The 57,671-nt window shown below is 36.1% G+C and carries 46 protein-coding genes and 3 pseudogenes (1 of these 49 running past the window's edge); 41 read left to right on the top strand and 8 right to left on the bottom strand.

Going from position 1 to position 57,671, the window contains the following annotated elements; genetic code table 11:
• Positions 1-201: 201 nt before the first annotated feature.
• The 11 genes from rpmH (at position 202) to CYJ72_RS05710 (ending at position 12,786) form a co-directional block, all read left to right on the top strand.
• Positions 202-336, top strand: a complete 135-nt coding sequence (gene rpmH, locus CYJ72_RS05760) for a 50S ribosomal protein L34 (RefSeq protein WP_066126812.1) — start codon at positions 202-204, stop codon at positions 334-336.
• A 121-nt stretch (positions 337-457) separates the two neighbouring features.
• Complete coding sequence (gene rnpA, locus CYJ72_RS05755) at positions 458-820, top strand: ribonuclease P protein component (RefSeq protein ID WP_066126814.1); 363 nt, start codon at positions 458-460, stop codon at positions 818-820.
• A gap of 6 nt (positions 821-826) precedes the next feature.
• Positions 827-1,657 carry a membrane protein insertase YidC gene (gene yidC / locus CYJ72_RS05750; RefSeq protein ID WP_066126815.1) on the top strand — a complete coding sequence of 277 codons (831 nt, stop codon included), beginning with the start codon at positions 827-829 and terminating at the stop codon, positions 1,655-1,657.
• A 16-nt stretch (positions 1,658-1,673) separates the two neighbouring features.
• Positions 1,674-2,549 (top strand): RNA-binding cell elongation regulator Jag/EloR, encoded by an 876-nt coding sequence (jag, locus tag CYJ72_RS05745; RefSeq protein WP_066126816.1) that lies wholly within the window; start codon positions 1,674-1,676, stop codon positions 2,547-2,549.
• Positions 2,550-2,673: 124 nt separating this feature from the next.
• Positions 2,674-4,164: a PTS system trehalose-specific EIIBC component gene (gene treP / locus CYJ72_RS05740; RefSeq protein WP_284628566.1), complete on the top strand. Its 1,491-nt coding sequence runs from the start codon at positions 2,674-2,676 to the stop codon at positions 4,162-4,164.
• Positions 4,165-4,188: 24 nt separating this feature from the next.
• Complete coding sequence (gene treC, locus CYJ72_RS05735; RefSeq protein WP_066126819.1) at positions 4,189-5,850, top strand: alpha,alpha-phosphotrehalase; 1,662 nt, start codon at positions 4,189-4,191, stop codon at positions 5,848-5,850.
• A 228-nt stretch (positions 5,851-6,078) separates the two neighbouring features.
• A complete protein-coding gene (locus tag CYJ72_RS05730) occupies positions 6,079-7,206 on the top strand; it encodes a GerMN domain-containing protein (protein ID WP_284628562.1) in 1,128 nt (375 codons plus the stop codon).
• A gap of 365 nt (positions 7,207-7,571) precedes the next feature.
• Positions 7,572-8,951, top strand: a complete 1,380-nt coding sequence (mnmE, locus tag CYJ72_RS05725) for a tRNA uridine-5-carboxymethylaminomethyl(34) synthesis GTPase MnmE (RefSeq protein WP_066126857.1) — start codon at positions 7,572-7,574, stop codon at positions 8,949-8,951.
• An 8-nt stretch (positions 8,952-8,959) separates the two neighbouring features.
• A complete protein-coding gene (locus CYJ72_RS05720; protein ID WP_284628558.1) occupies positions 8,960-9,427 on the top strand; it encodes an NUDIX hydrolase in 468 nt (155 codons plus the stop codon).
• Between the two features lie 13 nt (positions 9,428-9,440).
• Complete coding sequence (mnmG, locus tag CYJ72_RS05715) at positions 9,441-11,348, top strand: tRNA uridine-5-carboxymethylaminomethyl(34) synthesis enzyme MnmG (protein ID WP_066126855.1); 1,908 nt, start codon at positions 9,441-9,443, stop codon at positions 11,346-11,348.
• A gap of 271 nt (positions 11,349-11,619) precedes the next feature.
• Complete coding sequence (locus CYJ72_RS05710; RefSeq protein ID WP_284628554.1) at positions 11,620-12,786, top strand: IS256 family transposase; 1,167 nt, start codon at positions 11,620-11,622, stop codon at positions 12,784-12,786.
• Between the two features lie 247 nt (positions 12,787-13,033).
• On the opposite strand, the gene CYJ72_RS05705 is transcribed toward CYJ72_RS05710, so the two are convergent.
• Positions 13,034-14,011: an IS30 family transposase gene (locus CYJ72_RS05705; protein ID WP_284628552.1), complete on the bottom strand. Its 978-nt coding sequence runs from the start codon at positions 14,009-14,011 to the stop codon at positions 13,034-13,036.
• A 392-nt stretch (positions 14,012-14,403) separates the two neighbouring features.
• On the opposite strand from CYJ72_RS05705, the gene CYJ72_RS05700 reads away from it, so the two are divergent.
• The 8 genes and pseudogenes from CYJ72_RS05700 to CYJ72_RS05665 all read left to right on the top strand — a co-directional run bounded on the left by CYJ72_RS05700 (position 14,404) and on the right by CYJ72_RS05665 (position 24,714).
• Positions 14,404-15,846 (top strand): ISL3 family transposase, encoded by a 1,443-nt coding sequence (locus CYJ72_RS05700; protein WP_284630863.1) that lies wholly within the window; start codon positions 14,404-14,406, stop codon positions 15,844-15,846.
• A 166-nt stretch (positions 15,847-16,012) separates the two neighbouring features.
• Positions 16,013-17,554 (top strand): IS21 family transposase, encoded by a 1,542-nt coding sequence (istA, locus tag CYJ72_RS05695; RefSeq protein ID WP_284630862.1) that lies wholly within the window; start codon positions 16,013-16,015, stop codon positions 17,552-17,554.
• Complete coding sequence (gene istB / locus CYJ72_RS05690; RefSeq protein WP_284630861.1) at positions 17,547-18,317, top strand: IS21-like element helper ATPase IstB; 771 nt, start codon at positions 17,547-17,549, stop codon at positions 18,315-18,317. The genes istA and istB overlap by 8 nt, the downstream gene beginning before the upstream one ends.
• 626 nt (positions 18,318-18,943) lie before the next feature.
• The gene (locus CYJ72_RS05685) at positions 18,944-19,603 is read left to right on the top strand and encodes a hypothetical protein (RefSeq protein WP_066126590.1); all 660 of its coding nucleotides are present in this window, start codon (positions 18,944-18,946) and stop codon (positions 19,601-19,603) included.
• Between the two features lie 85 nt (positions 19,604-19,688).
• Positions 19,689-21,821, top strand: coding sequence for an anaerobic ribonucleoside-triphosphate reductase (nrdD, locus tag CYJ72_RS05680; RefSeq protein ID WP_066126592.1), 2,133 nt, complete (start codon positions 19,689-19,691; stop codon positions 21,819-21,821).
• Positions 21,821-22,405, top strand: a complete 585-nt coding sequence (gene nrdG / locus CYJ72_RS05675; protein ID WP_066126594.1) for an anaerobic ribonucleoside-triphosphate reductase activating protein — start codon at positions 21,821-21,823, stop codon at positions 22,403-22,405. Before nrdD ends, nrdG begins: the two co-directional genes overlap by 1 nt.
• A gap of 502 nt (positions 22,406-22,907) precedes the next feature.
• A pseudogene (locus CYJ72_RS05670) lies at positions 22,908-23,168 on the top strand (CopY/TcrY family copper transport repressor); the annotation flags it as partial.
• A 166-nt stretch (positions 23,169-23,334) separates the two neighbouring features.
• Positions 23,335-24,714, top strand: coding sequence for a L,D-transpeptidase family protein (locus CYJ72_RS05665; RefSeq protein ID WP_101814002.1), 1,380 nt, complete (start codon positions 23,335-23,337; stop codon positions 24,712-24,714).
• A 39-nt stretch (positions 24,715-24,753) separates the two neighbouring features.
• On the opposite strand, the pseudogene CYJ72_RS05660 reads toward CYJ72_RS05665, so the two are convergent.
• Positions 24,754-25,170: pseudogene (locus CYJ72_RS05660) on the bottom strand (transposase); the annotation flags it as partial.
• Between the two features lie 154 nt (positions 25,171-25,324).
• On the opposite strand from CYJ72_RS05660, the gene CYJ72_RS05655 reads away from it, so the two are divergent.
• The 16 genes and pseudogenes from CYJ72_RS05655 to lplA all read left to right on the top strand — a co-directional run bounded on the left by CYJ72_RS05655 (position 25,325) and on the right by lplA (position 42,899).
• Positions 25,325-25,915 (top strand): YdhK family protein, encoded by a 591-nt coding sequence (locus tag CYJ72_RS05655; protein ID WP_066126601.1) that lies wholly within the window; start codon positions 25,325-25,327, stop codon positions 25,913-25,915.
• A 445-nt stretch (positions 25,916-26,360) separates the two neighbouring features.
• A complete protein-coding gene (ltrA, locus tag CYJ72_RS05650; RefSeq protein WP_284630860.1) occupies positions 26,361-27,875 on the top strand; it encodes a group II intron reverse transcriptase/maturase in 1,515 nt (504 codons plus the stop codon).
• 229 nt (positions 27,876-28,104) lie between these two features.
• The gene (locus CYJ72_RS05645) at positions 28,105-28,980 is read left to right on the top strand and encodes a DDE-type integrase/transposase/recombinase (protein ID WP_284630859.1); all 876 of its coding nucleotides are present in this window, start codon (positions 28,105-28,107) and stop codon (positions 28,978-28,980) included.
• A gap of 267 nt (positions 28,981-29,247) precedes the next feature.
• On the top strand, positions 29,248-29,703 hold the full coding sequence (locus CYJ72_RS05640; RefSeq protein ID WP_066126721.1) for a CopY/TcrY family copper transport repressor: 456 nt from the start codon (positions 29,248-29,250) through the stop codon (positions 29,701-29,703).
• A 12-nt stretch (positions 29,704-29,715) separates the two neighbouring features.
• Positions 29,716-31,968, top strand: a complete 2,253-nt coding sequence (locus CYJ72_RS05635) for a heavy metal translocating P-type ATPase (RefSeq protein ID WP_373276908.1) — start codon at positions 29,716-29,718, stop codon at positions 31,966-31,968.
• A gap of 173 nt (positions 31,969-32,141) precedes the next feature.
• Positions 32,142-33,104: an IS30 family transposase gene (locus CYJ72_RS05630; protein ID WP_101975427.1), complete on the top strand. Its 963-nt coding sequence runs from the start codon at positions 32,142-32,144 to the stop codon at positions 33,102-33,104.
• A gap of 361 nt (positions 33,105-33,465) precedes the next feature.
• Positions 33,466-33,672: a copper chaperone TcrZ gene (tcrZ, locus tag CYJ72_RS05625; protein ID WP_066126723.1), complete on the top strand. Its 207-nt coding sequence runs from the start codon at positions 33,466-33,468 to the stop codon at positions 33,670-33,672.
• Between the two features lie 138 nt (positions 33,673-33,810).
• Entirely contained in the window at positions 33,811-35,913 is a 2,103-nt protein-coding gene (gene tcrB / locus CYJ72_RS05620) for a copper-translocating P-type ATPase TcrB (protein WP_284630858.1), read from the top strand.
• A gap of 131 nt (positions 35,914-36,044) precedes the next feature.
• Positions 36,045-36,206, top strand: coding sequence for a hypothetical protein (locus tag CYJ72_RS05615; protein WP_284630857.1), 162 nt, complete (start codon positions 36,045-36,047; stop codon positions 36,204-36,206).
• A complete protein-coding gene (locus CYJ72_RS05610) occupies positions 36,199-36,663 on the top strand; it encodes an adenylate kinase family protein (protein WP_257876998.1) in 465 nt (154 codons plus the stop codon). Before CYJ72_RS05615 ends, CYJ72_RS05610 begins: the two co-directional genes overlap by 8 nt.
• Positions 36,664-36,735: 72 nt before the next feature.
• The gene (gene lgt, locus CYJ72_RS05605; RefSeq protein ID WP_101814020.1) at positions 36,736-37,569 is read left to right on the top strand and encodes a prolipoprotein diacylglyceryl transferase; all 834 of its coding nucleotides are present in this window, start codon (positions 36,736-36,738) and stop codon (positions 37,567-37,569) included.
• 269 nt (positions 37,570-37,838) lie between these two features.
• Positions 37,839-38,189 carry an IS66 family insertion sequence element accessory protein TnpB gene (gene tnpB / locus CYJ72_RS05600; protein WP_101814021.1) on the top strand — a complete coding sequence of 117 codons (351 nt, stop codon included), beginning with the start codon at positions 37,839-37,841 and terminating at the stop codon, positions 38,187-38,189.
• Between the two features lie 67 nt (positions 38,190-38,256).
• Positions 38,257-39,798: pseudogene (tnpC, locus tag CYJ72_RS05595) on the top strand (IS66 family transposase).
• Between the two features lie 237 nt (positions 39,799-40,035).
• The gene (locus tag CYJ72_RS05590) at positions 40,036-41,118 is read left to right on the top strand and encodes a M42 family metallopeptidase (protein WP_284630856.1); all 1,083 of its coding nucleotides are present in this window, start codon (positions 40,036-40,038) and stop codon (positions 41,116-41,118) included.
• Positions 41,119-41,132: 14 nt separating this feature from the next.
• Complete coding sequence (locus CYJ72_RS05585; RefSeq protein ID WP_066126523.1) at positions 41,133-41,876, top strand: MBL fold metallo-hydrolase; 744 nt, start codon at positions 41,133-41,135, stop codon at positions 41,874-41,876.
• Between the two features lie 15 nt (positions 41,877-41,891).
• Positions 41,892-42,899 (top strand): lipoate--protein ligase, encoded by a 1,008-nt coding sequence (gene lplA, locus CYJ72_RS05580; protein ID WP_066126526.1) that lies wholly within the window; start codon positions 41,892-41,894, stop codon positions 42,897-42,899.
• Between the two features lie 235 nt (positions 42,900-43,134).
• Here lplA and CYJ72_RS05575 read toward each other — a convergent pair whose 3' ends face one another.
• The 5 genes from CYJ72_RS05575 to CYJ72_RS05555 all read right to left on the bottom strand — a co-directional run bounded on the left by CYJ72_RS05575 (position 43,135) and on the right by CYJ72_RS05555 (position 48,198).
• Complete coding sequence (locus CYJ72_RS05575) at positions 43,135-44,106, bottom strand: helix-turn-helix domain-containing protein (protein ID WP_066126529.1); 972 nt, start codon at positions 44,104-44,106, stop codon at positions 43,135-43,137.
• Positions 44,107-44,522: 416 nt separating this feature from the next.
• Positions 44,523-45,179 carry a type 1 glutamine amidotransferase gene (locus tag CYJ72_RS05570; protein ID WP_284630855.1) on the bottom strand — a complete coding sequence of 219 codons (657 nt, stop codon included), beginning with the start codon at positions 45,177-45,179 and terminating at the stop codon, positions 44,523-44,525.
• Positions 45,180-45,183: 4 nt separating this feature from the next.
• The gene (locus CYJ72_RS05565; RefSeq protein WP_066126532.1) at positions 45,184-46,536 is read right to left on the bottom strand and encodes a Mur ligase family protein; all 1,353 of its coding nucleotides are present in this window, start codon (positions 46,534-46,536) and stop codon (positions 45,184-45,186) included.
• Positions 46,537-46,662: 126 nt separating this feature from the next.
• Entirely contained in the window at positions 46,663-47,430 is a 768-nt protein-coding gene (locus CYJ72_RS05560) for an excalibur calcium-binding domain-containing protein (RefSeq protein WP_066126533.1), read from the bottom strand.
• A 102-nt stretch (positions 47,431-47,532) separates the two neighbouring features.
• The gene (locus CYJ72_RS05555) at positions 47,533-48,198 is read right to left on the bottom strand and encodes an HD domain-containing protein (protein WP_101813932.1); all 666 of its coding nucleotides are present in this window, start codon (positions 48,196-48,198) and stop codon (positions 47,533-47,535) included.
• 308 nt (positions 48,199-48,506) lie between these two features.
• Here CYJ72_RS05555 and CYJ72_RS05550 point away from each other — a divergent pair, with 308 nt between their 5' ends.
• The 5 genes from CYJ72_RS05550 (at position 48,507) to CYJ72_RS05530 (ending at position 54,180) form a co-directional block, all read left to right on the top strand.
• On the top strand, positions 48,507-49,181 hold the full coding sequence (locus tag CYJ72_RS05550) for a response regulator transcription factor (RefSeq protein ID WP_066125848.1): 675 nt from the start codon (positions 48,507-48,509) through the stop codon (positions 49,179-49,181).
• A gap of 196 nt (positions 49,182-49,377) precedes the next feature.
• Positions 49,378-50,709 (top strand): sensor histidine kinase, encoded by a 1,332-nt coding sequence (locus tag CYJ72_RS05545; RefSeq protein WP_284630854.1) that lies wholly within the window; start codon positions 49,378-49,380, stop codon positions 50,707-50,709.
• A gap of 182 nt (positions 50,710-50,891) precedes the next feature.
• Positions 50,892-52,262 (top strand): 23S rRNA (uracil(1939)-C(5))-methyltransferase RlmD, encoded by a 1,371-nt coding sequence (gene rlmD / locus CYJ72_RS05540; RefSeq protein ID WP_284630853.1) that lies wholly within the window; start codon positions 50,892-50,894, stop codon positions 52,260-52,262.
• A 497-nt stretch (positions 52,263-52,759) separates the two neighbouring features.
• The gene (locus CYJ72_RS05535; protein WP_284630852.1) at positions 52,760-53,347 is read left to right on the top strand and encodes a type IV toxin-antitoxin system AbiEi family antitoxin domain-containing protein; all 588 of its coding nucleotides are present in this window, start codon (positions 52,760-52,762) and stop codon (positions 53,345-53,347) included.
• Entirely contained in the window at positions 53,344-54,180 is an 837-nt protein-coding gene (locus CYJ72_RS05530; RefSeq protein ID WP_284630851.1) for a nucleotidyl transferase AbiEii/AbiGii toxin family protein, read from the top strand. The genes CYJ72_RS05535 and CYJ72_RS05530 overlap by 4 nt, the downstream gene beginning before the upstream one ends.
• Before the next feature lie 475 nt (positions 54,181-54,655).
• Here CYJ72_RS05530 and CYJ72_RS05525 read toward each other — a convergent pair whose 3' ends face one another.
• A complete protein-coding gene (locus CYJ72_RS05525) occupies positions 54,656-55,618 on the bottom strand; it encodes an IS30 family transposase (protein ID WP_101975427.1) in 963 nt (320 codons plus the stop codon).
• 32 nt (positions 55,619-55,650) lie between these two features.
• Here CYJ72_RS05525 and CYJ72_RS05520 point away from each other — a divergent pair, with 32 nt between their 5' ends.
• Positions 55,651-57,671 carry the 5' portion of an AAA family ATPase gene (locus tag CYJ72_RS05520; RefSeq protein WP_284630850.1) on the top strand. Its footprint extends 94 nt past the window's final position, so 2,021 of the gene's 2,115 nt are visible here — the first part of the coding sequence; its start codon is at positions 55,651-55,653; its stop codon lies off the right edge, out of view.

The following is a 57,671-nucleotide window of genomic DNA, read 5'->3' as shown; positions in this document are numbered from 1 at the left end:
GTATAAAAAGATGTGCAAAGCTCGCAATAAAAAATGAGTTGTGCACAAAGTAATGATCATCTGTTGATAACTTTATTGAAATATTAAAAAAATGTTACTTTTATTCCTAAAAATCAACGATAGCATCTTGACTTTTAGCCAATACTTCATTAAAATGTTTTAGGTATTGACATAAAGGTTTAGATTTTAGGAGGTGTCATAATGAAAAGAACTTACCAACCAAAAAAGAGAACGCGTAAAAAAGTCCACGGATTCCGTAAACGTATGAGTACAAAAAACGGTCGTCGTGTATTAAGAAAACGTCGTCAAAAAGGACGCGCAAAATTATCAGCATAATGCAAAAAGTTACTACGTTTCGTGGTAACTTTTTTTATTTGTCTATTTGTATTTTTTTTTACGTTAAAATTCGTTATAATGAAAAGTGAATAATTGAGTCAAGTATAAGATGAGGTAGAAAATGAAGAAAGAATATCGTGTAAAAAGTGAAAAGGATTTTCAAGATGCTTTTCAAAATGGAACTTCCTATGCTAACCGCCAGTTAGTACTTTATGTGTACCCTAAAATTGGACAAGTACATTTTCGTGTAGGGTTATCGGTTGGTAAAAAAATGGGAAATGCGGTACAGAGAAATAAAATAAAACGATTACTACGACATGCGATTCATGAATTATCCCCTGCCATCAATAATGAATATGATTATTTAATAATAGCTCGCAAAGATATAGTCAATCGTAATTTTTATGAAATAAAAAAATCATTGGTTCATGTTATGAAAATTGCCTCAATTATTGATATCAAAAAGTTAGAGGAGTTGCAGTAGACCTATATGAAGAAAAATTATAAAAAATGGTTACAAATTATCCTATTGTTATCGATAGTTTTAGTGTTAACCGCTTGTGGTAATGTTAACGAACCAATTAGTGCTGAAAGTACTAATTTATGGGATCGTTATATTATTTATAACTTGTCACAATTTATCATTTGGTTATCAAATTTATTTGGCGGTAGTTATGCCCTTGGGATTATTATTTTTACGATATTAATTCGTGCTTTATTAATTCCATTGACCAAAATGCAATTAAAATCACAACGTGAAATGCAAGCATTACAACCAGAATTAGATAGAATCAAAGAAAAATATCCAAATCGTGACCGTGAATCAATGCAATTAGCGCAAGAAGAACAACAACAATTATTAGAATCACATGGTGTTAATCAATTTGCTGGTTGCTTACCTTTATTGATTCAATTACCAGTGATGATGTCCCTTTATCAATCAATTAGTCGTACCCCAGAATTAAAGCAAGGGCATTTTTTATGGACTAACTTAGGTCAAATGGACCCATTATTTATTTTACCGATATTGGCAGCGGTATTAACATTTGCGAATTCATACTTCACAATGAAAAGTAATGAAAATCCAAATAGTCAAGTTAAAACGATGATGTATATCATGCCAGCCTTTATTTTATTAATTTCACTTGGATTACCAAGTGCTGTTACTTTATATTGGGTTGTTTCAAATGCGATTACATTAATTCAAACATTTGTTTACAATAATCCTTATAAAATTATTGCAGAACGTGAAGCAAAACTACAAGCTGAAAAAGAAAAACAACGTGCTTTGCGCAAGGCATTGAAACGCGTTAAAAAATAGTAAGGAGCGAATCAGGATGGAACATAGTACTACAATTAGAGCTGAATCAGTTGAAAAAGCGATTAAAATCGGTTTGACTAAATTAAATATTTCAGAAGCTGAAGCTAATATCAACATTATTAGTGAGGGGAAAAAAGGATTATTTGGTTTCGGAAAACAAGATGCCATCGTTGAAATTTCTAAAAATGCCTCCATTTCAGAATTAACTGCTGAAATTGAAAAGCAAGTAGAAGAAAAAAAAGATGAGCTAATCGACCATACAAAAACACCCGAACCCTCTATTAAAAAAGAAGTAAAAAAATCAAAAGCAAAACCACAACTGCAAGAACAAAAAGTTGAGCCGGCAAAGGTTGAAAAACCAAAATCTGTTCAAACTCCAGTGAAAGATTCAGAACTAATTACTGACAATGTGGAAACTGAAAACAATCATCACGATGATTTAATGGCTGAACATCAAAAAGTAGCCGAATATTTAGAAAACATTATTAATGATTACGGAGCAAAAGCGGATGTAACGGTTGAACGTCAAAAAAATCAACTTATCTTTAATATCGAAACAGATAAATCTGGTTTAATTATCGGGAAACACGGTAAGATTATCAATTCATTACAAGTATTGGCTCAAATTATGGTCCATCAATATGATAAAAGACGCCAATCGGTGATTCTCAACATTGGGGATTATCGTAATCGTCGTGCCAATGTTTTAGAACAAATTGCTGAACGTACAGCAAAACAAGTGCTCAAAACTAAACATTCAGTTGTATTGGATCCATTACCAAGCTATGAACGCAAACAAATCCATGCGTATTTAAGTAAGGTTGAACATATCGCAACACATTCTGAAGGTCGTGACCCAAATCGTTATTTAGTAGTCGAATATAAACCATAAAACTTATTCTTATAATAACTATTAATAGCACAGAGCATTGTTTCACCCATTAGATTGTAATATACTTAACTTAAGACCGCTTACATTTCGTAAGTGGTCAGATTTAAAAAAAGGGGGACATATTATGTCTAAGTTTGAACAAGATGCAAAAGCATTACTTGACTTAGTTGGTGGTAAAGATAATATTGCAGCTGTGACACACTGTGCAACACGGATGCGATTTGCTTTAGTTGATCCAGCAAAAGCTAAGGTAGCAGATATCGAAAAATTAGCTTCTGTTAAGGGGACGTTTACTCAAGCAGGACAATTCCAAGTTATTATTGGAAATGCTGTTTCAGAGTTTTATAAAGATTTTGCCCGTTTGTCAGGTGTTTCAGAGGCTTCTAAAGAAGATGTTAAACGTGCTTCTGAGAAGAATCAAAACAAATTGCAAAAAGCGATGGCTTTCTTAGCTGAAATCTTCGCACCTATTATTCCAGCCATTATTGTTGGGGGGCTTATTTTAGGCTTCCGTAATGTTTTAGAAGGTGTCGGTTTTGAAGCCTTAGGACAAAAAGTTGTAGATGGTGTCGCTCTGACCAATGCTGCGGGTGAACCTGTATGGAATACCATTACGGATGTTAGTCAATTTTGGAGTGGTGTCAATCATTTCTTATGGTTACCTGGGGAGGCTATTTTCCACTTCCTTCCAGTTGGGATTGTTTGGGCTGTTACTCGTAAAATGGGAACGACTCAAATTTTAGGGATTGTATTAGGTTTAACCTTAGTATCACCCCAATTATTAAATGCTTATGGTGCCGCAGATGCATTAGCTGAAGGAACAGTGCCACAATGGGATTTTGGTTTCTTTAAATTAAATATGATTGGTTATCAAGCGCAAGTGATTCCAGCAATGTTAGCTGGTTTAGCATTAGGTTACTTAGAAAAATTCTGGCGTAAACATGTTCCAGAAATGTTATCAATGATTTTAGTTCCATTTTTATCATTATTACCAGCTGTTATTTTAGCTCATACTGTATTGGGGCCAATTGGTTGGTGGTTAGGAAATATTATTTCTACAGTGGTATTAGCAGGATTAACTGGGCCGTTAAAATGGTTATTTGGTGCTATCTTTGGTGCTTTGTATTCGCCATTAGTAATTACTGGTCTACACCATATGACCAATGCGATCGATTCACAATTAATCGCTGATACTGCTTCAAAAACAACTGGTCTATGGCCAATGATTGCTTTATCTAATATCGCCCAAGGTTCTGCTGTAGTGGGATATTGGTGGTTAACACGTCATGACGAAGAGGAATCTCAAGTAACGATACCTTCCTTTGTATCAGCCTATTTAGGCGTTACTGAGCCTGCAATGTTTGGGGTTACCTTAAAATATGTTTATCCATTTGTGGCTGCTATGATTGGTTCTGGTATTGCTGGTTTATTATGTACAACCTTTGACGTTCAAGCGACTTCAATTGGGGTAGGTGGTTTACCTGGATTCTTAGTGATTACACCGGAAACGATGATTTCATTTATTATTTGTATGTTAGTGGCATTCAGTGTACCATTAGTATTGACAATTACCTTTAAAAAAGCCAATTTATTTACTGGTTCAAAAAAAGCATAGTCAACTAATATAGGAGGAAATTCTGTGTCAATTAAAGAAAAAGTAATTTACCAATTATATCCAAAATCATTTAAAGATACTGATGGCAATGGAATTGGAGATTTGAAAGGGATTATTGAGAAAATTGATTACTTAGCTGATCTAGGAATCGATATGATTTGGATAAATCCTTTTTATCCCTCTCCACAAAATGATAATGGTTATGATGTCAGTAATTACATTGAAATTGATCCATTATTTGGTACCATGGAAGACTTTGAGAAATTAGTAGCAGTGGCTAAAAATCACAATATTGATTTAATGTTAGATATGGTTTTTAATCATACCTCAACGGAACATGAATGGTTTCAAAAAGCATTAGCAGGGGATCCTTATTATCAAGATTTTTACTACTTACGTCCATTAAAAGCGGATGGTTCATTGCCTACCAATTGGGAATCTAAATTTGGTGGACCCGCTTGGGAAAAATTTGGTGACACAGATTTGTACTATTTACATTTGTATGATGTAACACAAGCTGATTTAAACTGGCATAATCCAAATGTGAGACAAGAATTATACAAAGTAGTTCGTTTCTGGTTAGATAAAGGGGTGAAAGGATTCCGTTTTGATGTTTTAAATGTAATTGGAAAAGACCCCAATCTGATTGATAGTGAAAAACCTGGTTCTTCACAAGAAAAATCACTTTATACGGATACACCAATCGTACATAAATGGATTAATGAAATGAATCAAGCGACTTTTGGTCAAAGAGAGGATATTGTGACAGTTGGAGAAATGTCTTCAACCACCGTTGAAAATGGAATTCGTTATACTAATCCACAAGAAAATGAATTATCAATGATTTTCAGTTTTCATCATTTAAAAGTAGACTATGAAGACGGTGAAAAGTGGAGTAATCCATCTTTTGATTTCATCGAATTAAAAGCTATTTTAGATGCATGGCAACAAGGGATGTCTGATGGTGAGGGTTGGAATGCACTATTCTTAAATAACCATGATCAACCACGTTCAAATAGTCGCTTTGGCGATGTAGAAAAATATCCCTATGAAACGCAAACGATGTTAGGAACGACGATTCAATTTTTAAGAGGAACGCCTTATATTTATCAAGGTGAAGAAATTGGAATGACTAATCCTAATTATCAAACAATTGCACAGTATAATGATATTGAAACCCATAATAACTATAAGATTATGTTAGAAAAAGGGTATGATGATGCCAAAGTGATGACTATTATTCAAGCGAAATCACGTGATAATAGTCGGACACCCATGCAATGGGATCAGTCGAAAAATGCTGGTTTCACTAACGGGCAACCTTGGTTAGATGTAGCAAGTAATTATCCAACAGTAAACGTTGAAGCAGAACTCAATAATCCGAATGGAATATTTGCATATTATAAACAATTAATCCATTTAAGAAAAACCGAAGATGCTTTAATTAATGGAACTTACCAAGGGATTTTACTTGATGATCCAAAAGTGATGGCGTATTTGAGAACCACTGAGACGGAAGAAATTTTAGTTTTAAGTCATTTCTACGCTGGTGAAGTTGAAGTTGAATTACCAGACGGTTTTAATCAAACAGCAGAAAAAATTATTGGCAACGGCTCTGCTGAAGTGGTTAATCAATCCGTTAAATTATCGCCTTATGAGATCATTGTTTTAAAACGATTAAAATAATTAGCTGTCAATATAAGCACTGAATGGTACTAAGCAAAGTACTTTCAGTGCTTTTTGTAGGTATCCCGTTTTTTGATGATTTTTTAATAAAAGAACAAAGTTTGATTCGTTAAGGTTCCTCTGATGGATTAAAGCTTGAAATTATAGCTTAATTTACGTAAAATTGATTTGTTATAAAGAATATTAAAATTTACATACGTCGTATTTTATCTAGAAAGGATTTATTGAATGAAACATCCAAATGTTATTATTCTTTTATCCATTATATTTTTAAGTGCTTGTAGTAAAGAGCCGATGATTCGATTAAGTGAAGAAAGACAAGCCTATATAACGGAAAAGCAAAATATTGAACAAGCGTCCCACAAAAATAAGGAAGCAGAAAAAACGATAAATATTGAGATTACGAATGAAGTGGCTTATGATGAGACGATGAGTTTTGAAAATATCGTTGATTTTATCCCGATACAACCTAATCAAATGAATCAATTTATTGAGAATGATCAAGAATTTTTTCGATATATGGAGTTTGTTGACGGTAATTTAAAAAGGATGCAAGTCAGGGAACAAACACCGACCGCCATCTCAAATCACTATTATGCCTGGGATGCAACACAAATCACTGATTTAGGTATTGGAGAAGGCACCATCATTCCAAGTAATCAATTATCTAACATATCTACAGAAGGGTCCAAAATAATTTTAAGGGCACCAATCCAAAAAGGTAATTCTTGGGAAATGACGTCTGAGGAAGTAGCCAGTATCACTAATTTATTTGAAACAATAGATATAAACGGAACGACTTATCAAGATGTAGTAGAAGTTACTTATCAAGATGGCCAACAAATAAAATATTTTGCTAAAGGTTTGGGTATTGTAGCTGAAATTAATCAAGATGATAGCTTAGTCCTATCAAGCATTAATCAGAATAGTTATTTTCAAGTCCAAATCCCGATTAAAGCACCACAACAAGTAGATAATAAATTGGCATTAGTCGATGATGTGGCGCCAATAAAGTTTCAAACGAATGAAGAAACAGCTAATATTTACACAAAATTGTTTCAAACATTAGGTTGGATAACACCAGATATTTCAGTTAATAAAATTAATAAAGAAACTTCTTATATTAATGTCGATTTTACACCGGGTATTATTGCAGCTATGAATCAAAATGAAGCGACAGAACGAGGGATTATTCCAGCGATTGTCATGACTATGATAGAACATTACGGTGTGGAAGCTGTTCAATTAACCGTTGATGGTTTAGGCATGACCCCTAATACCATAAGTTATCCTGATGGTGGATTATGGTATCCTAATGATATGTGGAAAACTGATATTAACCAATCGTTTTCATAATTAAGTAAAAGTTGGTTAGGCAAACACATGATAAATTCAGTCGTTTTTGCTTGATAATAACAATGACAATTTTTGAGTGGCATTAAGCTATGTTTTAAAGACCCGTTTGATACCGACTCAACTTAAGGACTGAACAGATGAAGTAAAATGATTTGATTTTTCTACATCTTAGACACTCCCATTGTATTTTATGACACAATAATGAATACTTCACAAATATTATCGATGTCGATAGTTGCATTCTGAAACTATTTTTTGTATAATTCAATCGAAATGAATACTAAGCAGTCAAAGTGCTAACTACTCCTATGATGAATAGGGGGAGTTTAGGCACTTTTTTATATTTTAAGAAGGAGCGTGATGATATGTACCAATTAGACACAATTGCTGCTATTTCCACAGCTTTAGGGGAAGGTGCTATCGGGATTGTACGTTTAAGTGGGTCTGAAGCAATTCAATATGCTAATCAAATTTTTAAAGGTAAAGATCTTCAAAAAGTCGCATCACATACCATTAATTACGGTCATATAATTGATCCTCATAATAACGAGATAATGGATGAAGTTATGGTGAGTGTCATGCGTGCACCACGATCATTTACGACAGAAGATATTATTGAAATAAATTGTCATGGTGGCATAATGGCCGTTCAAAGAATATTAGAGCTGGTCTTAAAACAAGGGGCACGATTAGCCGAACCAGGAGAATTCACCAAACGCGCATTTTTAAATGGAAGAATTGATTTATCGCAAGCAGAAGCGGTGATGGATTTAATTCAAGCTAAAACTAGTAAGGCCATGAGCGCATCTGTGAATCAATTAAGTGGAAGTTTATCGAAAAAAATCCGTAGTTTGAGACAAAATATGTTAGACACACTAGCACAAGTAGAAGTAACCATTGATTATCCTGAATATGATGATGTAGAAGAATTATCATTAAAGCAACTTGAAGAAACAGGATTGGCTGTTAAGAAACAAATCTTAAATATTTTATCTCAAGCTCAACAAGGAAAATTATTTAGAGATGGTATTAAAACCGCTATTGTAGGTCGTCCTAATGTTGGGAAATCGAGTCTTTTAAACCGATTAATAGGCGAAGATAAAGCGATTGTTACTGATATAGAAGGAACAACACGTGATATCATAGAGGAATATGTCAACGTAAGAGGTGTTCCATTACAATTAATTGATACTGCAGGCATTCGTGAAACGGATGAAGTAGTAGAGAAAATAGGTGTAGAAAAATCGCGTAAAATGATAGAACAGGCCGATCTGATCATCTTAATTTTAAATCAATCTGAGACATTACAACCGGTAGACAAAGAATTACTTGAAGCAACGAATGGCATGAATCGCTTAATCTTATTAAACAAACAAGATTTAAAACCTGCCTTGACGATGGAATCTTTGAGTCCTTATATTAAACAAGATGAATTAATTGCAACCTCTATGATAGAAGAACAAGGCATCGAAGTTTTAGAAGCCGCAATAGAGAAAAAGTTTTTCGCTGGTGAAATCCAATCAACAGATGTTAACTACTTACTCAATACACGTCATGTCGCATTGCTTAATCAAGCGGTTGATTCATTAAATGAAGTATTAAGTTCTGTTGAGATGGGAATGCCAGTTGATTTAATTCAAATCGATTTTACAAAAGCATGGGATCTTTTAGGCGAAATAACGGGTGAGAGCGTTCAAGATGAATTATTGAATAAACTGTTTAGTCAGTTCTGTCTAGGAAAGTAGAGGCTAAAATGAAATTATCAACAATATGTTATATCGATAATGGTTCACAATTATTATTGTTACATCGTAATAAAAAAGAAAATGATATTCATCAAGGTAAATGGGTCAGTGTCGGTGGTAAGTTTGAAATAGGTGAAACGCCAGAAGAATGTGCTAAACGAGAAATTTATGAAGAAACAGGATTAATTGCTGAAAAATTGGAATTATGTGGATTTATAACATTTCCAAATTTCACACCAGATGGACAAGACTGGTATAGTTTTGTCTACCGTGTCACCGAATTTTCAGGAAATTTAATTAAAAATTGTCCAGAGGGTACTTTGGAATGGGTCAACTATGAAGATGTTATGAACAAACCGACTTGGGAAGGCGATTATATTTTTCTACAATGGATTTTAGATCGAAGACCCTATTTTTCTGCAAAATTTACTTATGTCGCTAATCAACTTATAGAACAAAGTGTCGTATTTTATTAAAAGGGGAAATTAGATGAAACAATTTGAAGCAGGTTCCTATGACGTTATTGTCGTAGGTGCGGGACACGCTGGGTCGGAAGCAGCTCTAGCCAGTGCCCGGATGGGAAGTAAAACATTATTGTTAACATTAAGTTTAGAGATGGTCGCTTTTATGCCATGTAATCCATCTATCGGTGGACCAGCTAAAGGCGTCGTAGTGAGAGAAATCGATGCTTTAGGTGGGGAAATGGGGCGCAATATCGATAAAACGTATATTCAAATGCGTTTACTAAATACTGGAAAAGGTCCAGCAGTTCAAGCTTTAAGAGCACAAGCGGATAAACAGCTATATGCTCAATCGATGAAACAAGTGTTAGAAAACTCCGAGAATCTAGATTTAAAACAAGGATTAGTAACTGAGTTAATTGTTGAAGATAATCAAGTAAAAGGTGTTGTGACTTCAACAGGTGCGCGTTATTTATCGAATGCAGTTGTTTTAACTGCAGGAACATCCTCTAGAGGACGTATCATAATTGGTGAATTAGGATATTCATCAGGTCCCAACAATACTTTACCATCTATTAAGTTATCAGAGAATTTATTAGAATTAGGTTTTGAACTTGCTCGTTTTAAAACAGGTACTCCACCTAGAATTAATAAAAACTCAATCGATTTTGATCAAACCGAAATACAACCAGGTGATGAAAAACCTAATCATTTTTCATTTTTAACACCTGATGAAAGTTATAAAGAAGAGAGTGTTCCTTGTTGGTTAACCCACACGAATGAAATGACTCATGAAATTATTAGAGGGAACCTTCACCGAGCACCGATGTTTAGTGGAATAGTCGAAGGAGTAGGTGCACGCTATTGTCCTTCGATTGAAGATAAAATTGTTCGTTTTAGTGATAAACCACGTCATCAAATCTTTATCGAACCAGAAGGATTAGGTACAGATGAGATGTATGTTCAAGGATTATCTACTTCCATGCCAGAAGATGTTCAAATGGAAATATTGCATTCTATAAAAGGATTAGAGAATGCACAATTGATGAGACCGGGATATGCAATTGAGTATGACGTTGTAATTCCCCATCAATTAACACTATCGTTAGAAACAAAACTTATTAATGGTTTATTTACAGCAGGCCAAATGAATGGAACGAGTGGTTATGAAGAAGCTGCAGGACAAGGTTTAATTGCAGGGATCAATGCTTCACTAAAAGTTCAAGGAAAAGAACCTTTCATAATGAAACGTAGTGAAGGATATATCGGAGTAATGATTGATGATTTAGTTACCAAAGGCACAACCGAACCCTATCGACTGTTAACCTCCCGTGCTGAATATCGTTTATTATTACGCCATGATAATGCAGACTTAAGATTAACAGAAATGGGATATCAACTAGGATTAGTGACTCAAGAACGTTATGATTATTTTATCACTAAGCAAAATCTAATCGAACTAGAATTAGAAAGATTAAGCAATATTCGTTTAACTCCAAAGACACCAGGATTGGTTGATTATTTAGATAGTATTCAATCAACACAATTAAAAGATGGTATTTTAGCAGTAGATCTACTAAAAAGACCAGAGGTTCGATATCGAGATTTAATCAGCATCATACCTCGTGAGGAAGGTCCATTAGAACGTCAAATAGCAGAGCAAATTGAAATTCAAATAAAATACGCAGGTTATATTGTTAAGGCAAACCAAAGAGTCGATAAAATGAAATCAATGGAAGAAAAGTTCATTCCAGAAGATATTGATTATGATGCGGTGGACAGTTTAGCAACAGAAGCCAGAGACCGCTTGAAAAAAATCCAACCTAGTACACTAGGACAAGCAAGTCGAGTGAGTGGTGTCAATCCAGCGGATATTGCGATTTTAACCGTATATATTCAACAAGGAAAAATTGCTCGCTTAGGCGATAAAAAATAATCGTATGAAATTAAATCTTTAAAGAATGTCATTCAAATTCATATTGTTAACTTTATTAAAAAATAAGAGTCGAAATGAGTAAAAAACTTGTTTCGGCTCTATTTAATATTCATAGAGATGGATAAGTAATACTATACATAACATGATCATCATATCGCGATATAAACTATTAGATAGAGTCCATATAATTGTGTAAAAAGAAAGGGTCACTTATCCCTCCATAACTGGTACAATGTTTTTAGGAAAAATAAACAAACCAGGAGGAATTAAAATGACCCAAGTACATTTTACACTGAATTTAGAAGAAATTCAAAACTTAATTGACGTAGAAGTCAAAGACAACATAGCTAAGAGTATTCTAACCAAGGTTTTTAATCAACTGATGGAGAAAGAACGGGATGAATACTTAGATAACGAAGCCTATCAACGCGATCCCAATAGAATGACTTATCGTAATGGCTATTACAATCGTGACTACACAACAAAACTCGGAACGTTAAACCTCAGAGTGCCAAGAACAAGAGATGGCAAGTTTTCAACAGAAATCTTTGAACGCTACCAAAGAAATGAAAAGGCACTTCTGTTAACCATGCTTGAAATGTATATCCAAGGTGTCTCTACAAGAAAAGTTTCGAAAGTCATTGAAAATTTATGTGGGAAAACCTATTCTAAATCATTTGTCTCTTCCCTTACGAAACAACTGGATGAAGAGGTTCGACAATGGCGTCATCACGATTTAAGTTCTGTCCAATACGCTTACCTAGTGGTGGATGTTATTTATATAAAAGTAAGAGAAAATCATAAGGTTGTATCCAAAGCTTGTCATATCGCAATCGGAATTAGTGAAGAAGGAAAACGAAGACTCCTCGGTTTTGACATCAGTGATGGCGAAAGTGATTACTCTTGGTCTCGCTTCTTTAACTACTTAAAAGAAAGAGGCCTAAATGGCCTTAAAATGGTTATATCTGATGCACACACGGGTCTAGTAAAAGCAATTAAGGAAAACTTTCTGAATGTTTCTTGGCAAAGATGTCAGGTTCACTTCTTAAGAAATATCTTAGCTAAAATACCGAAAAAAGAGACCAGAGAATTTAAAGAAGACATCAAGGCACTGTTTCGTATTCAGGATATTAAGATTGCCCGCATCGTTAAAAACGAACTTTTTAAAAAATATGAAGGAGAAAAGAAATATCAAGCCAGCTTAGCGATTCTTGATGAGGGATTTGAAGACGCCTTTACTTATCTTAGCGAATCGGTTGTTCATCCTAGACTTAAAAGTACCAATTGTCTGGAACGGTTAAATGAAGAGATTAGAAGACGGGAAAGAGTCATTCGGATTTTCCCTAATGTTGAATCTGCTTATCGCTTAATCGGAGCAATGTTAATCGATCAAGACGAAGAGTGGCTAACAGCAGATAGAATATATATTCAAATGTAATTCATTTTTTGCCCTTCAACATTTTAATTGCTTCTAAGAACCTGTCAAGGGTCGCCTTGCTTTCCCCCTTGACAGAACCCTGCCAGCAATTAGTTGATCGTTAAGGCAAAAAATGGAATAAAAAAATGTGCTAGTTATTTTTACACAATATTATGGACTTGACTAACTATTACAATATTGTAATCATAATAATTTTTCAATAGTAGTATTATCAAATATCAAAATATAGGCAAATTTCAAGTTTAAATTAGCCAGCGTTCATCATCTCAAATGGTGATTTGTAGTTGAACATTCTTTTCGGATAATGATTAATCCAGTTTTCGATTTTCTTTACTTCTAATTCCGTTACATCTGTTGTTCCTTTAGGTAAAAACCGTCTTATTAGTCGATTGTGGTTTTCGTTTGTTCCCCGTTCATATGAACAATAAGGATGGGCATAATAAATATGCTCATAAGGAAAGACTTCATGCAGTCTAAAAAATTCAACACCATTATCCGCTGTAATTGATTTAATCGCATATTCATTGAGTATATCTAATAAAGCATTATTGACGGATGCCGCCTGTTTATTTGGAATCAGTCGAATAATTTGATGGCGTGTCCGACGATCGGTTAATACGAGTAAACATTTATTGGTCTTGCGCGTTAGAATCACGGTATCAATTTCATAATGACCGTACTCACCACGCTGATTAATGACTTCCGGACGCATTTCTATAGATTGACCTTTCACTCTAAATTGCGAGCTAGTATTCTTACGTTTTTTCTTTGATTTACGCGGATAAAGTAAGTCATTCGATGTTAAGCCTAAATGTCCGTTATGAATCCAATAGTAAATCGTTGAAACAGGAACGTTGACAAGATTAGAATGAACGATCATTTCTGGTGAATATTTCATTTCGGTCAGAAAATGAACGAGTGTTTCTTTGGTTTCCTTATCAAGTGACACTTTGCGTCCGCACTTGTCGCGCTGTTTTAAATACTGAGAATGAGCATACTCAGCAGAATAAATCTTTTTGAAGCGACCTTTTCTAACTTGTTGAAGAACGAGCCCTCTTTTTATTTCATTATGAATCGTTTGAGGGGCTTTATCTAGAAGACGCGCAATTTCGCGATTAGACTTGCCACTACGGTGCCAACGCTCAATATTGTGACGATCGTCTAGTGTTAAATGTTTATTTCGGGTCTTGCTTTCTGCTGAAAATGAATTATAATGATGATACATCTTAAAACGTCCTTTATTCTGGTTTTGTCACTACAATAATAACGTTTTGAGATGTTTTTTTCTATATTTTTTTCTATACCGTAGCACTTGACTGAATCGTCGAATCGGGTGCGGGGTCACTCCCCGACCTTCCGCACTTCGCTTAAATTTTCGGTCGAGTCATTTAGCTTACCCGATTCTCCCATTAAGTAAAGTGCTACTGTTATATTGATAGCCATAAAATAGTTCCCCTCCCAACCGCAACTAGCAGCTTTATTTTCAATCATAAAAAATGGGAAGAATTCACAATTTAAGTGGCGTGGCGAAATCACCAGCACTATTTTTATATACAAAAAGCCTGTGATTTCCTCTATAATTAAGTTGTCCAAAAATAATAGAAAGTAGGAAATCACATGGCTACAAACAATAATACTAAAATTTTACTTGGAATGGAAGACCTTAATATCAATATCGAACAGAATGATTTTGATGAAGAATGCTATTTCTCAGTTCATCAATTTAAAAGTTCTACTAAAAAAATGCTTCCTGTCTCAAAAGCCTTTAAAAAAGTATTAACCGTTACAGGAACGCTAAAGAATACGCCTAAAGTGTGCCCTCATTGTGGTAGTAGTAATAATGGAGCGGAAGATATGATTGATTATGGATCTTATAGGACCGTCATCCTAATTGGGCAATATAACCTTCAACCTGCTTATCTTAAACTGACTAAGCAACGATACCTTTGTAAACATTGTCAAAAAACAACGGTTTCTCAAACCAACTTAACCAAACAGCACTGTACGATTTCATCACCCTTAAAGGTAATGATTCTTCAAGAATTAGGTAAAACGAAGCCCATCAAAGATATTGCTGAAACCTGGAATGTGTCGTCTCATACGGTACTGCGCCAATTGAAAGCCTATAGTTATCAATATAATACCAAGCCCACATCACTACCCAAACATATCGCGATTGATGAATTTAAATCCGTGAAGAATGTGAAGGCAGCTATGTCGTGTATTTTAATGGATAATAACAAACATATTGTAGTGGATGTCTTAGAAAACCGAACACAAGCTTTTTTATATGACTATTTTATGCGTTTTTCTAGAGCAGAACGATTGAAAGTTAAAACCATCACGATAGATATGAACGGGGCGTTTAAAGACTTTCTTCCCTCGATTTTTCCAAATGCTGTCGTGGTCATCGACCGTTTTCATATCGTACAACTGGTGACAAGGGCTTTAAATCAACATCGGATAGAAGTGATGAATCGTTTAAAATCAAAAAACAAACCTGATGCGAATAAGTTTAAGCGATATTGGAAACTATTATTAAAAGATTGGAATGAGTTGGAGTTCGAAGAGTATAAGAAATATTCATTATTTAAGCAATTGATTCATGAAAGGGGCATTGTCGATTATTTATTATCAAAAGATGCTACTCTTAGTCTTAGTTACCGTTTGATTCATGAAGTAATGGATGCCATTAAAGAACATTCCTATGATCAATTCATCCATGTATTGGAGGAAAGCAAGAAATATCGCCCCCCTAGAAAAATAAGAACGGCATTTAACACTTTATATCATTATCGCCATCATATACAGAATAGCTTGAAATATACGCTATCAAACGGTTGTGTGGAAGGTACAAACAATAAAATTAAAGTCATTAAACGAATCAGTTATGGATATCGAAACTTCTACCATTTAAGAAGTAGAATTATATTATCGACTGCTCATAATAATGTGAAGAATGAAGCTTATCGTCCACTATTATTTGCTGAAGAAGATGCTATTAAAAAATATGAGGAAGAATACCAAAAACAATTAGAAATGCAAAATAAGACAGCTTAATTTAAGTAAAAAAAGAGCACTTGAACATGCGTTCAAGTGCAACTATTACTATTTATGTATATGTTAACTTAAAAGTGAGCCACTATATTGATTGAAAACTGAGCCACTTTTGATAGAAAATAACCCTATTGAATAATAAATAGGGGGAATATCAGGAGTGATTGCATTGAAAGAAAAACAAACGATTATAAAACTCTACCTTGATGGGCTAAGCAAAAGAAAAATTGCTTTACTCACGAAGAAATCTAGGAATACCGTTGATAAATATATCAAGGAATATGAAAGAAGCAAGTATGAAGATGTGCGTGATCTTCCTATTGCAGAGGATATCGTGAAACCACCAACTTATAAAAAAAGAGTCGGTAGACGCAGAGTATTATCAGAATCAATTGAAGTAATGTTACGTGATTTTATTAAAGAAAATGAGTGGAAAAAGAATCATGGCATGGCTAAACAACAAATGAAGATTGTAGACATGCATGAGAAGCTGCTCGATCGTGGCTATTCTATTCGTTATACAACCGTTAGAAACTTCATTAACGAGGAGGTGACAAAAACAAAAGAAGTATTTATCCGACACCATGCGGAACCAGGATATGAGGTTGAATTTGATTGGGGAGAGATAAAATTATTTATCGATGACAAGCTAAAAACATATTCTTTGGCTGTATTTACTTTGGCACACAGTAATTACCGTTTCGCTAGAATCTATCAATCAGAATCCCAAATTTGTGTATTAGACGTTCACACAAAATTTATCAGTCACATCGGCTTTGTCCCTTCTGTCTTTACCTACGATAATATGAGAACTGTTGTTAAAAGTTTTATTGGAACAGAGAAAACCATTACCGACAGCATGATTCATTTATCCAATTACTATCAATTTAAAATTCGTTTATGTGAACCACGAAAAGGAAATGAAAAGGGACATGTGGAACGTAGTGTGGAGTTTATACGTCGTAAGGCGTTTGCCTCAACTTATCGCTTTACCAGTTTAGAAGAGGCTGAAACTCATCTTAACAATGAATTAGAGAAACTCAATCAACGTTTGCATCACGAACACAAGGCTTCTCATCTGAAATTGATGCAGACAGAAAAAGATAGGATTGGTCCTACCATGATCGCTCCTTTTGATGTTTCTGAAATATTGGAATGTCGAGTAGATAAATATAGTACGGTTGTCATTAAGCAAAATCATTACTCTGTACCAGAAGGTCATATTGGAAAATATATCATCGCAAAACTAAGTGCTGATCAGGTTAAGTTGTTTATTGAGGGTGAAATCATCGCAACACATAAACGTCATTGGGGTGTCCATCAGTGGGAAATGAATCTTTACCATTACTTAGAAACATTCAAAAGAAAAAAAGGTGCCTTGGCTCAAAGTGAATGTTTGAGACAAGCACCACAACAAATAAAAAATCTTTACCACCATCATTATATAGGAAAAGAGAAAGAATTCATCATATTACTCCACTACATGAAGGACAATAACAACTTTGAACGTGTTATGGCAGCGGTCGAAGAATTGAATGGCATTCGTTGGGGATACGTTAGCACAGAAAGAATTTTATTTCTATGCGAGCAATCAGAGCCGACAGAGGTATCTCTGGCAAGAGATGAGACAACCCATCAATCGGAAAGCAATTTGAAAGCTTATGCGAATCTGTTTCATCAAGCAGATAAGGAGGTCATTCACTATGGATAAGAAAGAACGATTAATTGAGTTATGTAGAGAATTACGATTACCCAGTATTCGGAAAATGGTGCAAGAAGAAGGAACATTTCATAATCCAACCGAAGCCTTTACGGTTCTTCTTCAAGTCTTAGAACAGGAAAAGAATGACCGCTTTATTCGTTCAAAACAAAATCGAATACGTATCGCTAACTTTCCACAAAAGAAATTGTTAGAAGAGTTAGTCATAGATGCCTTACCGGAACAAGCACAGCAAAAGTTACCCCATCTTAAATCGTTAGATTTTATTAAAGAGGGACAAAATGTGATTTTAACTGGATCGCCAGGTACTGGAAAATCACATATAGCGATAGGATTAGGGATGGAAGCTTGTTTAGCGGGCTATCGCGTCTTTTTTGCGACAGTCCCTTCCCTCATCAATCAGTTGAAAGAACATCGATCAGAAAGAACCTTACGGTCATTCGAATTAAAATTTGAAAACTACGATCTCGTCATTATTGATGAACTTGGGTATATCTCTTTCGACAAAGAAGGGGCGGAATTATTATTTTCACATCTATCTTTACGAGCGGGAAGAAAATCTACCATTATCACGAGTAATTTATCATTTTTAAAATGGCAGGAAATATTTCATGATCCCGTCCTAACAGCTGCCTTAACCGACCGTTTGACTCATAAATCACATGTTGTAAATATGGTCGGCCCTTCTTACAGAATGAAAGAAACAGAACAATGGATAAAAGATAATTCAAAGATGACAGTGGCTCAATTTTAAATTGCGAAATGGCTCACTTTTAACTTGCGAAATACATATTTACCAACACTACTTGACATAGAGCCTTTTTTTGTATACCTATATATTATTGAATCGGGTTGACATATGAACTTGGGTTCTATATTTTTTTGTGTTGGTGTAGAAACCATTAGCGCTATTTTTAGGTGTTGTTTATTTGAAATATGAACATGAGTCTACACTTTATGGTGTGTGTGAACAGAAATGACTTTGTTCATCTACAACTTTTTAAATTAATTTTTTCTCCAATGAATTTTATACATTTATATTTATTGGGCTAGCATCTACCTTAGTTATGATGGTTTTCAAATGATATAGGCCATTGATTTTAAGTTATATCATCCATTATGTTGGCAGCAGTTTATTCAGATGCTTCAACAATAGTGTTGAGGTTATCTTATGGGAGTAAAATTTCTACTTTTCATCAAAAACCAAGTGAACAATGCTCAGTTTTCTATTAAACTATGCAGTTATTATTATGGTTTGTACAACTGAATTATTTATATAAGTATATTAATATTCTTATAAATTAAATTTATAAAGCGATTGACTTGTAATCGTTTCCGTGATAATATATTTTTCAGTATAGTATAAAAAGGAGGAAAGTTATGGTTGTCTTTCGTAAGAGTTTTAATTTTTATTTACATTTACCAATAGCTTATTATTCTAAAGATACAATTCTTGATAGTCCTTTTATGTTAGATTTTTTGTATGACCGTTCAGAAGCTGATCATTATAGTAATTTTCCTTTGATTTATTCATTTGATCAATATTATTCTCGTGTTGAATGTGTGATGAGAGGTTTCTTAGTACGTGAAGCTTTATATGAATTAGTAGATAGCTGGCATTATATTCAAACGCAAGATAAAATTAATTCTAATAAATTGTGCACTCAATTAATTCGAATGAAGCCATATTTTAGTGGATTGACTGATTTATTATACGGTAAGAAGGATAGTTTCTTGCATAATGTACCATTAGAAACACTTCATCAATTTTTCGAACAATATTCTTTCGATGAGTTTATGAACCTTATTAAACCCTATTGTGAAATTGTTGATGCTAATCATTTTATTGAGAAGAAATTTTCGCTTATATCATATGTTTTTTCAAACGAATATCTAATTAATCGGTCTATTAAAGCGAATTGTATTTATTTAGAAGATTTATTAGAAAATGTAACACTTTGTGAAAGTATTTTGGAACGTTTGAATAAACCAGAATTAGCCTATATACTAAATTATTTTTTATATTTTATTAATAAATAATTTTTATGTAATCACTAGCTAAAATACTATATATATGGTACTATGTTCAATATAAACACTATATATAGTATTTGAGGTGATGAGAATGGTAGTGGATTTAAACAAAAAACAAATTAATTTTGATAGTTTAACTGTAAAAAAACGTGATGGAAGAATAGAAAAGTTCAATTTAAACAAAATGATTTTTAGTTTAAAACGTTCCGGGCATCATGATGCAGATGACAAAATTGCTGAAATATCAAACCGTATTTTTCAGGCCAATGAAGATAGTATGATTAAGAGTAGTTCCATAAAAGAGATAATATCATATGTAAATCAAAATGAATATGAAGATAAATTTGCTAAAAAGATGTCAGAAATTGAAGAAAAGGCTACTAATTTAGAATATCAAGTTAACCAACTACGTTCTCGCAACACACAAATTGTGAACGAAAATGCTAATAAAGATAGTCGTGTCTTTAATACTCAAAGAGATTTAACAGCGGGCGTTCTTTCAAAAGTAGTCGGGTTAGATTTATTGCCTAAATCGGTCAAAAAGGCTCATTTAAAGGGGCAAATTCATTATCATGACTTAGACTATCATCCGTATGCACCAATGACTAACTGTTGTTTAATTGATTTTAAACAAATGTTCGAGAATGGCTTTCAAATTGGAAATGCGCAGGTAGAATCACCAAAATCAATCCAGACAGCGACTGCACAAATGGCACAAATTATCGCTAATGTGGCTAGCAGTCAATATGGTGGTACTAGTGTTAATCGTATCGATGAATTGTTAGAACAATATGCAGAACTTAATTATAAAAAGCATCTTAAAACTGCTGCCGAGTGGATTGAAGATGCAGAGAAACAAAAAGAGTTTGCGATGAAACAAACCAAAAAAGATATATATGATTCAATGCAAAGTTTAGAGTATGAGATTAATACTTTATATACCTCTCAAGGTCAAACACCTTTTACTACTTTAGGATTTGGGCTAGGAACTTCTTGGTACGCTCGTGAAATTCAGAAATCAATTCTTAAGGTTAGAATTTTAGGTTTAGGTAAAGAAAAACGTACAGCTATTTTTCCTAAATTAGTTTTTACTTTAAAGGATGGAGTAAACTTAAATCCTATTGACCCAAACTATGATATTAAGCAATTAGCGTTAGAATGTTCTACTAAGCGGATGTATCCAGATGTGTTAATGAATGACAAAATTGTTGAATTAACAGGAAGTTTTAAAGCACCGATGGGGTGTCGTTCTTTTTTACAAGGATGGCAAGATGAAAATGGTAATGAGGTCAATGAGGGTCGAATGAATTTAGGTGTCGTGACCTTAAATTTACCTCGTATTGCGATTGAATCGATGCAATCGAAAGATCGTTTCTGGGAACTATTAGATGAACGTCTGTCAATTTTAGAAGAGGCCCTAGTATATCGTGTTGAACGTGTAAAAGAAGCATTGCCTGAAAATGCACCAATCTTATATCAACATGGTGCTTTTGGTAAACGTCTAACAAAAAATGATTCAGTAGATGAAGTTTTTAAAAACCGTCGTGCGACCGTATCAATGGGTTATATTGGACTTTATGAAGTAGGGACTGTCTTTTATGGTCCTAACTGGGAAACGAACGCTGAAGCCAAGCAATTTACAGTAGACATCTTAAAATATATGAAAGCATATGCAGATAAATTAGGTAAACAATATGGCTATCATTTTAGTATTTATGGCACTCCTTCAGAAAGTTTAACAGATCGTTTTTGCCGAATGGATAAAGAGTTTTATGGTATGATTCCCGATGTAACAGATAAAGATTATTATACTAATTCCTTCCACTATGATGTTCGAAAACAACCAACACCTTTTGAAAAGCTAGATTTTGAAGCAGAATATTTACCCTATACTTCAGGTGGATTTATTAATTATTGTGAGTATCCTAATATGCGTCAAAATCCTAAAGCTTTAGAGGCTGTTTGGGATTATGCGTATCAAAAAGTGGGCTATTTAGGTACCAATACACCGATTGATCATTGTTATGAATGTGGATATGATGGTGATTTTAAACCAACCGAAAGAGGGTTTCAATGTCCTCAATGTGGCAATCGTAATCCTGAAACTTGTGACGTCGTAAAGAGAACATGTGGTTATTTAGGAAATCCACAGTTAAGACCAATGGTAAAAGGACGTCATAAAGAAATTTCTGCACGTAAGAAACACATGAAGGGTTCGTTATAATGAAGAATCCACAACCAAAAGAATGGCGTTCAGAAGATTGGTCACAACATAAAATTGCCGATTATAAGCCATACAACTTCGTCGATGGTGAAGGGGTTCGTTGTAGCTTATATGTGAGTGGTTGTTTATTCCAATGTGAAGGTTGTTATAATAAAATCATTCAAAACTTTAACTATGGGACCTACTATACGCAAGAATTAGAAGATCAAATTATTCAAGATTTAGGTGCTTCTTATTGTCAGGGATTAACCTTATTAGGTGGGGAGCCCTTCTTGAACACGCCAGTCCTGTTGAGACTTTGTAAACGAGTAAGAGAAACCTATGGTGATACCAAGGATATTTGGTCCTGGTCCGGTTATACTTGGGAAGAATTACAACAAGAAACCGAGGATAAATTAGCTTTGCTCGAATATGTAGATGTCTTAGTTGATGGGCGATTTATTTTGGCGAAATGCGATTTAACTTTACGTTTCCGAGGCAGTTCTAACCAACGTATCATTGATGTAAAAGAAAGTAAAAAGCAAAATAAAGTTGTTTTGTATTATCAAGATGACGAGATATCAACAATGGGAACAGAAGAATGAACGTATTGCGATTAAATGATGAAACAAGATTAATGTATATTAAAGAATAAACGTATCGCGATTAAAGACGGAGTTATTTATCAATTAGGGAGTGGCAGCTCAAACCTAATTGATAGATAACTCTTTTTTGATGGCTCTACAACTTTTTGCCCAGCCTCTCCCCACAAGAAATAGGCTATTTATTGTGGGGAGAGGCTGGGCAAAAAGTCTCAACTATACCTAAAAGAGAGACCGAGGTGGGCTCCAAACGTGGATTGATTGCCTTGATGTGCAGATTCGGGGTCAAAACAGCGGGTGCCTTGAATTGGCTACAGCTTACCTTAAAAGCGTGGAATAATCAGTAACCCTATAATTAGTATTGGGTAAAGATAGGAAAACAAAGGCAATAATAGCTGGTTATATTTATTTAAAAAAGACTTGACAAGAATGGTTTACTTGTGTAAACTGTATTTAACATTAATGTTTACGCTCGTAAACGAAAGGAGGAGAGAATACGAGTACTATAGCTATAGACCTTCATATCACAGATGCTGAATGGGAGGTTATGCGTGTAGTCTGGGCGAATGATCGAGTGACTATTAAAGAAGTCATCTCCATATTGAAAGAAAAAACGGACTGGAAACAAGCCACTATCAAAACGCTCTTAGGTCGACTGGTTGAAAAAGGCGTAATAAATACAGAGAAAGAAGGTAGAAAATTTATTTATACTGCCAATATTGAAGAGAAAGAAGCCGTAGGAAATTATACAGACGATATTTTCAACTGAAGGTTTAGATACTGTTTCCGTGGATCTAGAAAGTAAAAGAGCGGTGGTAATTTCTAAAGAAAGATTAAATTTAGATTCATTTTCTTCGGCTTTGTCAGATGCAAACTATAAAGTCGTAGAGTAAAGAAGCAGCAGTTAGGTAAAATTTGAGAAGAGGTGCACAATGAAAAAAATTATTATTACACTTGGTGTAATTTTTCTATTCCTAGGTATAGGTCACACTATCGGGGCTCAACATTTTTCACAAAGATTTTTAATGAACACCAGTTTTGCAAACATAGATATTAGTCATTTAACAAAAGAAGAGGCAAACGCTAAAATTACAAGGGAGTTAGAAAATCATACCCTAACATTAAAAGAGAATAACGAACCAATAGGAAGCGTGACACTTGGAGACCTAGACCCGCAAATTAATTTAACCCCACAACTTGATTCTCTCATTCAAGAACAAAATCAAACAACCTGGTTGAATGGTTTGTTTAATGATAGTAATTATGAAGGGGTTGCTGAGGGAGATTTAGTAATTAATCAGGAGAAATTGAGCACCACGATTGATTCAATAACGCTGTCTGATACTACTCGCCTGAGTCCAACCGATGCAACAATAGAATATTCAGAAGAGATGGGCTACTATATTGAGCCAGAGCAAATAGGAACTGAAATTAATCAGGATAAATTATTGGACTTAGTTTTAGACGGTCTTCGAGAGGGTCAGACAACGGTAGAAGTGAGTGAAGCTTATCTCGAACCTGACATTACATCGACGGATGAAAGCTTACTTTCAGAATTAGACCAGCTTAAAGTTTACAATAATCTTCAAATTACATTAACCATTGCTGGATATGAAGAAGTCATTACACCAGAATTAATTTCAAGTTGGCTTTACATTGATGAATTCAATGAAGTCAACTTTGATGAGGACATGATTTACGAATATTTAGGAACGTTAAATGAGCGTTATGCTACTTATGATGACTATCGCACCTTTAACAGTACTTTACAAGGAGAAGTTCAGCTTCTCCCCGGAACCTTAGGTTGGTCAATTGATCGTGAAGCAGAAACGCAAGCCATTTTAGCTGATTTACAAGCAGCGGTTCCAGTGGTGCGTGAACCGACTATTGTTGGAATAGGATACAATGGTACTTTAGATGATATAGGTAATAGTTATATTGAAGTGGACATCTTAAACCAGACAATGTTTGTCTACATCGATGGCAATCAGGTCCTTTCTACCCCTGTGGTAACAGGACAGATTGGCACGAATACAATCCCAGGTGCTTATGCTATTTGGAATTTGGAAAGTCCTTCAGAATTGAAAGGCTATAACCCTCGAACTGAAAAGGATTACGTACAGCCTGTTGAGTTTTGGTTAGCCTTTGATTATACCGGACAAGGTATTCATGATGCTAATTGGCAGCCATACTTTGGTGGAGATGCCTATTTAGTTAACGGGTCACTTGGTTGTATCAATACACCACCTGATATCATGCCAATCGTTTTTGAGTATGCGTATCCAGGAATGCCCGTCATCGTTTTCGAATAATGCGTTCGTACATCAAGATAAAAAGGCACTCTGATATAAAGGAACAATCGCAGCGTCAAACAACTGATGTTCACGAGCAAAAGCCACGAGAACATCGGGGGACCATTTATCTTGAAACATCTTTTTGTCTGCCCAGTCAATAAAGGCGTTGGAATCCGCCCATTTAGGTCGCCTACCACAGTGAAGACGTTGACGCTCATAATTAGCTTGTCCGGCATCGGCATCATATAGTGTGTAGGTATAGTCATAGGTTTTACCGTTTTGTTTTTGGCGTTTCAGTTGCGTGATGGTGCCTCTTTTCACTTCATTATGAATGGTTTGAGGTGATTGCCCTAATAACTTAGCAATAGCGCGGTGAGAATAGGCTTCTTTCTTGAGAATCTGAATGTGACAACGTTCTTGATAAGATAAGTGTGTCCCTTTTCGTAAGACTGTGTTAAACTGGTCTTGCGTCATGTGAATTCATCCTTTTCTATTGAGAGTTAGTGGTAACTTCAATATAACATGAAATTCACGTCGTTTTTTTATGGATTTTTAGAGGTGGCTAACCTCATTATAGAATCCACCACTTTAAATTTAGAGCTTTATTTTTTTAATTCAGGAGGAAAAAATGAAACAGAATAAAAAATGGATAGGAATTATTTTACTGTCATCTGCCTTATTACTTGGAGCATGTGGCAATGACGAGATAAATGAATCTACTGGAACAGATACAAATCAAACGACAACCGAAGAAACATCTTCAGAAAGTGGTGATCACGGCGGCATGGTGCACGATGAATCTGGTGAAATCCCAGCAGGTTTGGAAGAAGCTGAAAATCCTACCTACAACGTGGGGGAGACGGTAACAATCACAGACGGGCACATGGAAGGCATGGAGGGGGCAGAAGCCACGATTGTAGGCGCTTTTGACACTGTAGCCTACGAGGTATCCTATGATCCTACGAATGGCGGCCCGCGCGAAGAGAATCACAAATGGGTAATTCATGAGGAGATTGCGGATGCAGGAGAGGAACCTTTCGAACCAGGAGACGAGGTAACTTTGGAAGCCGACCACATGGAAGGCATGGAAGGCGCAACGGCTACGATTGACGATGCTAAAAGCACCACAGTATACATGATTGACTACCAGCCAACCACGGGTGGAGAGGAAGTCAAGAACCATAAATGGGTAACCGACTCGGAGCTTTCTGCTGAGTAAGAAACAGGGATATATCTAAAAAATATTATTGGAAGAGCAGCCGAGAGGAATTCTCAGCTGCTCTTCTTTTTAATGTGCGCCCAGCATGGGCGTTAACTTGGCGGTTCAAGTCCGCTACTTCTAACGCATGTGAGACTGTAATGACTAAAGTCAAACAGTCTCAGCAAGGCTTTGCAGTAGGAACTGTTAGCTAAGGGCAAGGGTGTCGGTACCCTATCCTTAATTTCTAAGTGCTAAAGCACTAAGAATTAAGGTCGTCGTGAGGCGGAATCTGAAGGAAGCCTAAGGCAAACTCCTGCACCGACGAACAGAAACTTGATAGAAGGTCTAATCATAAGGGTGAGCTTGCATTACAAAGTAAAGCCCAATACTGCACGGATTATGGTTGGATAAATCAAGCGGTGACATGGGAGGGAGGTTAACGCACCTTACCTGGGGAGGTCTCATGAGAGATAAGCGTATCTTAGTAACAACGAATCATGAGAAGTCAGCAGAGGTCATAGTAGGTTGTCTACCAACTGAAGGACTGAACAATAATGAACATTGGAAAGAAAGAGAGGTAGTGAAGATGAAGAAGGCAGAAAACAAGCAAAAGCTTGGCAAGATGCAAAGGGATAAGACGGAATCGAAAGAGTATGCATCTGCGCAGAGTCAATCACTAGGAGAAGCTTTGGACCAATGGCGTCACTATCCGATAATGTCGAGGGTGGTAGAAAGAAATAACCTGAGACGCGCATGTGATAGAGTCAGAAGAAATGGCGGAAGCCCGGGTGTGGATGGGATGACCGTTGAAGAAGTAGAAAGTCATATCTTCAACTATTATGTTCCTTTGTGTAAGAAATTATTCGAAGGCACTTATCGTCCTCAGCCAGTAAAACGGGTTGAAATACCTAAACCGAATGGAGGTGTCCGTAAACTAGGCATACCCGTTGTAAGGGATAGAGTGATACAACAAGCGATTAAGCAGGTTATTGAACCGTCAATCGACAAGACCTTTAGCCCTTACAGTTATGGATTTAGACCAAATCGCAATGCTCATCAAGCAAGAAAACAATGTGCCAAGTATTATGAAGAAGGCTACCGATATGTCGTGGATTGCGATTTAAAACAGTACTTTGATACGATTAACCATGACAAGCTGATGTATCTTCTGAAACAACACATTGACGATAAATCAATATTAAGATTGATTAACCGATTCTTGCAAGCTGGAGTCATTGAACCAAACGGAAACTTCCAGAAGACAGGAAAAGGCGCCCCACAAGGAGGGGTCCTGTCGCCATTACTCAGTAACATCTATTTACATGAGTTAGATAAAGAACTAACGAAACGTGGACACCGATTCGTCCGCTATGCCGATGATTTTGTCATCTTTACGAAAAGTAAACGAGCAGGCGAACGAATTCTACAGAGTATCAGCCGATTCCTATCAAAAGAATTGAAATTGGTTGTGAATACAGAAAAAAGTAAAGTAGGTAGTCCTTACCGTTTAAAGTTCTTGAGTTGTCTGATAATGAAAGCGAATGGAGGCTGTCGATACCGACCGACTAAAGAAGCAGTGAAGCAATTCAAAGCGAAACTTAGACAAGTCACGAGTCGGAAAACACCGAAAACCTTTCAAATGTTGGTAAAGGAAATCAACCAAGTAGCCAGAGGGTGGATACAATACCATGGAAGAGGCTATATTAAAGGCACTATCCGAGCCATTGAATCCTGGTTACATCGCAGAATCAGACAACTAATACTCAAACGATGGAAACGACCAAGAACGAAGATAAAAGAACTCATGAAGAGAGGATTAACACTCGATGAGTCCAAACGTATCGCCTATTCAAGAAAGAAATATTGGCGATTGTCCTGTACTTGGGAAGTTCATCAAGCCATACCAACGGAAAAACTCTACCAATGGGGTCTTTTGAATATGACCCAATTGGCAGAGCAAGTGTACTTACATTATTGAACCGCCGTATACGAGAACCGTACGTACGGTGGTGTGAGAGGTCGACTAATCAACTAATGATTAGTCTCCTACTCGATTTTCCAAAAAGATGTTAGGATATATACATATGTGACAAAAGAGTAAACAAAAAAGAGAGCTTCTGATACAATAAAGTTAGGACACAACATTGTAAAGGGAGCTCCCTATGAAATCAATTATAACAGAAGAAATGTGATATAGAAAGAACGCCGTGAAATATGCGGTAAAATGCGGAAACTATACCCAAGCAGCCCGTCGTTATCATACCTCTCGCCAACAAATCTCAAGATGGGTTGAGCGTTATGATGGGAGTTGGGAGAGTCTTCGAGCGAAAAGTAGATGCCCTTTAATTCATCCTAATCAACATACAGCTGAGGAACTTCAGTTAGCCCGAACAAAGTATCAACGATACGGTCATGAAGGCTTGGCTCAAGTGTATGTCGAATGCCTGAAGCAAGGTTATCATCGACATTATACAACGATGTGTAAGATAATCCGCAAACAAGGATGGCATAAAAACACGGAAGAAGCAGTCAAACGGTATCCCAAATCAAAATGGAAACCGATAGAGGTGAGTTATCCCGGGGAGAAAGTACAGATTGATATTAAGTATGTACCAAGAGAATGCTTAAAGTTTGATACACGAGGGATTAGATATTATCAGATAACGGCAATCGATGAGTATTCACGAAAGCGATACTGTAAGATTGTAGACGAGAAAAGTGTGACGCATACAGCGTATTTTTTACTCGAGTTAGAAGCAGGATTAGGGTTCAAGATCGACTGTATTCAAACGGATAATGGGAAAGAATTTACGAATGGTGATGATTCGAGTGCACCCAAGACCATTTTCGAAAGTATTTTAGCATCAAAAAGCATTAAGTATCTGAAGACACGTCCGTATAGTCCGTGGCAGAATGGTAAAGTAGAACGAAGTCATCGGATGGATACGGAACGTTTTTATCAAAAGCGGGAATTCAGAAGTGTGGAAGAGTTAGTTAAAGCGCATCAACGTTATTATCGATGTCAGAATAACGTCGTTACGAAGACACTTGGGTTTAAGAGTCCAAACCAAGTGGTAGAATAATATCAGAAAGTCGCTTAATCATAGCGAGCCATTATACCAAGTTCATTTAGCCTATCAAGGAAAAGGATGTCCTTGACAGGCTAAATGAACTTGATGGCTATTCGCTATCCTGATTGAGCAACTCTTTATAAGCGATTGTCACAAATGTTTGACTTCTGTACACATCACAAATTATTCATCTACATAAACTCTTGACAATAATCGTTTACTAGTGTAAACTTTATTTAACATTAATGTTTACACTCGTAAACGAAAGGAGAAGAGAATATGAGTACTATAGCTGTAGACCTTCATATCACAGATGCTGAATGGGAGGTTATGCGTGTAGTCTGGGCGAATGGTCGAGTGACTAGTAAAGAAGTCATCTCCATATTGAAAGAAAAAATGGACTGGAAACAAGCCACTATCAAAACGCTCTTAGGTCGACTGGTTGAAAAAGGCGTACTAAATACAGAGAAAGAAGGTAAAAAATTTATTTATACTGCCAATATTGAAGAGAAAGAAGCCATAGGAAATTATACAGACGATATTTTCAACCGTATTTGTCGAAAGAATGTCGGGAATGTAGTAGCGAGTATCATTGAAGATCATGTCTTAAGCTTCGATGATATCCAAAGGCTAGAAGAAATATTAGAAATGAAAAAAGCTTTCGCAGTAGAAGAAGTTGATTGTCAGTGTACAGAAGGGCAATGCGATTGCCATTTACATCATCATGGAGAATAAGGAGTGAAAAAATTGGAGAATAAATCATTTGCCATAGAAGGTATGACCTGTGCATCCTGTGCACAGACAATTGAAAAAGCTGTCGGAAAGTTGTCGGGCGTAGATAAAGTTTCAGTCAATCTAGCGACAGAAAAAATGCAAGTTTCTTATAACCCGTCAGTAATTTCAGTATCTGATGTGACTGGTGCTGTATCCAATAGTGGTTATGCAGCTGTATTAGAGACTACGGATACTCAAGATCATTCACGAGCAGAGAAGCGTGAGAAAAAAGAAAAAAGAATGAAGCAACTTTCAAATCGTTTTGGGGTATCCATTATATTTACAATCCCTTTACTAATTATATCCATGGGTCATATGGTAGGCATGCCACTACCAAATATCATTGACCCAATGACAAATCCATTAAATATGTCTCTTTTACAACTTATTCTGACTTTGCCGATAATGGTAGTGAGCTGGGAATATTTCCAGAAGGGATTCAAAACCTTATTTAAAGGTCACCCGAATATGGATTCCTTGATTGCGCTTGGTACGGCGGCTGCATTTGTTTACAGTCTCGCTGCGACAATCGCAACAGGCCTGGGTTACGGTAATTTTTCAGATTTACTTTATTATGAAGTAACTGGCGTTATTTTGACACTCCATACTTTAGGGCTATTTTTAGAAGAGCGATCAAAGGGTCAAATGTCCTCAGCTATTGAAAAATTAGTTAACTTGGCTCCTAAAACAGCTCGAGTGATACGTAATGGTGTGGAACAAGAGATTACTGTGGACGAAGTCGCTTTAGGAGATGTTATTCGAGTTCGTCCGGGAGAAAGTATGCCTGTAGATGGTGTTATTGTTGAGGGACGCACTTCAGTCGATGAATCAATGCTGACAGGAGAAAGTATCCCCGTGGAAAAGGAAATTGGAGACGAGGTTATTGGGGCTAGTATCAATAAAAATGGTTCCATTGATTACCGCGCGACTCGAGTGGGAAGTGATACAACTCTATCTCAAATCATAAAATTAGTAGAAGATGCTCAAGGGTCTAAAGCACCCATTGCTCGAATGGCCGATATCATTACCAGATATTTCGTACCGATTGTTATAGCATTAGCCGTTTTAGCAGGGATTGCTTGGTTAATTGCAGGTCAATCTGGAATATTTGTTTTATCCGTTATCATAACAACCCTTGTCATTGCGTGTCCATGTGCCTTAGGTCTGGCGACTCCAACAGGTATTATGGTTGGAACCGGAAAAGGGGCAGAACATGGTGTCTTGATAAAAAGTGGTGAGGCGTTAGAAACCACTCATAATTTAGACACGATTGTATTTGATAAAACAGGGACACTGACAGAAGGTAAACCTATCGTGACAGATATTTTGGTAACTCCTCTTATTACTAAAGAAAATCTTTTATATTATGCAGCTTCCGGTGAAACAGGTTCTGAACACCCATTAGGCGAAGCCATCGTACAGAAATCAAAAGAAGAGAACATGACATTAGCTAAACCAGATTATTTTGAAGCGATTCCTGGACACGGGATTCGAGTTGAAATTGAGGGCAAAGATATGTACATTGGAAACCGTAAACTGATGCTAGAGCAAAAGATTGATTTATCAAGCATGGAAAAAGAATCCGATCGTTTAGCAGACGAAGGAAAAACACCGATGTATCTCTCTGTTGATGGAGAACTAGCTGGAATTATCGCAGTAGCTGACACACTCAAGGAAAATAGTATGAAGGCTGTTAAAGAACTTAGAAGACGCGGTGTTGAAGTAATCATGATTACTGGAGATAACAAACGTACAGCCAAAGCGATTGCTAAGCAAGTGGGTATAGACAGTGTATTAAGTGAAGTATTACCTGAAGATAAAGCAGAGGAAGTCAAAAAACTACAAGAGGCAGGCAAGAAGGTAGCGATGGTTGGAGACGGCATTAACGATGCACCCGCATTAGCTCAAGCAGATATCGGTATTGCAGTTGGATCAGGTACAGACGTGGCGATTGAATCGGCTGATATTGTCCTTATGCGTAATGATTTAACCGCTGTATTGACTGCGATTGATTTAAGTCATGCAACGCTACGAAACATTAAACAAAACTTGTTCTGGGCTTTTGCTTACAACATTGTGGGTATTCCAGTTGCGATGGGTCTCTTGTATATTTTTGGCGGACCATTGATGAGTCCAATGTTTGCGGCAGTCGCCATGAGTTTCAGCTCCGTATCGGTCTTACTCAATGCTTTACGGTTAAGACGATTCAAACCAGCAGTTATTTAGAAAACACGTAGCTTATCTGGGATTTAAACTTCTTCCTATTCTATATAATAGGAGAAGATAAAAAAAGGGGGAATAAAATAACTTGGATAGTAAAATTAAGCTAGAAAAATAAATAGGCCATTTGTATGGTATCCTAAACATAAAATCACATGCTAAGGAAGGAGTACATACAAATGGCTTATACACATCTTACCATGAAAGAATTGATTTGGATAGAAAATTATTACGATAGCGGTAAAAAAGTAACGGATATCGCTAAAAAATTAAATCGGGCCATCCAAACCATTTATAACGTCGTTAATTTTCTTAAAAATAGTGGTAATATTCAGGAATACTACGATCAATATAAAGAGAATAAATCACGCTGTGGTGCCAAAAAGAAGGTCTTTAACACTAAACAAATCACATATATTAAGAAAAAAGTGGACCAGGGGTGGTCTCCTGACGTCATCATTGGTCGGAATGAACTCCCATTAGGATGTACAGCTCGAACACTTTATCGTCGTTTTAAAGACTCGGAACTCTTTGATCCCTCAACTTTACCGATGAAAGGTAAGAGAAAACCTAATGGGTATCAGGAAAAAAGAGGTAAACAACACTTTAGACGCACCATCGAAGATCGTCAAAAAGAAAATCCACAATATGAGAAAGAATTTGGACATCTAGAAGGTGACACTATTGTCGGAAAAGACCATAAGAGTGCAGTCCTAACACTGGTCGAAAGAATCAGTAAACTCATCATCCCGATAAAAATTAACAGTCGCAAAGCAAGTGATGTGCGAATCGCTTGTGATAACTGGTTTGCTTATTTACCGAGAAATTTATTTAAATCCATTACGTTTGATTGTGGAAAAGAATTTTCTGATTGGCAAGCCATTTCAAATGTCAATGACATCAATATTTACTTTGCTGATCCCGGTTGTCCGTCACAACGCGGCTTAAATGAACACTCTAATGGACTACTTCGAAGAGATGGGTTATCTAAGGGGATGGATTTTACCGATATATCGCAGGAAATACTCAGCCAAACAGCTCATTTCCGCAATGAAATTCCACGAAAATCATTAGGTTATCGAACGCCAATTGAAGTTTTTATCGATTGTTGTAAGGAACTTGGATGGATAGATGCTTTCTAATGCACACAATGTGTTTGTTAAGACAGTGAATCCATTGCGTAAGGCACCTGATTGTTAGAGCTTGACTTGGTGCCTAGCCCGGCATGATGATTTGGGGATGCTTTTTGGGTCTTCTACCCAAACCCTTTCCCCAACTCGCTATTCGCGAGTATCATACCGGAGCATCCAAGTCAAGCTCTAACGATTTAATGCATCAATCTGACTCACTACACTTGCCACAAATCTGACGTTGTGGAAACCTTAAAGTCAGTGGCTAATTTATACTTGAACTTTCGAACAACCATTTTAATTATCAATTAGAAAAAAAGCAAACGTATTATGTGTTAGGTAAAAATTCTAGCTTAATTTGACAATCAAAATAATGAAAAAAGAAGTCTTATTAGATGGCGTAAAATGTGCAGGTTGTGCGAACACGGTACAAGAAAGATTTTCAGCTATTGAAGGGGTTGAATCTGTAGAGGTTGATTTAGCGACTAAAAAAGCAGTAATTGAAAGTCATACAGAGATTGATACCGAAACGCTGAATGCTGCTTTAGCAGAAACTAACTATTCAGTATTAAGTGCATAAAGTACGAATACCATTTATTCATAGATAGTAGATAGAGATAAAGTATAGAACCCTTTTCATGAGAATTATATGCAGTGTTAGATGAGAAAGTTCTAAAACTTTAAAATCAGTCTCTAATATAATGAGGAGGAATTAAAAATGAAGAATAACAAAAAACATTCGTCACATAGTCATCATAATCACGGCGACATGGATCACTCAAAACACGACCATAATGAAATGGAACATAGTCAGATGGATCACAGCAAGATGAATCATAGTCAGATGGATCACAGTGAAATGGATCATGGCGCAATGGGAGGGCATGCCCACCACCATCACGGTAGCTTTAAGGAGATTTTCTTGAAGTCACTCCCATTAGGAATTGCAATCTTACTCATTACTCCTATGATGGATATTCAGTTGCCTTTCCAAATTATCTTTCCTTATGCAGACGTTGTAGCAGTTGTATTGGCAACAATTCTATACTTTTATGGCGGAAAACCATTCTACATGGGTGCAAAAGATGAGTTTAATTCAAAAGCTCCAGGCATGATGTCCTTGATTACTTTGGGAATAACGGTTTCTTATGTCTATAGTGTTTACGCTGTGGCCGCTCGATATGTGACCGGAGAACATGTCATGGACTTCTTCTTTGAGTTTTCAACTTTACTTTTAATCATGTTATTAGGACACTGGATTGAAATGAAGGCATTGGGTGAAGCAGGGGACGCACAAAAAGCATTGGCTGAGTTAGTGCCGAAAGATGCTCATGTTGTTTTAGAAGACGGTTCGATTGAGACTCGTCCAGTTGCTGACTTGCAAGTAGGTGATTTGATTCGTGTTCAAGCCGGAGAAAATGTTCCAGCAGATGGAACGATCCAGCGTGGCGAATCACGTGTAAACGAAGCGCTTGTGACTGGGGAATCGAAACCAATTGAAAAAAAACCTGGAGATGAGGTCATCGGTGGATCAACCAATGGTGACGGAGTCCTCTATGTGGAAATAAAGCAGACGGGCGATAAGTCCTTCATTTCTCAGGTTCAAACATTAATCAGTCAAGCTCAAGGCCAATCTTCTCGAGCAGAAAATCTTGCACAAAAAGTTGCAGGATGGCTCTTTTATATTGCGGTTATTGTAGCTCTTATTGCCCTTGTCATATGGATGGTTATAGCTGATGTACCAACGGCAGTTATTTTTACAGTCACCATATTAGTTATTGCTTGTCCGCATGCACTGGGTCTGGCTATTCCATTGGTGACTGCTCGTAGTACTAGCTTAGGGGCCAGTCGGGGATTATTAGTGAAAGACCGGGACGCTTTGGAGTTGACTACAAACGCAGATGTTATGGTTTTAGATAAAACTGGAACTTTAACAACTGGTGAGTTTAAAGTATTAGATGTTGAACTCTTTAATGATAAATATACGAAAGATGAAATCGTTGCCTTATTGTCAGGTATCGAAGGTGGATCTAGTCACCCTATCGCTCAGTCAATTATTAGTTACGCAGAACAGCAAGGGATACGTCCAGTAAGTTTTGATTCGATTGATGTTATTTCTGGCGCTGGTGTAGAAGGTCAAGCTAACGGACATCATTATCAATTAATCAGTCAAAAAGCATATGGACGTAATCTGGATATGGATATTCCAAAAGGAGCAACCCTCAGTGTCTTAGTAGAAAACGACGAAGCAATTGGTGCTGTAGCTTTAGGGGATGAATTAAAACCGACAAGTAAAGACTTAATACAAGCCCTTAGAAAGAACAAGATTCAGCCGATTATGGCAACGGGTGACAATGAAAAAGCGGCTCAAGGAGTTGCAGAAATTTTAGGTATTGATTATCTAGCTAATCAATCTCCTCAAGACAAATATGAATTAGTTGAAAAACTTAAAGCAGAAGGAAAGAAAGTTATCATGGTCGGTGACGGGGTCAACGATGCACCTTCTCTTGCATTAGCAGACGTTGGTATAGCTGTTGGTGCCGGAACTCAAGTAGCATTGGATTCAGCCGATGTCATCTTGACACAGTCAGATCCTGGTGATATTGAATCCTTTATCGAGTTGGCTCAGAAGACCACACGTAAGATGAAAGAAAATCTTGTTTGGGGAGCAGGGTATAACTTTATCGCAATCCCAATAGCTGCAGGAATACTATCACCAATTGGCATAACATTAACTCCAGCAGTCGGTGCCATCTTGATGTCACTTTCGACTGTAATTGTTGCCATCAATGCTATGACATTGAAATTAGGGCCAAAATAAACAGTTATTTGGCACATGAAATAATTGAATGACCTTATCGTGTAAAGATATAATAGTTTCACAAGAAAGGAAGAGATAGGATAATTTAAAAGATCATCTCTTCCTTTTTTAGTTTATAAGGAGGAAAAATTATGACGCTGGTCCTTTTAGGGTTACCCGGTGCTGGGAAAGGCACTCAAGATAAAAGAATCGCAGAGGAGTACCACCTGACGGCTATTCAATTGGTGAAATGTTACGAGAAGCAACCAAGAGAAAGATACATTCGGACTCAGAGTGCAAGAATATATGAATAAAGGAGAGCTAGTTCCAGATGAGTGGATAAACTCATTGGTTAAGAGTCGCTTACAAGCAAAAGATGTTGAAAATGGCTTTGTTCTGGATGGTTACCCACGTATCCTACAGCAAGCAAAAATGCTCGAAGCTTACCTACAAAGTCAGAATCGGAATTTAGACGCCGTTCACTTTTTAGATGTAAGTCAGGATATGTTAAGGCATCGGTTAGCGAAACGAGGAGCTCTTCGTTTACAAGTAAAACAAGGGAATGCCCAAAACGAACCAAAACGGGGAGAAATTCGATTAGATGACAAACCAGAAGTGATCGAAAATAGGCTACGCTTTAACGAGGGATTAATCGAATCGCTCATTCACTTCTATAAAGAACGAAATTTGCTCCACGTGATCAATGGTGAAGGAACTCCTGACAATGTGTTTGACAATATAAATGAGAGTTTATTGCCTATAAACAAATAACTATATAATTTTAACTAAAAATATATGATATAAAATCAATTAACTAATGTAAGCTATGAAGGGGATTGAAGAATGAATGTTTTATTTAGCGTAATCGATCCAGTTGCGATTTCATTTGGGACGATAGAAATTTATTGGTACGGAATTATTATTGCCTTAGCCATGCTGTTAGGTATTTCATTAGCAACAAAGGAAGCTCAAAAAATGGGACTAGAAGAAGACACTATGACAGATATGGCATTATGGGCCATACCAATTGGTTTTATTGGGGCTCGGCTTTACTATGTTTTATTCAAATGGGAGTATTATCTCCAAAACCCTAATGAAATCATCGCCATCTGGAATGGCGGTATTGCCATTTATGGGGGGCTAATTGCGGGTGGTCTCGCAGTGTACTGGTTTGCAAGAAGAAAGAAAATGACGCTAACTCTTTTACTAGACATACTGGCACCTAGTGTCCTCCTAGCTCAATCGATTGGTCGCTGGGGAAATTTCATTAATCAAGAGGCACATGGGGGTCCAGTCACCCGACGATTTTTAGAAAACTTGTACTTACCGGAATTCATCATTAACCAAATGAATATCAACGGAACCTATTACCATCCCACTTTTCTTTATGAGTCTTTATGGAGTTTAGTTGGTTTCGCCTTGTTGCTCCTTTTGCGGAACAAGAATCAATTCCTTCGCCAAGGAGAAGTGGCGCTCAGCTATGTCATTTGGTATTCAGCAGGAAGGTTTTTTATTGAAGGCATGCGGACAGACAGCTTATGGATAGGCGATTTCTTACGAGTTTCACAAGGCTTGTCCCTCGTTTTGTTCGTAGCAGCACTGGGTGTTTTGATGTATCGCAGGTACTATACCTATCCGCCAGTACCCTATTATAAGGATGAGCCCAAACTGTTATAAAAGTTAAGATAAGATTACCCAATTTGTTGCACGTAACTTTCCCCAGTAATGAACCACAAATCAGGTAATCTTTTTTGATATAATTGTCTATTTAGGAGGGATAATTATGTCAGAAAAAGCAAGTATAACCATCACTTCACTTCATGATTTATTCATGTTAAGTGAATGGTATCGGAAAGGAGAAATAACGTAAACGCCGAATAACCAGGTACGTGTCACAGCCCAACCACCTCCTGTATGATTAAGTTAAAACTTATGGAGGTGGTTGATTGATTATTAATCTCGATGCTGCTAAACGCTATTACATTATGACTGGACGGACAGACTTACGTAAGGGAATTGACTCTCTGGCTACTCTCGTCCAAAATGATTATCAATTAAATCCCTTTGAAAAGAATCTCTTTCTCTTCTGCGGGTCTAGGCTTGACCGCTTTAAAGCTCTTTATTGGGACGGCCAAGGCTTCTGGTTACTGTATAAACGCTATGAATCTGGCCGTATCCATTGGCCTAGACAGGAGGAGTCACTAAAGGAAATTGATCGTCACCAACTCATTCAGCTTATGGATGGCTTTCTGATCGAACCATCCGTTCAATCATTGGAGGGATCTTTCACAATGTGAAAACCCTTGATTAAATCGTTTACAAGGTTTATAATCAAAGAAATTTGAACAGAAGGGAGGTCCGGGAATGGGCATTAAATCCATAGAGACGCAGACACCTGAACAACTAATCGATATTATTCAAACACAAGAACGTGAAATTGAATGGTTGAAAGAACAGCTTCGTTTGATGATGAACCAACAGTTTGGTCGCAAGAAAGAAACGGCGCCTCAACCTGGACAAACCAGTCTGTTCGAGGATTGGCAGGAAGCTCTAGACAGCCTAGAACTAGAAGAAGATATCGTCCAAGAAGTGAAGGCTCATAAGCGTAAAGCAAAGAAGAATAAAGGGATTAAGCGGACGATTCTCGACCAGTTCCCTGCCGAAGAAAAGCTACACGTACTTTCAAACTGCCAGTGTCCAGACTGTGGGGAATCGATGAAACAGATAGGTGCTAGTGCTATTCGTGAAGAGCTTGTCTTCATTCCTGCTCATATGAAACGAATCATTCATAAACAAGCTTCTTATAAATGCGAGGGATGCACTCAAAAAGAGGGGGCCAATGACAAAATCGTGAAGGCTCCCGTTCCTAAAGCTCCCCTCCACAATAGCTTGGGGTCTGCATCATTGATCGCTCAAACGATTCATCAAAAATATGGCTTGAAGTTACCCGCTTATCGTCAAGAACAGGAATGGAAACAAATGAATCTGCCCCTAAGTCGGGATACGATTTGCGGTTGGCACATTCGCACCTATCAATACTATTTCCAGAACCTCTGTGACTTACTTTTAAACAAGCTCCGTCAACAAGAAGTTCTCCACGCAGATGAAACCAGCTATCGGGTATTAGAGAGCTAAAAAGCGAAGAATTATTTTTGGCTTCTCATGAGTGGCAAGGATACACCAGAACAGGGGATTATTTATCAATTTGATGAAGGCAGAGGACGCCAAGTCATTCTTGACCTATTAGGTCCAGATTTTGAAGGCAGCCTTCATGCAGATATGTATGGTGCCTATGTCAACCTATGCAAGGAGAAAGTTAAAGTCAGTGGCTGTTGGGCGCATTTAAGGCGGAAATTCTTTGAAGCCCTGCCAGCTAAAGTGTCTAAGCATCATCCTGCTTATCAGGCGGTTAAATGGTGCGATTCCTTTTTCCAATTCGAACAGAATTGGAAGGAGCTGACGCCTGAGGAACGCTTGACTTGGCGCCAAACTTGCCTTCAAAGACAAGTTGACGAGTTCTTTGATTGGGTCAAGACTTTGAATGCCTTACCTCAAACCAAGCTGGGAATGGCCATCTCCTATGCTCTCAAACATGAGCCTTTCTTCCGTCAATTTCTTGAAAATGGTCGACTAGAGATGAGCAATAATCGAGCGGAGAGACAAATCAAGCCACTGGTAATTGGGCGCAAGAACTGGTTGTTTAGCCAAAGCATTCAAGGAGCCCAAGCGGCCGGGGGGATCCTCAGTCTCTATGAGAGTGCGAAGCTTAATGGTATCCATCCTCCGTCTTATTTTCAATATTTACTTGAGGAGCTTCCTGAACTTCCGTTGCAAAATTTTGAAGCACTCGAGGCTTATTTGCCTTGGTCTTCGAAGGTCAAGGAAGCCTGTCAGGCCATGAAATAATTAAAAAGACTGAAACCGGCCCTTCAACACCTATTGTAGAGTGTTGAGGGGCCGGTTTCTATATACTTGGCTATTGGGCGCTTACATATGACTAAGTTTTATTTTATATCAATATAAACGATAGTAAGATTAATTATAGATATCTTGTTATTTTTTATAAAATTAATATCAAAATGTGTTATGATATTTTTGTATACTAAAATTAAATTTAATAATGAAGGATGAGGAGATGGATCAATGACAGTTGATGAAACATTATTGGTAAAACTGACGGAAGCCAATGCGATTGGTGGCAATGAAGGCCAGGTTCGTTCTATTTTTAAAGAAGCAACAAAATCGGTGGCCGAAGACTATTTAGAAGATGGTCTAGGAGGAATTTTTGCACAACATACAGGAAATGAAAAGGGTCCTCGTGTGATGATTGCGGGTCACATGGATGAAGTTGGTTTTATGGTGAGTCAAATTACCGAAAAAGGTTTCTTAAAGTTTGTGCCCATCGGTGGTTGGTGGAGTCAAGTCGTTTTGGCGCAACAAGTGACCGTTACGACACGTGATGGCAAAACATTCCATGGTGTAACAGGTTCAAAACCACCCCATGTTTTAACACCGGAGGCGCGCAAACAACCAGTAGATATGAAAGATGTTTTCGTGGACTTAGGTGCTAGTTCAAAAGAACAAGTATTAGAATGGGGAATTCGTCCAGGTGACATGATTACACCTTACATTAAGACACAACGTATGAATGGGACGCCATTCTTATTAGGCAAAGCATGGGATAACCGTATCGGTGTAGCAGTGGCGATTGAAGTATTAAAAGAATTAGCAGCCAGTGGCCATGAAACAGTTTTATTCTCAGGTGCCAATGTTCAAGAAGAAGTAGGTTTAAGAGGAGCTAAGGTGGCGACTCATTTATTAAATCCTGATCTTTCAATTGCTTTAGATACGGGAACAGCTGGTGATACACCAGGTATGACCGAAAAAGAAGCAGATAGTATTTTAGGAAAAGGACCTCAAGTCATTATTTATGATGCATCGATGATTGCTCATAAAGGGTTTAGAGAATTTGTCATCGATGTAGCAGAAGCTGAAGACATTCCGTTCCAATATACATTCATTACTGGTGGTGGGACAGATGCTGGTTCACAACATCAAAGTTTAAATGGTGTGCCATCGATTGCAATTACAGTGCCCGTTCGCTATTTACACTCTCATACATCGATTATTCACGAAGATGATTTCAAAAATACCGTTCGCCTTGTAGTAGCCATTATTAAAAAAATAAATCAAGTTACCCTTAAAACAATTAAAGAAAATGCTTAATTTGAGGTGATAGGATGAAATTATATTGTATTGGCTCAGCGGGGGGTTACCCTTTAGGAGATAATGGCACAACTTCCTATGTGGTTACCTCTTCGGATGGTGCGTATCACTTGTTATTAGATGCTGGCAGTGGTTCAGCTTTAGCAATTGAAGAGTATATCCCTGTCAATGATTTAGACGCCGTATGGTTAAGTCATGACCATCCGGATCATAGTGCGGATATTGGAATTTTTCAACATCTTTTTTTCCTTAAAAAACCGGCTAGCAAAAAAGGACTGATTCCGGTTTATATGAACAAGAATTCGAGTTTATGGCCGATCATGATGACAGATGCCTCAACGGAGCCCCGTCAATATTTAATTGAAGAACCAATGGATATGGGTCCCTTTAAAGCGAGCTTTATTAAAACAACGCATCCAGTAGAGTGTGCTGCAATACGTTTAGAAGAAAAATCAACTCAAAAAGTATTAGTCTTTACGGCTGATTCCGGCTGGCAAGATTCGATGGTCGATTTTGCTAAGAACGCGGATGTACTGATTGCGGATACAAATTTTCCAGCAACTAAAGGGCGTAATACTATTCATATGACTTCAACAGAAGTCGCTACCTTAGCAAATATGGCTGAAGTAAAGCAATTGGTGGTTTCTCATATTCCCCCACAAGCGGATGGAGACCAAATAATGTCTGAAGTCACAATGGCACTTCAACCGACGATTAATATTATAAAAGCAGTACCAAAATTAGAAATTGAATTTTAAAGTGGAGGTTTGAAAATGATTTTTGTAGACAATGAAAATAATTACGATGCTAGCGTCAATATTGCTTTAGAAACTTACTTAGTAGAGAATAAATTGGTTGATGAGCCGATTTTACTATTCTATATCAATAAACCATCAATTATTATTGGACGTAACCAAAATACAATCGAAGAAGTAAACCAACCTTATTTAGATGAACATGGTATTCAAGTAGTTCGTCGTATGTCAGGCGGGGGTGCTGTTTATCATGATTTAGGTAATGTATCCTTCTGTTTCATTAAGGATGACGATGGATCATTTCGTGATTTCGCCAGCTTTACTAAGCCGGTCATCGAAGCCTTACATAAATTAGGTGCAACAGGAGCTGAATTACAAGGCCGCAATGATTTATTGATTGATGGTAAGAAATTTTCAGGGAATGCGATGTACGCTAAAGATGGTCGTATGACGGCACATGGGACAATTTTATTTAATTCAGATTTAGAAGAAGTTAATAATGCTTTAAAATCACGTAAGGAAAAAATTGAATCAAAAGGAATTAAATCGATTCGCTCTCGTGTCACTAATATTGCACCTTATGTTAAGGATGAATACAAAGATTTATCGATTGAAGCATTTCGTGATGTTTTATTATTAGAAATTTTCGGTGTCGCTTCAAAAGAAGAAGTGCCTCGTTATCAATTAACTGAAGAAGACTGGAAAAAAGTCTATGAAATTCGTGAACAACGTTTTGGCAATTGGGATTGGAATTATGGACAATCGCCAGCTTTTGATATTGAAAAAAGTAGAAAGTTTGATTTCGGATTGGTGGATTTCCGTTTTAATGTCACGAATGGTAAAGTAAGTTCTGCTAAAATTTATGGTGACTTCTTTGGCTTAGGCGATATTAAAGAGGTTGAAGAAAAATTAGTAGGGGTGAAATATAATAAGGAGGATTTCTTAACAGCTTTTGACGCGATCGATGTAAATAAATACTTTGGTCGTGTGACGAAGGAAGAAATTATTGAAATGTTATTTGCTTAATCGGCGAACGGCTTGAACGTAGAGACATTTAATGATGCGAGTGATTAAATGTTCGAATCCATTTAACAGGAAATATTCGCTTCATGATGAAATTGAATAGACAATAACGAACCTGGTGTGCTAGTTGAACGAGTGGTAAAAAGAGCTACTCAATCACATTAACACACCAGGTTTATTTTTTTGTTATAAAATGCATGGACTAAATTGGCTGCATTAAAGTACTTTTGCATCAATATTAGCTTTGTTGAGTATTGGAAATAATAACATAAAAGATGACAAATAAGATACCAGCTGCTGGCCAGATAATCCAAGACGTTGCCCAAGTATCAAAATATAAACTATAGACAATATAAATAAATAAGGCGGTCATCCAATAAATCGTAATCCAAGGCTCGATCTTTGATTTAACTTTTTTCTTTGAAGGTTGATACTCACCTTCTTCTAGTAATATTGCATAAGTATTCCGAGGTATACTAATTTGAATGAGTAAAGCAACACCCATCGCTATCATAATGAGTAAAATAGCAATTCCAACTATTGAGATAAATTCATTGGCAAATAATAATTCAGCAATAAGGATACTTAAAGGTGATAATATAAGTAAGACGATAGCAAGAATTAATTTACCAATAAAGGCATTGCGTGATTGACGTTGCTTTTCTTGAACTAAAGGGACAATTCCTGGATCGAGAGCAATCGGGTCGGTTTCCATAAATTCATATTCAGATAATTGCATCCCGGCAAAAATTAAAATACCAACGCCAATGGCAACGAAAGTTAACACAAAAATGATACCAATCAAGGAAGCAGTGTTTTCGGTTATATCTAATTTTCCAGATTCTTGTGCTTGCGATAATAGGATTAAAGCAATTGGCGAAGTAATTAAGAAAGCAGCGGCTAATGCGTACCATTTGGCCATTTTTTGACGTAAGTCAATATAGTTTTTGGCCATTTCCAAGGTGACTCTTTTGGCGGGGGTCGAACCTTTTTGAACTGATGACGATTCTAGTAAATCATCCTTTAAGAGATAATCGGTTGACACGTCAAATAATTGACTTAGTTGGATAATTTTTTCTGAATCAGGGATTGCTTGATTACTTTCCCACTTTGAAACGGATTGACGTGAGATGTCTAATGCCTGTGCTAATTCTTCTTGAGACCAATGACGACTCTTTCTTAATTCGTAAATCTTTTCTGCTAAGTTCATTTTTATCACTCCAATTTTGTTTTATTTTCTACTTTAATAATAGTAAAGATGGTGATGGAATGCTATCAACTTGAGTTGACAATGTGTCAACTAGCGGTTGCAACCTTGATATAATCAGCTTTAACAAAGAATATTAAATATTTGAAAGGTCGATAAGTGAAAGTTTTAGAGTTTAACCCCAAATACGTAAGGCACGGTATTAGATAAATAATATTTGTTGCAAAGGAACACTTGATGGTGATGGATTCAATAAAACGACATTATACTCACAGTGCGATCTAAATGACTAGTAAGGATGAAAATAAAAAAAAGCAAATAAACCATCTTAAATAGATAGAAGTAAGAAAGGATATAAATCCATTCGTTGAGGACCTCTTTTGTCATGCTATTTAAGTCATTCACTTGCTTATAAGTTTTTATTTATTTTTTTGTTCAATTGCTAAATCAACCAAATGATGGGCTAACCATTCGTTTCTAACAAGTAGTGGGCCATGGAAATAAGATCCAAAAGTATTTTTATAATGCATCCCTTCGGTTTTATCTTGATTATTGTTTCCATACCCCGTAATTACTTTACCGAGGGGTTCTAATGCATCGGTTAAGTAGGTGACACCATTATGGTTTTCAAATCCATAATAGGTTTGTTGGTTTATTTCATCATAGATTTCAATATCACCGATAAAACGACTATTAATTTGACGCTCGGTATAATGTGGTAGCACGCCTAGCCCTTTAATTTGTTCGCCATCGGCTGTTGTATAATACTGACCTAATAATTGGAATCCGCCACAAATTGCTAGTAAAACGCCATTTTGTTCGATGTAACGTTTAATCTCAGGAATTAGACGCTGACAATCTTTGGCGATGATTTTTTGTTCAAAATCTTGGCCGCCGCCAAAGAAGATAATATCGAAATCATCGGCATTGAACGGGTCTTCTAAGCTGACCATGGTTGTTTCAACCTGATAGCCTTTTTCGCGTGCATAGTACTGAATCATGAGTAAATTCCCATTGTCACCATAGGTATTGAGTAAATTCCCATATAAATGACAGATTCTAATTGTATTGGTCATTTTTTTACGCTCCTTTGTTTGATTGAATATATCCTTTTTGAATAAAGGCTTCGCGTAAATCTAGCATGGCAGTATATGTCGCTAAAATATGAACATATTCTGTCGGTGCAGCCTTTATCGCTTCGATAATTTGTTCATTGTTTTCCACTTGATTAATCAATTCAGGTTGAATGCCAGCGACCGTTAGGCGCTTCGTCATTTCATCAGCTTTCATCCCTGAAGTGACGACTTTTTCAATAGGGAAATCAACGATTTGTTCATAATGTCCGTCCCAAATCCAGCTGACGTCAGTACCATCGGCATAATTATTGTTTAAAATACTGATTAAAGTAAATGGATTTTGATCCAAGCCAATCAAAGCTAAGACTTGGTTTAAGCCAACTGGATTTTTGACTAAGTTTAATAAAACTTTTTTACCTTCAATGTTAATCATTTCTTGACGTCCGAATACGCGTTCAGCTTTCATGAAACTTTCACGAATTTTTGCCGGTTCAACATCAAAGAATGAAGCGACGCTATAGGCAGCTAAAGCATTGTAGACATTATAAAGTCCAGCTACTGGAATTTCAAAATGGTGGCCGTCAATTCTAAAGCTAGAATGAGTTAAGGCCAATTCTTCAACTTCAGTGACTTGATAGATTAATTCAGGACGTTTGAAATCACAATGTTCGCAATAATATTTTCCTAAATTGGCATAAGTTAAAGAATGATATTTTAGAATATGATGACAGTGCGGACATAAGACGCCGTCGGTATTATAATGAGGTTCCACATCGTGATCTGTTTCGTGATTGAAGCCAAAATATTGACGTGGATTAGGCAATTCAGTTGAATTGAATAAGGGAGAATCGCCGTTTGCAATGACGGTAGCTGTCGGTACTTCTTTGGCAGCATTGGTCATTAGTTCATAGATTGAATAAATTTCTCCATAGCGATCCATTTGGTCACGGAAAACATTGGTATGTAAGAACGCGATAGGATTTAGATGTTTCACCACGTGTTTTAAAGACCCTTCATCCACTTCTAAAACAGCAATCCCTTGCTCACCTTTTGGAATAGCAGGAGCTACTAGAAAAGTACTGACAATCCCTTGTGCCATATTTGACCCCGTAGGGTTCGTAACAATATGATTGAACTTTTCTTTTAAAGCTTGTACTGTTAAGGCTGTGGTTAAAGTTTTACCATTTGTACCGGTAATAATGACGACTTGATAATTTTTCGCTAAATCAGATAAGATATTAGGATCAATTGTTTGGGCTAATTTACCAGGCAAACTACTCCCACCATTGGTAAAGTTGGTTAAAACCCAACGACTGGATTTTCCGACTAAGCGAGCAATACGACTTCTAAGACTCATTGAATGTGTCTCCTTTATTTGATATTTCATTTCTATATAATAGCAATACTTGACTAAATAATAAAGGTTTAAGAATTAATTTTAATAAAAAAACTCCGTTTCGATAAGAAACAGAGTGGCGAAACATTATAATTCGCAGGCAATCCCGTCTTTATCACGGTCCAACTGAGGGCGATAGCCAGGCTCACCTTGATATATAGGAGCCGCACCAGCAGCTTTAGCTTCGGAACAGTTTTTAAAATAAACATCTTGGCTGGCTGCTTGATTATCTTGACTAGAAAACCCGACTTGATTATTTTGAGCATTACTTTGGTATTGATCAACGTCAATATTTTCGCCAAAGGCTTCGTTAGTTGACCATACATTTAACCCATTACGTTTCGCATAATCTTCGGAAAAAATAAGCGTTTCTAAATAGGGACTATTAGCATCGTCTTGACTATAGTAAGCTGTCAAACCTTCTGTCGTCATCACTTCTTGGACTAAGATTTTGTCAGTCCATAAATGAATTAATGAGCGACCCTGACTGTCTTTTTGCTCATCAGCGAGATATTCGATTTTAATGTCTTTAGCGGATTGCAATAACTCATTTAAACGCGTTTTCGACTCATTGGCAAATTTTTGTGGCCCTGTGACGGGATGCTGTCGTTTTGGTGCGTAGACATTGGCCAATTTAAAGGTTTTGACGTCGCCATTTTCTAATTCAATCTTTAAGGAATCCCCATCAATGACATCAAACTCTACGATGTCCACTAATTTAGCATTATTTTGTGGTTTTGCTAAAATTTTATACCCTAAAGTAGCTTCGTTGACCTCGGCTTTAACAGTCAAACTAGGAAACAATATCATGAAACATAGTGCCATTAACTTTAAAAAATGAACCGATTTTTGCAATCGAAACACTCCTCAATAGATTACTTTTAACCATATCATATCATAAAAATTTTTATAAGAAACACTTAATAGGAAAACAACTCACCTAGTAAGATTCTTCCATTATTCAATTAAAAAGCGGTCTGAAATGTCTACACCCGACTCGGCTAATTCGCTAAAGAAATCCTCAACAAATTGCACCATTCGTTGATGGCGTTTGTTAGCTAGTTTTTGGCCTTTATCGGTCACAATTAAATCCTTGAGTTTTAATAATTTTTCATCAAAATGAGCAATAGCGTTACGCTTTTTTTGACGATAATCAGCATAGTTATTTAATTCAACTTTTGCTAAAGCAGGATCATAAAAGGGAGCGTGTTTTACCTGGCCATTATATTGAAAGGTGCGCGCAATCCCAATGGCACCCATTGCGTCCAATAAATCAGCATCGCTGACAATCATTGCTTCTCGAGTACGGTCAACTTGATGGAATCCACCTTTGAAACCAATCGATTGAATATCTTTGATTAAACGTGGATAAAGCGAGGGCTCAATGTGATGGTCAGCTAAAATATTTTTTAACTGTTGTAATGCATCATCAGGATTAAGTTTATCATCTAACTCTTCATGGAGTAGAGCTAATAATTTAATGTAAGGAAAATCATCTTGCGATTGCGTCAGATTTAAAGCTAAATAAGTAACACGGTAAATATGAAACCAATCATGTCCACTGGCTTCATTTTGATACTTGGTTTTAATATATTGTTCAATTTGTTCAATGTTATTAATCATCATAAGGCTCCTTTGTCAGCTAATGATTATTATTATATCGTTTTTTTGATACAATGAATACAACTAGATGAACCAGACCGTGGTGAACGAAGGTATCGTGTATGTGATCCGCGCTTTTAAGCAAGTTGAGCAAAAGAAAAAACTATCCACTTAACGTCAAAAGAAGCCTATTTTTGGCATAAAAGTAGGGATTGAATCAATAAGAACGCAATGATAATCTGTGGTTTTAATTAAATTTTAGGTGTTTATTTTACAATTGAAATGTTAATATGGCCTATCTGAGAATAGTAGAGAGAAGAGGGATTAAGATGAAACTGTTATTAGCAGAAGATGAAAAAGATCTTGCTAAAGGATTGAAAGCAATTCTTGAACATAATAAATATATAGTGGATGTGGTTCATGATGGTGAAGATGCTTTATACTATGCTCAATCTGAACATTATGATTGTCTGATTTTGGACGTGATGATGCCGAAAAAATCTGGATTTGAAGTACTTTTTCAATTAAGAAAAGAAGGCAATCAAACACCTATTTTACTATTAACGGCCAAAAACCAATTAGAAGATAAAGTAACCGGACTCGATTTAGGAGCTGATGATTACTTGACGAAACCTTTTGATACACCAGAGTTATTAGCACGAATACGTTCGATTTTACGTCGCCCAAATAATTTTGTTTCTGAGATTTTAACGGTTGGAGATTGTATTTTAGACCGCAGTAATTATCAACTCCAAGCCAATGGCAAACAAGTGACGTTAAATAACAAAGAATTCCAATTGATTGAGATGTTCTTTTTAAATAATAACCAAGTTCTATCCAAAGAATTAATCATGGATCGTATTTGGGGGCTGGATTCAGAAGCCGAAATCAATGTCGTTTGGGTGAATATTTCTTCATTACGTAAAAAATTACAACAATTAAATTCAAAGTTGAAAATTTCTGCACAACGAGGATTAGGCTATACTTTAGAAGTGGAAGAATAATTGAGCGAAGAAAAGAAAAAGGTAGAGTGGGCAAGAAGTAGAAAATCTCATGATGGTCACTTTGTTTATTACCTCGCAGATTATAAAATTGGGCTAAAGATTATCTCAATTCATAACGAAACGATACAATGACGATAAATACTCTGGAATAAAATAAGATAATAGGGAGTTTGAATGCGAATGAAGGTGAAGCGAATTGATTAATGAGATGAAACGCCGCTTTATGATTGTGTCCATGGGATCTTTTACCGTCGTAATGCTCATTTTGTTTTTAGTCTTGAATGGTTTCAATTATGCGCAAGTCATTAGTCGTCAAGAACAACAGACACTCGACTTTGTTGAAATGCAATTAGGTATCAACCAACGTGAGATTACTTTAAATAATGGCGCCACCGTCCTAATCGAACCCACGCCCAAAATTCGTAATAACACCTTCAATTTTGAAAACTTCTTTGGTTTAAATAAAGAGGAACGAGAAACCCGTGATATGATTGATTTTTTCTATGTTGTATTTGATAGCGAGGGGAAAATCAACCAAACAACGATTGGTATCGGAGAAAATATTACTGACGCAGCTGCTCAAGAAGCCGCCACCGAAATCTATGGACAAGAGCTTACTCATGGCTGGTCAGGTTATTATCGCTTTATGAAGAGAGTATTGTTAGATGGACGAACGATAGTGATGTATGTAGACTCTTTTGCCGAAATTGAAATGATTGTGCGTTTTTTAAGTTTGTCGGCAGGGGTTTTCGCCATATTGTTAATGGTCGTATATTTATTATTGGCTTATTTCTCTAAAAAAGCCATCATGCCATTAGTAAAAAATATTGAACGTCAAAAAGAATTTATTAGTAATGCTAGTCACGAAATCAAAACACCCTTGGCGGTTTTATCGACGAATAATGATGTGATGGAAATGATTGGAAATAAAAATGAATGGACCGAAAGTAATCGTAATCAAATTAAACGCTTGAATATGTTGGTTGAACAAATGTTACTCTTAGCTCGTTTTGATGAAGGAAAAAATACCATTGAGTTGACAAAGGTCAACTTAACAGATTTAATAAAAAATGAAATGAATGAATTGAGCACTTTAATTAAAGAGAATGACAAAACGATTTTGCTGGAATTACTAGATAATTTAGTCGAAACAACAGATGAAGCGAGTGTGCGTCAATTAACCACTATTTTATTAGAAAATGCCGTTAAATATCATGTAGGAAGCGAACCGATTATCATTAAATGGCAACCAGCCAAACGCGAATTATGGTTTGAAAATGAATGTGACCCGATGACTGAAGAAGAACGTAAACAATTATTTGAAAGATTTTATCGTCGTGATACAGCTCGCAGCCGCGAACAAGGTGGTAGCGGAATGGGCTTGTCAATTGCAGCAGCAGTCGCAAAAGCAGCGGGGTTAAAACTGACAACCGAGTTAATCAATCCATCACGTATCGCATTTAAAATTGGTTTTAATGGGCACAACAAAGATAGTTGGCAAATTAAAGAACGCTTGTTTAAAAAATAATCAAGACCGAGAGGCTAGGATGAAACGAAAGTTTTTTCTTGGCCTCTTTTGTAATGATAGTGGCAGAAGCGTTATTGAAAGTATGGCTGACCGTCGTTATCTTATACTCTGAAGGGGATTGTACATTGAATTTAACTGAAAAGTAAGGTATTCTAAAGAAAATGAAAGAGGAGTAAAATCGCGTGTCAAAAAATAAAAACTTTAAGAAAAATCAAGAAGTAGTGGGACTCGTTGAAGATTTAACTTCAGAAGGGTTAGGCGTGATTCGGGTGGACGGTTTTCCATTATTCGTTGAAGGCGCGATACCTGGAGAAATTGTTCATGCCAAAATCATGAAAGCGACCAAAAACTTCGGTTTCGCTCGCTTAGTTGAAATAGAAAATCCGGCTTATGATCGTCGAGAAATTATCGACCCCATCGGTCGTCAAATCGGTACGATGACCTTGCAACATATGAGTTATGATTTACAACTGGCCTTTAAGCAAGAAACAGTGCGAAATGCCTTTCGTAAATTAGGCGGTTTTAAAAATATTGACGTGCGCATGACTTTAGGAATGAGTCATCCATGGGAATATCGTAATAAAGCACAAATTCCGACTAGAATGGTGGATGGTCAGTTAGAGACAGGATTTTTTAGAAAGAATACGCATGATTTAATCCCAGTTGAAAATTTTTATATTCAGCATCATGAGATTGACCGCGCGATTGTGGTAGTAAAAAATATTTTACGTCAATTTAAAGTCGAAGCTTATAATGAGGAAAAACATTCTGGTATGATGCGCCATATCATTGTCAAACGTGGACATTATACGGGTGAGATGATGGTGATTCTCGTTATCAATCAAAAAACAATGCCGCAAGCAGAAGCAATTGCCAAAGAAATTATGGTGCAATTACCTGAAGTTGTATCGGTGATATTGAATGTCCAAGATAAAAAGACCAATGTCATTATGGGACCAGAGTCCCGCGTATTGGCGGGTGAAGGTGAGTATCGCGATCAAATGTTAGGCAAGCAATTCTTTATTTCGGCTTATTCATTCTATCAAGTGAATACCCCACAAGCAGAAGTGCTTTACCAAGAAGCGATTAAAGCAGCAGCAATTAAAGACACTGACACCGTATTAGATGCTTATTGTGGCATTGGGACTATTTCCTTAGCCCTAGCGGATCATGCCAAACAAGTTTATGCCATGGAAATTGTTCCACAAGCAATTGAAATGGCTAAGAAAAATGCTGAGTATAATTATGTCGACAATGTGATTTTTGAAGCAGGAAAAGCTGAAGAAGTTCTCCCAAAATGGAACCAAGAAGGCGTTCAATTTGATGTCGTGGTCGTCGACCCACCACGTAAGGGATTAGACCCTGAATTTGTTAAAAGTGTCATTGAACAAGCACCGGAACGTATCGCTTATGTCAGCTGCAACCCAGCAAATTGTGCTAGAGATTGCCGATTATTTGCGGATGCCGGCTACAGATTGGAATATGTGCAGCCAGTTGATTTATTCCCGCAGACCGTGCATGTGGAAGCTATAGCGTTGATACAAAAGATGTAAATTTAGAAATCCTGCATTTTAAGCAGTTTTATAAGCGTTTTGTCTTCGATAAAGATGAAGAAGGATACGTCAAAAAGACTCAAAAAAACTACATGAACGTAAGAGTAGTTTTGCAACTGGTATGAGGAAACACAAAAAAATATAATTAACTCATTTTGTACTTTCTACAAGAGTAGCTTAAAAGGCTGCTCTTTTTTTCTAAGAAGTGAGTGTATATAAATTTTAAATATAACTAATAATACAAAATCTGATCTCTGAAATCAGAAGTCCAGACTTCCGAAAATCGGAATTTAAGAACTACGAATAACAGATTTCTAGAATTCGAAAATCGGAGAGTAACTATAATAATATTAGTAATATTGAGTTAAGAAAGAATAATTTTAGAAAGGGAGTAAGGATTCGTTACATCCTTTTCAAAATATGAAACATTCACAAGCCGACTTTACATATTCGCTTTTATAACATATAATAAAAGCGTAAACGAGAGGAGGCAGACTATGGATACGCTTAAAGAATATATACAAGAAAATTTAGTAATCACCAACAAAGAAGCAGAAGAACTTGGATATAGTAGGCATAATTTATCTGAATTAACAAAAATCGGACAATTAGAAAGATTAAGACCAGGTCTATATCAATTAAAAGGAAAAATAATAGACGATTTTGTTTTAATATCATCAAATAGCAATCGAATTATATTTTCCCATCAAACAGCCCTATACCTCCACGACCTATCCGATAGGACTCCAAATGTATTTCATATATCTGTACCCCAAGGCTACAATGCCAGCCATATCAAAAAGAGGTACGAAGATCTACAAGTTCACTATGTAAAAAAAGACCTATACGAAATTGGAAAGACAGAAATAAAATCACCACAAGGCAACCTTATTCCAGTTTACGATATAGATCGAACAATTTGCGATATCATAATCGAAAGAGAAAAAATAGATAAACAGATTTTTACAGAAGCCTTAAAAAGATACTTTAAATCAACAAATAAAAATCTAAGACGACTCATAAAATACAGTAGACTATTTAAAATAGAAGATGAAATTAGAAAATACATGGAGGTATTATCGTGATTAATATCGAGAGTATAAAGGGAAAGATAAGGAGCTTGGCAGAGAAGAAAAATCTAAAGTCGCAAGAAGTTCTTCAAATATATTTTTTCGAAAGATTTTTAGAAAGGCTATCTAAATCAAAGTACAAAAATAATTTTGTAATAAAGGGAGGATTCTTAATATCTTCCTTAATTGGTATTGAAAATAGAACAACTATGGACATGGACACAACCATAAAAGGCATAGCCCTAAAAGAAGAGAAAATAAAAGACATTGTAGAAGAAATTATAAATATCAATGTAGAAGATGGAATAAGATTTGAAATAAAAGACATCTCTTATATAAGAGAAGAAGATGAGTATGAAAACTTTAGAATTTCACTAATAGCAAATGTTGGGAAAACTAAAAACCCAATGAAACTAGACTTAACAACAGGAGATGCAATAACACCAAGGGAAATAGAATATACCTATCCCTGTATCTTTAGCAAAGAAAATATAAAAATAATGGCATATCCATTAGAAACAATATTAGCAGAAAAATACGAAACCATAATCAGAAGAAATATAACGACAACACGAATGAGAGACTTTTACGACTTATACACCCTCTACAAACTAAAAAAAGATGAGATAGATTATAAAATTTTAAAAGAAGCAATAGAAAGAACTTCCTACAAAAGAGGAAGTCAGGAGGAAATGCAATACTATGAGGAAATAATTGAGGACATAAAAGAAGATTCATACCTAAGATTCTTGTGGGAAGTATATCTCAGTGAAAATAAGTATATTGGGGATTTGAGCTTTGATAAGGTTGTTGATGTAGTGAGAATCGTCTCGAAAACAACAAGTTGATGTAAGTAGACAAAGGATTTTTAGGAAAATAAATATAAAAGAAAAGTTTGATTTAGAAGGTAAAGAGGAGTATTAAAATGATTTTAAAAAAGATGAAAGTCAAAAACTTTAGATTATTTTGATTGTCAAATTAAGCTAGAATTTTTACCTAACACATAATACGTTTGCTTTTTTTCTAATTGATAATTAAAATGGTTGTTCGAAAGTTCAAGTATAAATTAGCCACTGACTTTAAGGTTTCCACAACGTCAGATTTGTGGCAAGTGTAGTGAGTCAGATTGATGCATTAAATCGTTAGAGCTTGACTTGGATGCTCCGGTATGATACTCGCGAATAGCGAGTTGGGGAAAGGGTTTGGGTAGAAGACCCAAAAAGCATCCCCAAATCATCATGCCGGGCTAGGCACCAAGTCAAGCTCTAACAATCAGGTGCCTTACGCAATGGATTCACTGTCTTAACAAACACATTGTGTGCATTAGAAAGCATCTATCCATCCAAGTTCCTTACAACAATCGATAAAAACTTCAATTGGCGTTCGATAACCTAATGATTTTCGTGGAATTTCATTGCGGAAATGAGCTGTTTGGCTGAGTATTTCCTGCGATATATCGGTAAAATCCATCCCCTTAGATAACCCATCTCTTCGAAGTAGTCCATTAGAGTGTTCATTTAAGCCGCGTTGTGACGGACAACCGGGATCAGCAAAGTAAATATTGATGTCATTGACATTTGAAATGGCTTGCCAATCAGAAAATTCTTTTCCACAATCAAACGTAATGGATTTAAATAAATTTCTCGGTAAATAAGCAAACCAGTTATCACAAGCGATTCGCACATCACTTGCTTTGCGACTGTTAATTTTTATCGGGATGATGAGTTTACTGATTCTTTCGACCAGTGTTAGGACTGCACTCTTATGGTCTTTTCCGACAATAGTGTCACCTTCTAGATGTCCAAATTCTTTCTCATATTGTGGATTTTCTTTTTGACGATCTTCGATGGTGCGTCTAAAGTGTTGTTTACCTCTTTTTTCCTGATACCCATTAGGTTTTCTCTTACCTTTCATCGGTAAAGTTGAGGGATCAAAGAGTTCCGAGTCTTTAAAACGACGATAAAGTGTTCGAGCTGTACATCCTAATGGGAGTTCATTCCGACCAATGATGACGTCAGGAGACCACCCCTGGTCCACTTTTTTCTTAATATATGTGATTTGTTTAGTGTTAAAGACCTTCTTTTTGGCACCACAGCGTGATTTATTCTCTTTATATTGATCGTAGTATTCCTGAATATTACCACTATTTTTAAGAAAATTAACGACGTTATAAATGGTTTGGATGGCCCGATTTAATTTTTTAGCGATATCCGTTACTTTTTTACCGCTATCGTAATAATTTTCTATCCAAATCAATTCTTTCATGGTAAGATGTGTATAAGCCATTTGTATGTACTCCTTCCTTAGCATGTGATTTTATGTTTAGGATACCATACAAATGGCCTATTTATTTTTCTAGCTTAATTTTACTATCCAAGTTATTAAAAAATTTTGAGTTAAATTTTAAAGATGAATTGTCGCTAGTTATAGGCAAAAATAATTGTGGAAAAACATCATCTATTATTGTTTTAGATAAAATGCTAAATTCATCTAAATTATTTTGGGAAGATATAAATTTAGAATGCCAGAAAGATCTCTATAAAAAAATAATTGGTTTTGATATAACAAAGCTGGATGAAGTTCAATTATTAGAAAATATTAATATGCAATTATTCATTGAGTATAATGATAATGATTCATATGAGAATATTCAAAAATTCATGATGGACTTAAATCCAGATAATAACATAATAGTTTTAGAATTTATTTCGGTAATAGCTGCAAAAAAAATCATAGAATTAAAAAACATTATTAGTGAAAAAAATATTGAAGATTTTAAATCATTTTCCAAATTTATGAGTAAGAATTTTGCAAACTTCTTTGAAACGAAAAAATATTCAAGAGGGTTTGATGTTGAAGCAAACAAAACAACGCAAGATAGATCAGAAGAAATTGATAATAAAGATATTCAAAAAGTCATTAAAGTGGCAGGAATAAGAGCTGATCGAGCGGTTTCTAATGATGATCGTAATCATGTTTTATCAGGTTTAACTGGTAAATATTTCAGTTCTTATAAAGCTGCAAAAGATGAAAGTGAATCGGTATTTACAAGACTTGAAGAAAAATTGGAGGAAGCCGATAAAGAATTATATAAGATTTACAATGGAGAAAAAAGTGAAGGTGAAGAACCCATTGATGGTATTTTTAGTGATGTTATAGATGTTATTAAAACTTATGGTGGTGCAGAAAATGGAATTGATATAGCAATAGAGTCATCTATTTCAGAGAAAAATTTATTGTCAGATAATACAAACTTAAGTTATAGACAAGGGGGAGATTATTCGCTTCCAGAAACATATAATGGATTGGGGTATTTGAATTTAATTGGTATTTTATTTGAGATTGAAACCAATATACAGGAATTGTTTGAACAACCAGCAGATATAAATCTCTTATATATTGAAGAACCTGAAGCACATACACACCCTCAGTTACAGTATATATTTATAAGGAATATTAAATCTCATATCAAAGCACATAGAAATAAGTTGTTGAAAGAAAAGAATAAGCAGTTGCAGATTTTAATCACTTCGCATTCATCACATATAGTTTCTGAATGTAACTTTGATGACATTATATATTTGAAGAAAAACGGGAATACGGTCATAGCTAAGAGCTTTAATTCTTTAAAAGAAGAGTATGGTGGAGATGAACAGAAAGGATTTAAGTTTGTAAAACAATATCTGACAATGAATAGAAGTGAACTTTTCTTTGCGGATAAAGCTATTTGTATAGAAGGAGATACCGAACGAATTTTAATGCCAGTGATGATGCATAAAATTGATAATAAAGAAAAGCCAAGAGCAGATATTATACCACTATTATCACAGAATATTTCTATAATAGAAGTTGGAGCGCATTCTCATATATTTATGCCTTTATTTTCCTTTTTAGGAACAAAAGTTTTGTTTGTTACGGATATTGACTCTGTTAAAGCTGAAAAGAAAATAGATAAAAATGGAAAAGAAAGAACTGTATATACGAGTTGTCACCCCGATGAGGGAACACATACAAGTAACGCATCAATAAAAGAATTTTTTAAAGATACTGGAATTGATACATCGAATAATCAATTTAAGGAACTTGTAGGGAAAAATGCTGAGGATAAAATTAAAGATAATATGAGAATGGCCTATCAAATACCAGAATCTTATGGTGAGTATCAAGCGAGTAGTTTTGAAGATGCATTTATAGCACTAAATAAAGACTTTATATTAAAAAACAAAGAAGGATTTTATCAATATGGAGCTTTAAAAGATTTTTCGAATGATGAAATAGAAAATGGTGATTATTATAATTTTGCTTTGAATAATGTGAAAAAGAAATCGGCATTTGCATC

Source organism: Globicatella sanguinis (assembly GCF_002847845.2).
GTDB lineage: Bacteria > Bacillota > Bacilli > Lactobacillales > Aerococcaceae > Globicatella > Globicatella sanguinis.
The sequence above is the reverse complement of the archived record's forward strand: the minus strand, read 5'-3'. Positions and strand labels throughout refer to the sequence as shown.

Coding starts and splice junctions, on each gene's coding strand:
- rpmH (WP_066126812.1), top strand. CDS start 202: ATGAAAAGAACTTACCAACCAAAAAAGAGAACGCGTAAAAAAGTCCAC.
- mnmE (WP_066126857.1), top strand. CDS start 7,572: ATGTACCAATTAGACACAATTGCTGCTATTTCCACAGCTTTAGGGGAA.
- CYJ72_RS05710 (WP_284628554.1), top strand. CDS start 11,620: ATGACCCAAGTACATTTTACACTGAATTTAGAAGAAATTCAAAACTTA.
- CYJ72_RS05685 (WP_066126590.1), top strand. CDS start 18,944: ATGGTTGTCTTTCGTAAGAGTTTTAATTTTTATTTACATTTACCAATA.
- CYJ72_RS05640 (WP_066126721.1), top strand. CDS start 29,248: ATGAGTACTATAGCTGTAGACCTTCATATCACAGATGCTGAATGGGAG.
- CYJ72_RS05535 (WP_284630852.1), top strand. CDS start 52,760: ATGGATACGCTTAAAGAATATATACAAGAAAATTTAGTAATCACCAAC.
- CYJ72_RS05525 (WP_101975427.1), bottom strand. CDS start 55,618: ATGGCTTATACACATCTTACCATGAAAGAATTGATTTGGATAGAAAAT.
- istB (WP_284630861.1), top strand. CDS start 17,547: ATGGATAAGAAAGAACGATTAATTGAGTTATGTAGAGAATTACGATTA.
- CYJ72_RS05550 (WP_066125848.1), top strand. CDS start 48,507: ATGAAACTGTTATTAGCAGAAGATGAAAAAGATCTTGCTAAAGGATTG.
- CYJ72_RS05720 (WP_284628558.1), top strand. CDS start 8,960: ATGAAATTATCAACAATATGTTATATCGATAATGGTTCACAATTATTA.
- treP (WP_284628566.1), top strand. CDS start 2,674: ATGTCTAAGTTTGAACAAGATGCAAAAGCATTACTTGACTTAGTTGGT.
- CYJ72_RS05585 (WP_066126523.1), top strand. CDS start 41,133: ATGAAATTATATTGTATTGGCTCAGCGGGGGGTTACCCTTTAGGAGAT.
- CYJ72_RS05630 (WP_101975427.1), top strand. CDS start 32,142: ATGGCTTATACACATCTTACCATGAAAGAATTGATTTGGATAGAAAAT.
- CYJ72_RS05575 (WP_066126529.1), bottom strand. CDS start 44,106: ATGAACTTAGCAGAAAAGATTTACGAATTAAGAAAGAGTCGTCATTGG.
- nrdD (WP_066126592.1), top strand. CDS start 19,689: ATGGTAGTGGATTTAAACAAAAAACAAATTAATTTTGATAGTTTAACT.
- rnpA (WP_066126814.1), top strand. CDS start 458: ATGAAGAAAGAATATCGTGTAAAAAGTGAAAAGGATTTTCAAGATGCT.
- CYJ72_RS05590 (WP_284630856.1), top strand. CDS start 40,036: ATGACAGTTGATGAAACATTATTGGTAAAACTGACGGAAGCCAATGCG.
- CYJ72_RS05570 (WP_284630855.1), bottom strand. CDS start 45,179: ATGACCAATACAATTAGAATCTGTCATTTATATGGGAATTTACTCAAT.
- CYJ72_RS05615 (WP_284630857.1), top strand. CDS start 36,045: ATGACGCTGGTCCTTTTAGGGTTACCCGGTGCTGGGAAAGGCACTCAA.
- jag (WP_066126816.1), top strand. CDS start 1,674: ATGGAACATAGTACTACAATTAGAGCTGAATCAGTTGAAAAAGCGATT.
- lplA (WP_066126526.1), top strand. CDS start 41,892: ATGATTTTTGTAGACAATGAAAATAATTACGATGCTAGCGTCAATATT.
- CYJ72_RS05610 (WP_257876998.1), top strand. CDS start 36,199: ATGAATAAAGGAGAGCTAGTTCCAGATGAGTGGATAAACTCATTGGTT.
- CYJ72_RS05730 (WP_284628562.1), top strand. CDS start 6,079: ATGAAACATCCAAATGTTATTATTCTTTTATCCATTATATTTTTAAGT.
- CYJ72_RS05700 (WP_284630863.1), top strand. CDS start 14,404: ATGGCTACAAACAATAATACTAAAATTTTACTTGGAATGGAAGACCTT.
- tcrZ (WP_066126723.1), top strand. CDS start 33,466: ATGAAAAAAGAAGTCTTATTAGATGGCGTAAAATGTGCAGGTTGTGCG.
- ltrA (WP_284630860.1), top strand. CDS start 26,361: ATGAGAGATAAGCGTATCTTAGTAACAACGAATCATGAGAAGTCAGCA.
- CYJ72_RS05705 (WP_284628552.1), bottom strand. CDS start 14,011: ATGTATCATCATTATAATTCATTTTCAGCAGAAAGCAAGACCCGAAAT.
- nrdG (WP_066126594.1), top strand. CDS start 21,821: ATGAAGAATCCACAACCAAAAGAATGGCGTTCAGAAGATTGGTCACAA.
- mnmG (WP_066126855.1), top strand. CDS start 9,441: ATGAAACAATTTGAAGCAGGTTCCTATGACGTTATTGTCGTAGGTGCG.
- CYJ72_RS05655 (WP_066126601.1), top strand. CDS start 25,325: ATGAAACAGAATAAAAAATGGATAGGAATTATTTTACTGTCATCTGCC.
- CYJ72_RS05665 (WP_101814002.1), top strand. CDS start 23,335: ATGAAAAAAATTATTATTACACTTGGTGTAATTTTTCTATTCCTAGGT.
- tcrB (WP_284630858.1), top strand. CDS start 33,811: ATGAAGAATAACAAAAAACATTCGTCACATAGTCATCATAATCACGGC.
- CYJ72_RS05555 (WP_101813932.1), bottom strand. CDS start 48,198: ATGATTAATAACATTGAACAAATTGAACAATATATTAAAACCAAGTAT.
- lgt (WP_101814020.1), top strand. CDS start 36,736: ATGAATGTTTTATTTAGCGTAATCGATCCAGTTGCGATTTCATTTGGG.
- CYJ72_RS05565 (WP_066126532.1), bottom strand. CDS start 46,536: ATGAGTCTTAGAAGTCGTATTGCTCGCTTAGTCGGAAAATCCAGTCGT.
- yidC (WP_066126815.1), top strand. CDS start 827: ATGAAGAAAAATTATAAAAAATGGTTACAAATTATCCTATTGTTATCG.